Annotated in this window: 52 protein-coding genes (1 of these 52 running past the window's edge); 33 read left to right on the top strand and 19 right to left on the bottom strand. The window is 72.3% G+C overall.

Annotation, left to right across the window (positions count from 1 at the left end):
• On the top strand, positions 1–624 hold the 3' end of the coding sequence (gene cobA / locus MED15_RS00260) for a uroporphyrinogen-III C-methyltransferase (RefSeq protein WP_112734525.1). 1,050 nt of this gene lie to the left of the window's left edge; 624 of the gene's 1,674 nt are visible here — the last part of the coding sequence; its start codon lies beyond the left edge, outside the window; the stop codon is at positions 622–624.
• Between the two features lie 3 nt (positions 625–627).
• Here the strand turns inward: cobA and MED15_RS00255 are convergent, their stop codons facing one another.
• From MED15_RS00255 to MED15_RS00225, 7 genes are all read right to left on the bottom strand, one after another.
• The gene (locus MED15_RS00255) at positions 628–2,781 is read right to left on the bottom strand and encodes an FtsX-like permease family protein (RefSeq protein WP_112734524.1); all 2,154 of its coding nucleotides are present in this window, start codon (positions 2,779–2,781) and stop codon (positions 628–630) included.
• A complete protein-coding gene (locus MED15_RS00250) occupies positions 2,778–3,458 on the bottom strand; it encodes an ABC transporter ATP-binding protein (RefSeq protein ID WP_112588058.1) in 681 nt (226 codons plus the stop codon). Before MED15_RS00250 ends, MED15_RS00255 begins: the two co-directional genes overlap by 4 nt.
• Positions 3,455–3,979, bottom strand: coding sequence for a PadR family transcriptional regulator (locus tag MED15_RS00245; protein WP_091398392.1), 525 nt, complete (start codon positions 3,977–3,979; stop codon positions 3,455–3,457). Before MED15_RS00245 ends, MED15_RS00250 begins: the two co-directional genes overlap by 4 nt.
• A 116-nt stretch (positions 3,980–4,095) precedes the next feature.
• Positions 4,096–4,458, bottom strand: a complete 363-nt coding sequence (gene crcB, locus MED15_RS00240; protein ID WP_112601053.1) for a fluoride efflux transporter CrcB — start codon at positions 4,456–4,458, stop codon at positions 4,096–4,098.
• Positions 4,455–4,928, bottom strand: a complete 474-nt coding sequence (locus MED15_RS00235) for a fluoride efflux transporter FluC (RefSeq protein ID WP_112734523.1) — start codon at positions 4,926–4,928, stop codon at positions 4,455–4,457. The genes crcB and MED15_RS00235 overlap by 4 nt, the downstream gene beginning before the upstream one ends.
• A gap of 55 nt (positions 4,929–4,983) precedes the next feature.
• Complete coding sequence (locus MED15_RS00230) at positions 4,984–5,742, bottom strand: class I SAM-dependent methyltransferase (RefSeq protein WP_112734522.1); 759 nt, start codon at positions 5,740–5,742, stop codon at positions 4,984–4,986.
• Between the two features lie 141 nt (positions 5,743–5,883).
• Positions 5,884–7,104, bottom strand: a complete 1,221-nt coding sequence (locus MED15_RS00225; RefSeq protein ID WP_244220311.1) for an MFS transporter — start codon at positions 7,102–7,104, stop codon at positions 5,884–5,886.
• 135 nt (positions 7,105–7,239) lie between these two features.
• On the opposite strand from MED15_RS00225, the gene MED15_RS00220 reads away from it, so the two are divergent.
• The 6 genes from MED15_RS00220 to MED15_RS00195 all read left to right on the top strand — a co-directional run bounded on the left by MED15_RS00220 (position 7,240) and on the right by MED15_RS00195 (position 12,309).
• Positions 7,240–7,689: a MarR family winged helix-turn-helix transcriptional regulator gene (locus MED15_RS00220; protein ID WP_091398381.1), complete on the top strand. Its 450-nt coding sequence runs from the start codon at positions 7,240–7,242 to the stop codon at positions 7,687–7,689.
• Positions 7,690–7,766: 77 nt separating this feature from the next.
• Complete coding sequence (paaK, locus tag MED15_RS00215) at positions 7,767–9,074, top strand: phenylacetate--CoA ligase PaaK (RefSeq protein ID WP_112731151.1); 1,308 nt, start codon at positions 7,767–7,769, stop codon at positions 9,072–9,074.
• A gap of 58 nt (positions 9,075–9,132) precedes the next feature.
• Complete coding sequence (locus MED15_RS00210) at positions 9,133–10,239, top strand: nucleotide disphospho-sugar-binding domain-containing protein (protein WP_112734521.1); 1,107 nt, start codon at positions 9,133–9,135, stop codon at positions 10,237–10,239.
• Between the two features lie 108 nt (positions 10,240–10,347).
• Entirely contained in the window at positions 10,348–11,010 is a 663-nt protein-coding gene (locus MED15_RS00205) for a pentapeptide repeat-containing protein (protein ID WP_112734520.1), read from the top strand.
• A 15-nt stretch (positions 11,011–11,025) separates the two neighbouring features.
• Positions 11,026–11,595 carry a kinase gene (locus MED15_RS00200; protein ID WP_112588043.1) on the top strand — a complete coding sequence of 190 codons (570 nt, stop codon included), beginning with the start codon at positions 11,026–11,028 and terminating at the stop codon, positions 11,593–11,595.
• Positions 11,596–11,742: 147 nt separating this feature from the next.
• Entirely contained in the window at positions 11,743–12,309 is a 567-nt protein-coding gene (locus MED15_RS00195) for a dienelactone hydrolase family protein (RefSeq protein WP_112734906.1), read from the top strand.
• 82 nt (positions 12,310–12,391) lie between these two features.
• Here MED15_RS00195 and MED15_RS00190 read toward each other — a convergent pair whose 3' ends face one another.
• On the bottom strand, positions 12,392–13,321 hold the full coding sequence (locus tag MED15_RS00190; protein ID WP_112588042.1) for an NADP-dependent oxidoreductase: 930 nt from the start codon (positions 13,319–13,321) through the stop codon (positions 12,392–12,394).
• Between the two features lie 50 nt (positions 13,322–13,371).
• Here MED15_RS00190 and MED15_RS00185 point away from each other — a divergent pair, with 50 nt between their 5' ends.
• Positions 13,372–14,019, top strand: coding sequence for a TetR/AcrR family transcriptional regulator (locus MED15_RS00185; protein ID WP_112588094.1), 648 nt, complete (start codon positions 13,372–13,374; stop codon positions 14,017–14,019).
• A 136-nt stretch (positions 14,020–14,155) separates the two neighbouring features.
• Here MED15_RS00185 and MED15_RS00180 read toward each other — a convergent pair whose 3' ends face one another.
• Both MED15_RS00180 and MED15_RS00175 read right to left on the bottom strand, forming a co-directional pair.
• Positions 14,156–14,824: a hemerythrin domain-containing protein gene (locus MED15_RS00180; RefSeq protein ID WP_225855303.1), complete on the bottom strand. Its 669-nt coding sequence runs from the start codon at positions 14,822–14,824 to the stop codon at positions 14,156–14,158.
• Between the two features lie 113 nt (positions 14,825–14,937).
• Positions 14,938–18,222, bottom strand: a complete 3,285-nt coding sequence (locus tag MED15_RS00175; protein ID WP_208646429.1) for an ATP-binding protein — start codon at positions 18,220–18,222, stop codon at positions 14,938–14,940.
• A gap of 229 nt (positions 18,223–18,451) precedes the next feature.
• Between MED15_RS00175 and MED15_RS00170 the strand changes: the two genes are divergently transcribed.
• A complete protein-coding gene (locus tag MED15_RS00170) occupies positions 18,452–18,997 on the top strand; it encodes a YciI family protein (protein WP_112601060.1) in 546 nt (181 codons plus the stop codon).
• Between the two features lie 64 nt (positions 18,998–19,061).
• Here the strand turns inward: MED15_RS00170 and MED15_RS00165 are convergent, their stop codons facing one another.
• Positions 19,062–21,305 (bottom strand): adenylate/guanylate cyclase domain-containing protein, encoded by a 2,244-nt coding sequence (locus tag MED15_RS00165; RefSeq protein WP_112700281.1) that lies wholly within the window; start codon positions 21,303–21,305, stop codon positions 19,062–19,064.
• A 194-nt stretch (positions 21,306–21,499) separates the two neighbouring features.
• On the opposite strand from MED15_RS00165, the gene MED15_RS00160 reads away from it, so the two are divergent.
• From MED15_RS00160 to MED15_RS00140, 5 genes are all read left to right on the top strand, one after another.
• On the top strand, positions 21,500–24,397 hold the full coding sequence (locus MED15_RS00160; protein WP_112601062.1) for a helix-turn-helix transcriptional regulator: 2,898 nt from the start codon (positions 21,500–21,502) through the stop codon (positions 24,395–24,397).
• A gap of 144 nt (positions 24,398–24,541) precedes the next feature.
• Complete coding sequence (locus MED15_RS00155) at positions 24,542–25,312, top strand: DUF5995 family protein (RefSeq protein WP_091398349.1); 771 nt, start codon at positions 24,542–24,544, stop codon at positions 25,310–25,312.
• A gap of 386 nt (positions 25,313–25,698) precedes the next feature.
• A complete protein-coding gene (locus tag MED15_RS00150) occupies positions 25,699–26,088 on the top strand; it encodes a hypothetical protein (protein WP_244220310.1) in 390 nt (129 codons plus the stop codon).
• Positions 26,089–26,175: 87 nt separating this feature from the next.
• Positions 26,176–28,272, top strand: a complete 2,097-nt coding sequence (locus tag MED15_RS00145; protein WP_208646427.1) for an amino acid transporter — start codon at positions 26,176–26,178, stop codon at positions 28,270–28,272.
• Between the two features lie 174 nt (positions 28,273–28,446).
• A complete protein-coding gene (locus tag MED15_RS00140) occupies positions 28,447–29,949 on the top strand; it encodes a right-handed parallel beta-helix repeat-containing protein (protein ID WP_112588031.1) in 1,503 nt (500 codons plus the stop codon).
• Positions 29,950–30,116: 167 nt separating this feature from the next.
• Here the strand turns inward: MED15_RS00140 and MED15_RS00135 are convergent, their stop codons facing one another.
• Complete coding sequence (locus tag MED15_RS00135; RefSeq protein ID WP_112734519.1) at positions 30,117–31,076, bottom strand: TIGR03557 family F420-dependent LLM class oxidoreductase; 960 nt, start codon at positions 31,074–31,076, stop codon at positions 30,117–30,119.
• Positions 31,077–31,455: 379 nt separating this feature from the next.
• Positions 31,456–31,662, bottom strand: coding sequence for a hypothetical protein (locus tag MED15_RS00130; RefSeq protein WP_007460667.1), 207 nt, complete (start codon positions 31,660–31,662; stop codon positions 31,456–31,458).
• A 253-nt stretch (positions 31,663–31,915) separates the two neighbouring features.
• Between MED15_RS00130 and MED15_RS00125 the strand changes: the two genes are divergently transcribed.
• Both MED15_RS00125 and MED15_RS00120 read left to right on the top strand, forming a co-directional pair.
• Positions 31,916–32,743: a hypothetical protein gene (locus tag MED15_RS00125; protein WP_112601069.1), complete on the top strand. Its 828-nt coding sequence runs from the start codon at positions 31,916–31,918 to the stop codon at positions 32,741–32,743.
• On the top strand, positions 32,740–33,498 hold the full coding sequence (locus tag MED15_RS00120; protein ID WP_112734518.1) for a maleate cis-trans isomerase family protein: 759 nt from the start codon (positions 32,740–32,742) through the stop codon (positions 33,496–33,498). Before MED15_RS00125 ends, MED15_RS00120 begins: the two co-directional genes overlap by 4 nt.
• Positions 33,499–33,512: 14 nt before the next feature.
• Here MED15_RS00120 and MED15_RS00115 read toward each other — a convergent pair whose 3' ends face one another.
• The 3 genes from MED15_RS00115 to MED15_RS00105 all read right to left on the bottom strand — a co-directional run bounded on the left by MED15_RS00115 (position 33,513) and on the right by MED15_RS00105 (position 36,091).
• Positions 33,513–34,721, bottom strand: coding sequence for a low temperature requirement protein A (locus tag MED15_RS00115; protein ID WP_112588023.1), 1,209 nt, complete (start codon positions 34,719–34,721; stop codon positions 33,513–33,515).
• A gap of 127 nt (positions 34,722–34,848) precedes the next feature.
• Positions 34,849–35,805: a 5'-3' exonuclease gene (locus MED15_RS00110; RefSeq protein WP_112734517.1), complete on the bottom strand. Its 957-nt coding sequence runs from the start codon at positions 35,803–35,805 to the stop codon at positions 34,849–34,851.
• Between the two features lie 58 nt (positions 35,806–35,863).
• A complete protein-coding gene (locus MED15_RS00105; protein ID WP_112588019.1) occupies positions 35,864–36,091 on the bottom strand; it encodes a hypothetical protein in 228 nt (75 codons plus the stop codon).
• 166 nt (positions 36,092–36,257) lie between these two features.
• Here MED15_RS00105 and MED15_RS00100 point away from each other — a divergent pair, with 166 nt between their 5' ends.
• Positions 36,258–37,145, top strand: a complete 888-nt coding sequence (locus tag MED15_RS00100; protein ID WP_112734516.1) for a winged helix-turn-helix transcriptional regulator — start codon at positions 36,258–36,260, stop codon at positions 37,143–37,145.
• Positions 37,146–37,207: 62 nt separating this feature from the next.
• On the opposite strand, the gene MED15_RS00095 is transcribed toward MED15_RS00100, so the two are convergent.
• The gene (locus MED15_RS00095) at positions 37,208–38,575 is read right to left on the bottom strand and encodes a glycosyl hydrolase family 18 protein (RefSeq protein WP_112588015.1); all 1,368 of its coding nucleotides are present in this window, start codon (positions 38,573–38,575) and stop codon (positions 37,208–37,210) included.
• A 203-nt stretch (positions 38,576–38,778) separates the two neighbouring features.
• Here MED15_RS00095 and MED15_RS00090 point away from each other — a divergent pair, with 203 nt between their 5' ends.
• The 3 genes from MED15_RS00090 (at position 38,779) to MED15_RS00080 (ending at position 41,647) form a co-directional block, all read left to right on the top strand.
• The gene (locus tag MED15_RS00090; protein WP_112734515.1) at positions 38,779–39,894 is read left to right on the top strand and encodes a M24 family metallopeptidase; all 1,116 of its coding nucleotides are present in this window, start codon (positions 38,779–38,781) and stop codon (positions 39,892–39,894) included.
• Entirely contained in the window at positions 39,891–41,033 is a 1,143-nt protein-coding gene (locus tag MED15_RS00085) for an acyl-CoA dehydrogenase family protein (RefSeq protein WP_112588011.1), read from the top strand. The genes MED15_RS00090 and MED15_RS00085 overlap by 4 nt, the downstream gene beginning before the upstream one ends.
• Positions 41,034–41,140: 107 nt before the next feature.
• On the top strand, positions 41,141–41,647 hold the full coding sequence (locus tag MED15_RS00080) for an Lrp/AsnC family transcriptional regulator (RefSeq protein ID WP_091398289.1): 507 nt from the start codon (positions 41,141–41,143) through the stop codon (positions 41,645–41,647).
• Here MED15_RS00080 and MED15_RS00075 read toward each other — a convergent pair.
• A complete protein-coding gene (locus MED15_RS00075) occupies positions 41,577–42,188 on the bottom strand; it encodes a histidine phosphatase family protein (protein WP_112601072.1) in 612 nt (203 codons plus the stop codon). The genes MED15_RS00080 and MED15_RS00075 overlap by 71 nt on opposite strands.
• 157 nt (positions 42,189–42,345) lie before the next feature.
• On the opposite strand from MED15_RS00075, the gene MED15_RS00070 reads away from it, so the two are divergent.
• The 4 genes from MED15_RS00070 to MED15_RS00055 all read left to right on the top strand — a co-directional run bounded on the left by MED15_RS00070 (position 42,346) and on the right by MED15_RS00055 (position 45,616).
• Entirely contained in the window at positions 42,346–42,540 is a 195-nt protein-coding gene (locus MED15_RS00070; RefSeq protein WP_112588007.1) for a CsbD family protein, read from the top strand.
• A 672-nt stretch (positions 42,541–43,212) separates the two neighbouring features.
• The gene (locus MED15_RS00065) at positions 43,213–43,872 is read left to right on the top strand and encodes a polysaccharide deacetylase family protein (RefSeq protein ID WP_112588005.1); all 660 of its coding nucleotides are present in this window, start codon (positions 43,213–43,215) and stop codon (positions 43,870–43,872) included.
• A gap of 116 nt (positions 43,873–43,988) precedes the next feature.
• Entirely contained in the window at positions 43,989–44,558 is a 570-nt protein-coding gene (locus tag MED15_RS00060; protein WP_112734903.1) for an RNA polymerase sigma factor, read from the top strand.
• Complete coding sequence (locus MED15_RS00055; RefSeq protein ID WP_112734514.1) at positions 44,555–45,616, top strand: hypothetical protein; 1,062 nt, start codon at positions 44,555–44,557, stop codon at positions 45,614–45,616. Before MED15_RS00060 ends, MED15_RS00055 begins: the two co-directional genes overlap by 4 nt.
• A 58-nt stretch (positions 45,617–45,674) precedes the next feature.
• Here MED15_RS00055 and MED15_RS00050 read toward each other — a convergent pair whose 3' ends face one another.
• Entirely contained in the window at positions 45,675–47,081 is a 1,407-nt protein-coding gene (locus tag MED15_RS00050; protein ID WP_112700295.1) for a KamA family radical SAM protein, read from the bottom strand.
• Positions 47,082–47,222: 141 nt separating this feature from the next.
• Here MED15_RS00050 and kdd point away from each other — a divergent pair, with 141 nt between their 5' ends.
• The 9 genes from kdd to MED15_RS00005 all read left to right on the top strand — a co-directional run bounded on the left by kdd (position 47,223) and on the right by MED15_RS00005 (position 57,523).
• Positions 47,223–48,284 carry an L-erythro-3,5-diaminohexanoate dehydrogenase gene (kdd, locus tag MED15_RS00045; RefSeq protein ID WP_112587997.1) on the top strand — a complete coding sequence of 354 codons (1,062 nt, stop codon included), beginning with the start codon at positions 47,223–47,225 and terminating at the stop codon, positions 48,282–48,284.
• 4 nt (positions 48,285–48,288) lie between these two features.
• Positions 48,289–49,854: an amidohydrolase gene (locus tag MED15_RS00040; RefSeq protein WP_112734513.1), complete on the top strand. Its 1,566-nt coding sequence runs from the start codon at positions 48,289–48,291 to the stop codon at positions 49,852–49,854.
• Positions 49,851–51,410: a lysine 5,6-aminomutase subunit alpha gene (kamD, locus tag MED15_RS00035; RefSeq protein ID WP_091398261.1), complete on the top strand. Its 1,560-nt coding sequence runs from the start codon at positions 49,851–49,853 to the stop codon at positions 51,408–51,410. The genes MED15_RS00040 and kamD overlap by 4 nt, the downstream gene beginning before the upstream one ends.
• On the top strand, positions 51,407–52,162 hold the full coding sequence (gene kamE, locus MED15_RS00030; protein WP_112587992.1) for a lysine 5,6-aminomutase subunit beta: 756 nt from the start codon (positions 51,407–51,409) through the stop codon (positions 52,160–52,162). Before kamD ends, kamE begins: the two co-directional genes overlap by 4 nt.
• A complete protein-coding gene (kal, locus tag MED15_RS00025) occupies positions 52,159–52,551 on the top strand; it encodes a 3-aminobutyryl-CoA ammonia lyase (protein ID WP_112587990.1) in 393 nt (130 codons plus the stop codon). The genes kamE and kal overlap by 4 nt, the downstream gene beginning before the upstream one ends.
• Positions 52,548–53,885, top strand: coding sequence for a glutamate mutase L (locus MED15_RS00020; protein ID WP_112587988.1), 1,338 nt, complete (start codon positions 52,548–52,550; stop codon positions 53,883–53,885). Before kal ends, MED15_RS00020 begins: the two co-directional genes overlap by 4 nt.
• A 479-nt stretch (positions 53,886–54,364) precedes the next feature.
• Positions 54,365–56,068: an apolipoprotein N-acyltransferase gene (lnt, locus tag MED15_RS00015; RefSeq protein WP_112734512.1), complete on the top strand. Its 1,704-nt coding sequence runs from the start codon at positions 54,365–54,367 to the stop codon at positions 56,066–56,068.
• Between the two features lie 34 nt (positions 56,069–56,102).
• Positions 56,103–56,912, top strand: a complete 810-nt coding sequence (locus tag MED15_RS00010) for a polyprenol monophosphomannose synthase (protein ID WP_244220309.1) — start codon at positions 56,103–56,105, stop codon at positions 56,910–56,912.
• Positions 56,913–57,004: 92 nt separating this feature from the next.
• Positions 57,005–57,523: an FxsA family protein gene (locus tag MED15_RS00005; protein WP_112587984.1), complete on the top strand. Its 519-nt coding sequence runs from the start codon at positions 57,005–57,007 to the stop codon at positions 57,521–57,523.
• The last annotated feature ends 148 nt before the right edge of the window (positions 57,524–57,671 follow it).

The following is a 57,671-nucleotide window of genomic DNA, read 5'->3' as shown; positions in this document are numbered from 1 at the left end:
CAGGGGCTGCTCGCGGGGCTGCGCCCCGACGTGCTGGTGGTCGACGCCGCGAAGGTGCCCCGTGGCCCGTCGGTGGCCCAGGAGGCGATCAACGAGGCACTGGTGTCGCACGCCCGCGCCGGTCGCCGGGTGGTCCGGCTCAAGGGTGGTGACCCGTACGTCTTCGGGCGCGGCCACGAGGAGGTGCAGGCCTGCACGGCGGCCGGTGTCCCGGTGACCGTGGTGCCCGGGGTGAGCAGCGCGCTCGCCGCACCGGCCCTCGCCGGCGTGCCGGTGACGCACCGGGGCGTGGCGCACGACGTCACGGTCGTGTCGGGGCACCTGCCGCCAGGGCATCCCGACTCGCTCGTCGACTGGGCGGCGCTGGCCCGGGTCCGGGGCACCGTCGTGCTGCTGATGGCTGTCGACACCATCGCCAAGATCGCGTCAGTGCTGATCGAGCACGGTCGTGCCCCGGAGACTCCGGTGCTGGCAGTGCAGGACGCCGGGCTGCCCGCCCAGCGGTCGGTGCCCGCCCGGCTGGACGAGATCGGCGCGGTCGCCGCCCGGGAGGGCGTCGGTCCGCCCGCTGTCTTCGTCCTCGGCCCGGTGGTAGCTCTCACCACCACCGGGCCGACCGGATGACGACTACTCGCTGCGGGCGGTCTCCGGCCCGGTGATGCGTTCCAGCAGCGGCAGGGTGGAGGCGATGACGCCGAGGCAGGCTGCCAATCCGACCACGACGATCACGTAGAAGCCCAGCTGCGGCGCGACGAGGGTGTAGCCCATCTGCGCCCGGAGGAACAGGTGGGCGGCGAGCAGGCCCATGCCGATGGCGACGGCGGCGACGGCGAGCATCGGCACGGCGCTCTCCAGCGCCACCACCCGACGCAGGACCCGCACCGGAGCGCCGCTGAGGCGCAGCAGGCTGAACGGGCGTCGGCGTTCGGTGAGACCGCCGATGACGCTGACAGCGAGACTGCACCCACCGAGCGCGAGACTGGCGATGATGACCACGTTGGCCAGTTGCTCCCAGCCGCGCAGCGTGTTCGCGAAGTCCGACTCGAAGTCACCGGGCACGTTAGGCCCGACCCAGAAGGTCGGGAAGGCGACCTCCAGCACGGTACGGGTGCGCTCGACGGCGGCGGCGGAGCCGTCCGTGCCGACGACCATCGACACCACGGGTAGCCGCTGGAGTTCGTCGAGCGTGATCGACGCCGCGCGCCACTCCGTCGCGGACGACGCCGACTCCCGCCACCGGCTCAGACCCATCGGTACCTCGATGACGGTGGCGCCCTGGGCGCACCGGCCGTACGCGTTCGGGAGGTCGGCGCAGGCGATCACCCCGCCCTCCCCGCCGCTGTTGATGTCCGGGGCTTCTCGGATCGCGGTCGCGGAGCGTACCCCGGTGATTGCCCGCAGCTCGGCGAAGAGCGTGTCGGGCACCGACGGCACCTTCTCGTCGAAGACGGTGGTCACCGTGCCCGCATCGGTCGAACCGGTGGGCGCCGGGCCGCGATTGACGACGATCGTGGTGATCACGCCGACGGCCACGCTCGTGACGAAGAGCGCGAGCATGATGCCGCTGATCGCCCGGAAGCCAGCCTTCGGATTGTCGGCGAGGCGTCGCGCGGCGATGAGCGTGGCCGGGCGGTTGGCGTACCGAGCCATCACCCGGGCGCCGACCATCGTCAACCACGGGCCGGCGAAGACCAGGCCGGCCATGATGAGCAGCAGCCCGGGCAGGAACACCGCGGCCTGGCCGTCGGACGTTTCCGGTTTGAAGCCGATGGCGAAGAACAGCACGGCGACACCGAGCAGGGCCGGGATCAGCCGGTACGCGCGCGGCGCCCGGGGGGTGACCCGCCGGGTGACGCCCAGCGGCGAGATCCGCACCCGGCGCAGCGAGACCTGGGCCGCCAGCGCCGCGCCGGCCGGGACGCCGAGCGCCACCAGCAGGACGTCCAGCACCCCCAGGGACATGTCGCTGGGGAAGAACGGCATGCCGGTGAACGGGATGGCCGCGAGCGGATCGCGGAAGGCGTAGAACAGTCCGAAGCCGACGGCGGTGCCGGCGACGGCGGCGGCGGCCGCCTCCACCGCGGCGACCATCGAGATCTGCCGGGGGGTCGCGCCGACCAGGCGCATCGCGGCGAAGCGTTGCTCCCGACGGGCGGCGCTGAGCCGGGTGGCCGTGCCGATGAAGATCAGCACCGGGAAGAGCAGCCCGCCGGCGACCACGCCCAGGATCAGGTTCACAGTGGTCTCGGGGAGGGCGGGGGTATCGCCGACGCTGGTGACCTGCTTCGCAGCGGGTAGCTTGGCGACCTGGTCGGGGGCGCCGCCGGCGATGACCAGCAGGGTGTCCGGCGAGGTCAGCGCGGCCGGGCCAACGGTTCCGAGGTCACGCCCGGGGTAGCGGTCGCCCAGTTGGTCGGCCGGGTGGTCGGCCAGCAGTTCTCGAAACGCGGGCGAGGCGTAGTACTCGCCGGGACCCGGGGTGGTCGGGATACCGACCGGGGTGGGCGCTGTCGAGCCGGTCGCGGCGACATCGATCCGAATGATCTGCTCACCGTGGAAGTAGTCCTGCCGGGTCGACCACCACAGCGGGTCGGCGTCGCCGGTCGAGGCGTTGGGATACATCGACGCGTACCGGGTGAGCTGGGAGTTGACCGCGTTGACCCCGGCGAGGGTGGTCAGCAGCAGCCCGCTGCCGACCGCGACGGCGGCGGCGATGACGATCAGGCGGGTGAGCGCCTCACGTCCGCCGGCCACGGCGAGGCGGAGCCCGAAGCGGATCACGAGGCGATCCGGTCCGGCGCGTTCACGCGCCCGTCGCGGACCATGACCTCGCGGTCGGCGTACGCCGCGATCCTCGGCTCGTGGGTCACCAGGATGACTGTGGTGCCCTGCTCGCGGGCGGCGCCGACCAGCAGGTCCATCACCTGCTCGCCGGTGAGCGAGTCGAGCGCGCCGGTCGGCTCGTCGGCGAAGAGCACCTGCGGCTCGGCGACCAGGCCGCGGGCCAGGGCGACCCGTTGCGCCTGCCCGCCGGAGAGCTCACCCGAGCGCCGGTGCTCCAGGCCGTCCAGCCCGAGGCGCGTGAACCAGGCTCGCGCCCGGGGCAGCGCCTGCTTGCGGTGTACGCCGCTGAGCAGCAGCGGCAGCGCGACGTTCTCCACAGCGGTCAGCTCGGGGACGAGTTGACCGAACTGGAACACGAAACCGAACCGGTCCCGGCGCAGGCTGCTGCGTTCGGTCTCGGCCATGGCGTGCACCCGGGCCCCGTCGAAGAGGATCTCGCCGGAGTCGGGCACCAGAATGCCGGCCAGGCAGTGCAACAGGGTGGACTTGCCCGAGCCGCTGGGGCCCATGACGGCGAGGATCTCGCCCGCCTCCACGGCGACGCTGGCGCCGCGCAGGGCGGGGGTCTGGCCGAAGGAGAACTCGACGTCGCGCGCTTCGATCACGACGCTCACGGCCGTACCTCTTTCCGTAGGGCGTCCAGTCGGGCGCCGGTCATCTCGATCCATCGGAGGTCCGCCTCCAGGTGATAGAGGCCGTGGTCGGCGAGCAGCGCGTCGACCAGGCTGCCGGCGCGCTTGATCTCGGTCAGCTCACGCATCCGGTGCAGGTGCGCGCTGCGCTGCGTGTCGAGGTATTCGGCGGCCGGGCGGTCCAGCATCAGCGCGAGCACGACCTTGGCGAAGAGCACCGTCTGGAGGTGCGGTTCCGGGTCGACGGGTTGGGTCAGCCACTGCTCGACCTCGGTCGCGCCGACGTCGGTGATGATGTAGCGCTTGCGGTCGGGGCCGGAACCGGGGGCGACGTCGCTGATCACCACCTTGCCGTCGCGGGCGAGTCGGCTGAGGGTGGAGTAGACCTGGCCGAACGGCAGTGGCTTACCCCGGCCGAAGAAGGCGTCGTAGTCGCGCTTCAGGTCGTAACCGTGGCTGGGCTCGCGTTCGAGGAGGCCGAGAAGGGTCAGTGGCACGCTCATGCCAGCAGACTACACCGAGGGTATACCTCGCGTATATACCCTCGGTGTGTTCGTGGGGAACGCCTGGTCCAGGCGTTGCGGGGGATGGAGTTCGGCGGGGCGCGGCTGGTGTGCGGTCAGCCGGTCAGGGCGCGGGCCACTGCGTAGCCGGCGGTGGCCGCGGCGAGCCCGGCAGCCACGCTGCCGAGTACGTTGGCCAGCGCGAGGAGTCGATGACCGCCAGTGGTCAGCCGTAGCGTCTCGTAGCTGAAGGTGGAGTAGGTGGTCAGCGCGCCGCAGAACCCGGTGCCGAGCAACGCGCTGACCACCGGGCCGGCCGGCCACCCGACCAGGACGCCGAGCAGCAACGACCCGGCCACGTTGACGAGCAGCGTGCCCCAGGGGAACACCGAGCCGTGCCGGGACTGCACGGCCCGGTCGGTGAGGTAGCGCAGCGGCGCGCCGACGGCCGCGCCCAGGGCGATGAGCAGCACGGTCATCGGGTCGCCCGACGCAGCAGCCCGGCGGTGACGGCGTCGCCCAGGGCGACCGCGGCGAGTGCCCCGAGCACCGTCGCGGCGAGGTACGCCAGCGCCGTGCCCGGTGCGCTCACGACGATCGCCTGCTGGACGTCGACCGCGTAGGTGGAGAAGGTGGTGAACCCGCCGAGCACCCCGACCCCGAGAAACGGGCGAGCCAGCGGCGGTCCACCGTCGAGGTGCCCGAGCACCGCCATCAGCACGCCGATCAGCAGGCAGCCGAACGTGTTGATGGTGAACGTGGCCCAAGCGAAGCCGGTCGGCGGGTGCGGAACGGCGTGTTGCAGGCCGGCTCGGGCCAGCGCGCCGAGCACCCCGCCGGCCGCGATCGCGGCGAGGACCGTCGCGGGGCGCGCGGTCAGCTCGCGGCGGTCGGCGGGGACGCGCAGGTCGACGTCGGGGTCGGTACGCGGCTCGAACGGCTCTGGCACGGCTCCTCAGCGTAGTGCGGCGACGGCGGCGTCAGCGCACCGCCGGCCACCGGCGTCAGCGCACCGCCGCGACGACGGCGTCGGGGCCGCCTCGCCAGACCGTGCCGACCTCGCTGAAGCCCGCCGCGGTGAGCGCGGCCAGGTGCCAGGAGACCGGCGGGTTCCACTCGGGGCTGTGCCCGGTCGGGTAGATGGCGTGTCGCTGAGCGACCAGCGGGGCGAGCGCCGGGTCGGCGCCGGCCCGCTCCCACCACTCCGACCAGGACAGCGTCGAGCCGGCGGCGTACCGGGCGTTGCGCCGGTCCCGGGCCCGGTCCATCAGCCGCTTGGTCAGCTCAGGCAGGGTGTCGTCGGGCATGTGGTCGGCGTTGACGAAGACGCCGCCCGGTCGCAGCACGTCGCGCAGTTCGGCGTAGAGCTGCCCGAGCCGGTCGGCCGGCAGCCAGTGCATTGCGGTGGCGGTGAGCACGGCGTCGTACTCCTGGTGGGGGAGCGTGGAGCGCCACTCCGTGGTGCCGAGGTCGGCCGTGACGATGGTGGCCCGGCCGGCCAGCGAGGCGGCGGCGATGGCGAGCAGCGCCGGGTCGAGGTCGACCAGCGTCGGCTCCGCGGCGGGGAAGCGCGCCAGCGTCCGCAGCGAGATGCTGCCGGTGCCGCCGGCCAGGTCGAGCACCCGCGGCGGCCGGCCGTCGAGGACCGCGTCGACGGTGTCGAGCATCGCGGTGAACCGGTGCTCCCGGTCCGGGAGGTAGGCCTCCTGCTGACGGTCCCAGCTCTCCTGCCACGCCCAGGGATCCACAATGTAAGGACTCATAGCGATCAGGCTAGTTACGGCACGAGCGTGTTGTCCAGACCTTGTTGCACATCTTTTGCAATTGCGGGACGATGGCGGGGCGATGATCAGAGCGACGCCGGGCGGGCATCCGCCCGGCCCGGCGTCCTCCTCCCGGCGAGGTCAGACCGGGGCGTCCACCAGGCTCGCGTCGGCCCGGGCCGGCTCGTCGCGGCGGGCCAGCCGCAGCGCGCCGAGGAGTACGCCCAGACCGATGAGGGTGAGTGCGGCCCCGGCCCAGATCGGCGAGGTGTAGCCGAGTCCGGCGGCGATGGTCACCCCGCCGATCCACGCGCCCAACGCGTTGCCGAGGTTGAACGCGGCGATGTTCGCCCCGGACGCCAGGGTCGGCGCCTGGTGGGCGTACCGCATGATCCGCATTTGCAGCGGCGGTACGGTGGCGAAGCCGAACCCGCCCATCAGCACCAGCGCGACGATGGTCAGCACCGGATTCGTGGCGGTCAGCGCGAAGCCGACGAGCACCACGGTGAGCACCGCCAGGACGGTGACCAGCGTGCGCGACAGTGACCTGTCCGCCGCCCGACCGCCGAGCAGGTTGCCCGCGAAGAGCCCCACGCCGAAGAGGACGAGCAGCCACGGCACGGTGCTGGTGGCGAAGCCGCTGACCTCGGTGAGCGTGTAGGCGATGTAGGTGAACGCGCCGAACATCCCACCGAAGCCCAGGACGGTGATCACCAGGGAGAGCCAGACCTGCGGGTGGGTGAAGGCGCGCAGCTCGCCGCGCAGCCCGCCGGCCGGGCGGTCGGCGTTGGCGGTGGCGCCCGCCGGGATGAGCAGGGCCAGCCCGATCAGGGCGACCACCCCGATGGCGGTGATCGCCCAGAACGTCGACCGCCAGCCGAAGTGCTGCCCGAGGAAGGTGCCGAACGGCACGCCGAGCACGTTGGCGATGGTCAGGCCGGCGAACATCATGGCGATGGCGCCCGCCCGTCGGGCCGGTGCGACCAGGCCGGCGGCGACCACCGCGCCGATGCCGAAGAACGCGCCGTGGCAGAGCGCGGCGACGATCCGGCCGGCCATCATCACGGCGTAGTCGCCGGCGACGGCGGAGAGCAGGTTGCCGATGATGAACAGCACCATCAGACCGAGCAGTACGGGTTTGCGCGGCAGGCGGGTGACCGCTGCGGTGAGGGCGACCCCGCCGACGGCCACGCTGAGCGCGTAGCCGGAGATCAACCAGCCGGCCACGGGCTCCGTGACCGCGAAGTCGGCGGCCACCTCGGGCAGCAGGCCCATGATCACGAATTCGGTGAGCCCGATGCCGAAGGCGCCGATGGCCAGCGCGATCAGGCCGGGCGGCAGGGACTTTTGGCGTACGGACATGGTCTTCCCATCGAGAGAGGGCAGATATGCGGCGCGTGCAACTACACGCGCCAGCAACGAAATACTTGCACGCGCTTTATATCGGCGCAAGCGTGGTAGCCTGGGGTCCGTTCAGATCACACCGAGGAGGCCGGCATGGGCATCGCCGACGACGCGGTCGAGATCCGCGCGCAGGGCTGGCGCACCCTCGCCGCCCTGCACGGGCTGATCGAGACGTCCCTGGAGCGGGCCCTACAGGCCGGCCACGACCTCTCCGTCGTCGAATACACGGTGCTCGACGCGCTCTCCCGCCAGGACGGCTGGCACATGCGGATGAGCCAGCTCGCCCGCGCCGCCGCGCTCTCCGGCAGCGCCACCACCCGGCTGGTCACCCGCCTCGAACAGCGAGGGCTGCTCACCCGCATCCTCTGCGCCGACGACCGGCGCGGCATCTACACCGAGCTGACCCCGGCCGGCTCCGAGCTGCTCGCCCAGACCCGACCGACCCACGACCGGGTGCTCACCGACGCGCTCGCCCAAGCCGAGGCCACCCCCGAGCTGGCGCCGCTGGTCGACGCCCTGCACCGGCTGCCGGCCACCCGCTGACCGCCCGCCGGCCCGGGCGGCAGCGGGCGTACGGTACCCGCAGCCCCACCGGGACCGCCGCGCCAAGGAGGCAGCCGATGCAGGACCGCACCCCTCGTCCGGAGGAGCTGGAGCCGATCGAGCGCGCCGGCATCGACGAGCTGCGCGCCCTGCAACGCGACCGACTGCGCTGGTCGTTGCGGCACGCGTACGACAACGTGCCGCACTACCGACTGGCGTTCGACGCGGCCGGGGTGCACCCCGACGACTGCCGGGATCTCGACGACCTGGCGCGCTTCCCGTTCACCGGCAAGGCGGAGCTACGGGAGAACTACCCGTTCGGCATGTTCGCCGTACCCCGGGAGCAGGTCGCCCGCCTGCACGCCTCCTCCGGCACCACCGGTCGGCCGACCGTGGTCGGCTACACCCGCGACGACCTGCGCACCTGGGCGCGGCTGATGGCCCGCTCGATCCGCGCCTCCGGCGGCCGCCCCGGCGACCGGGTACACGTCGCCTACGGCTACGGGCTCTTCACCGGAGGCCTGGGCGCGCACTACGGAGCCGAGGAGCTGGGCTGCACGGTCATCCCGGTCTCCGGGGGCATGACCGAGCGTCAGGTCATGTTGATCCGCGACTTCGAACCCGAGGTCATCATGGTCACGCCCAGCTACCTGCTGGCCATCGTCGACGAGATGCGCCGCCAGGGCATCGACCCACGGGCCACCTCACTGCAGGTGGGCATCTTCGGCGCCGAGCCGTGGACCGAGGACATGCGCCGCGAGATCGAGCAGCAACTGGACATCCACGCCGTCGACATCTACGGGCTCTCCGAGGTGATGGGCCCCGGCGTGGCGACCGAGTGCGTCGAGACCAAGGACGGGCTGCACCTCTGGGAGGACCACTTCTACCCGGAGATCATCGACCCGGTCACCGGGGCGGTGCTGCCCGACGGCGAGCGGGGTGAGCTGGTGTTGACCTCCCTGACCAAGGAGGCGATGCCGGTCGTGCGCTACCGCACCCGCGACCTGACCCGGCTGCTGCCCGGCACCGCTCGTCCGATGCGCCGGATCGAGAAGATCACCGGCCGCACCGACGACATGATGATCCTGCGAGGGGTGAACATCTTCCCCACCCAGATCGAGGAGCTGATCCTGCGCACCCCGCAGCTCTCGCCGCACTTCCAGTGCGTCCTCGATCGGCACGGCCGGCTGGACACCCTCACGGTGCGGGTGGAGCGGCGAGCCGACGTCGACCTGGACGCCGCCGAGCGGGCCGGCGGCACGCTGGTTCAGCTGGTGAAGAACACCATCGGCGTGAGCGTGGCGGTCGACGTCCTCGCCCCCGACACTGTGGAACGGTCGATGGGCAAGATGCGCCGCATCGTCGACCAGCGGCCATCCGCCTGACCGCTGCCCGACGTTGCGGGCCCTCCGGTGTGGCAGTGGTCGACATAGGATCGGGCCCATGCGCGTGCTGGTGGTCTCCGCCCCGCTCGTCGGGCACGTCTTCCCGCTGGTGCCGCTCGCGGTCGCCCTTCGCGACGCCGGCCACGACGTGCTGGTGGCCACCGGCGGCGGAGCCCTGGCCGCCGCCGACGCCGGTCTGGCGGTGCACGACATCGCGCCGGGCTTCGACTTCGGCCGGATCGCGCTGCGGGTCTTTCCCCGTCATCCGCTGATCGCGCGGGCGGAAATGGCCGGCACCGCCGGCACCCGGGGTGCCGGCCTGCTGTTCGGCGCACTCAACGACCAGCTCACCGACCCGGTGGTCGCGCTGGCCACCCGGTGGCGGCCGGATCTGGTGCTTCACGAGCCGTTCGCGGTCGCCGGTGCGGTGGCAGCCGCGCGGCTCGACGTGCCGGCCGTACGCCAGGAGAACGCCCTCTTCGACGGCCGGGACCTGGTCCGCGCCACCGTCGCCCGACTCGGCGCGGCGCTGCGCCGCCACGGCCTCACCGAGCTGCCCGCACCGGCCGCCGCCCTCGCCGTGGCCCCACCCAGCGTTGCCACCCAGGGCGGCTGGCCGATGCGCTACACGTCCTATGTCGGCGGCGGGGAGTTGCCGGCGTGGCTGCGCGAGCCGGGTGAGCGTCCCCGCATCCTGGTCACCCGCAGCACCCTCACCGGCCCCGGCGACCGGGGGCCGATGCCCGCCGTGGTGGCCGCCGCAGCCGAGGTGGACGCCGAGATCGTGCTGGTCCGCCCCGACGAACGGTCGGCCCGCTCGGTGCCCGGCAACGTGCGGGTGGTCGACTGGATCCCGCTCGACGAGGCGTTGCCGGCGAGCGCGGCGTTGGTGCACCACGGTGGGGCGGGCAGCGCCCTCGGCGCCCTCGCCGCCGGCCTGCCCCAGCTGGCCACCACGGGTCCGGGGGACCGGCGGCACAACGCCGAGCTGGTGGCCCGCCGGGGCGCCGGCCTGGCGCTGCGCCCCCGGGACATCACCGCGCGGGCGCTGACCCAACTGCTCACCGACGAGCGCCTGCGGACCGCTGCCGCGCAGGTCAGCCGCGAGATCGCCGAGATGCCGCCACCGACGGACCTGGTCGCGCGGCTGACGGCACTGGTCTGACTCGTAATACGCGGGCGCACGTCATGACGACGACCGCAGGGATGGCGGCCCCACCACGGGGCGTGCGGGGTGGCGTGCCCACCCCGCACCCCCACAGGTTGAGGACACATGCGTACTACCGCGATCGGCGACGTGAAGGTTCTTCTGCCGGACCTCGAACCGGACGACCTCGACACCACGACGGACCTGGCCGGCGGCCTCACCGAGGCCCTCGTCAACGGCGCCGCGTGGCACGGCTCGCACCTGGAGGACGCCCGCATTCGCAGCAGCCTTATCACCGGCGTGGACCTGAGCGAGAGCACCTGGGAAGCCGGAAGCCTCTACGGCTGCGAGATCACCCGCACCGATTTCTCCGGCGCGACCCTGACCGGCATCACCATCGAACGCTGCGCCATTACCGGCTCCCGGTTCACCAGCACCAGGCTCACCGACGTACGCCTCAAGGACGTCCTGTTCGACGGCTGCCGCTTCGACTACGCCACCTTCCAACGCGTCACCGCCGCCGGCTCGGTCGCCTTCACTGACTGCACTCTCACCAACGGCGCGTGGTCTTCCTGCCGACTACCTCGCATCGCGCTGCGGTCATGTGTCCTCGCCGGACTGGAGTTGGACTCCTGCCAACTCGACGGCACCGACCTGCGGGGCAGCCGGCTGAAGGGCCTCAAGACGCCGTTGGACAACCTGCGCGGCGTCACCCTCGGCGAGGACCAACTCCCTGACCTCACCCAGCTGACCGTGGCCGCCCTCAATCTCACAGTGCGCAACGACTGAAGCCGAGGTGGCATCGTGCTCGCTGAACCGACTGGCAGCCCGGACACGATCCTCGTCTGCATCCGGGGCAACTCCGGCTCCGGCAAGAGCAGCATCGCCCGCGAGCTACGACGCCGGCACGGCCGGGGCTGCGCCCTGGTCGAGCAGGACTACCTGCGCCGCATCCTGCTGCGCGAGCGGGACAAGCCCGGCGGCGCGGCGCCGGCGTTGATCGGGCAGACCGTCCGGTTCGCGCTGGACCACGGCTATCACGTCGTGCTGGAGGGCATCATGCACAGCAGCCGCTACCGAAACATGCTGACCTCCCTGCGGGACGACCACCGGGGCCGGTCGCTGTTCTGCTATCTCGACGTGTCCATGGCCGAGACCCTGCGCCGGCACCTCACGCGCCCGCAGGCCGGTGAGTTCACCGCCGAGCAGATGAGCGGCTGGTACGCCGCCCATGACGTCCTGGACTGGCCGGATGAACTCGTCCTACCCGAGACCACCGGACTGAACGAGGCCGTCAAAGCCATCGCCGCTGCGGCTGGGCTACCTCAGAGCGGCCGCGACGACGACCTGCCTCCGAGCGTTCCGTCCCCGTAGAGCAGCTCAGCCGGCTACCGATGTCGCCGTTCCGGCGCACCGTTCGCCAACATCAGTCCGAGTGGCTGTCCGATGACTCGACCACGATCATGGTCCCACTCCGCGTGGCCACCCCGGATGGGCAGTCGACTGCGGCAGGATGACCGGATGCGACACGTCGTGCTGTTCCACTCCGTGTACGGGCTGCGACCCGCCGTGCGCGTCGCCGCCGACCGGTTGCGCGCCGCCGGGCACCAGGTCAGCACCCCCGACCTGTACGGCGTCCCGGCAACCGACACCGTCGAGGAGGGCTTCGCGCTACTCGACAAGATCGGCCAGGAGGTGGTGCTGGACCGGGCCCGCGACGCGCTGCGTGACCTGCCACCGGAGACGGTGCTCGCCGGTTTCTCGATGGGCGCCGGGGTGGCCGGGGCGCTGCTGGCCGAACGCCCCGACGCCGCCGGCCTGCTCCTGCTGCACGGCACCGGCGGTGCCCCGGAAACGGTCCGATCCGGGTTGCCGGTGCAGCTGCACCTCGCCGACCCCGACCCGTACGACGCGCCGGACGAGGTCGACGAGTGGCAGCAGGCCATGACCGACGCCGACGCCGATCTGACGGTCTTCCGCTATCCCGGCCTGGGTCACCTGTTCACCGACCCGGACCTGGCCGAATACTCCCCGGACGCCACCGCGGCGGCCTGGCCGCGCGTGCTGGCCTTCCTGGCCGCCCGCTGAGCGCCCGTCCCGTGCTCGCGACCACACCGGATGGTCGGTCGCGCGGGCTCGGGTCAGGTGCACAGAGGCTGGGTGGGGTGCCCTACGGCTTCAGCACGATCTTGCCTCGCGCATGGCGGGACTCACTCAACTCGTGGGCGGCGGCCGCCTCTTCCAGAGAGAACACGGCCGCGACCGGCACTGTGAAACGACTCCGCTCGGCGAGTTCGCCGGCGGCGGCGATTCCTTCGAGTGCCGGTGTGTCCGCGCCGGGGCCAGAGCCGCGTGACAGGTGCACGCCGTAGGCCGCGGCGTTGATGTCGGCGATGCTCACCACCCTGTCCGGGCTCGCGACCAGGCCGACCAGGTCTGGCATGGAACCAGAGCCGGCACAGTCGAGTACGACATCCACCCCGCCGGGCACCAGAGTGCGGACGCGCTCGGCCAGCCCGGGGCCATAGGTGGTCGGGATCGCCCCGAGCGAGGCGACGAACTCATGGTTGCGGTCGCTGGCCGTGCCGATGACGGCCGCCCCGCGAGCGACAGCGAGCTGGATCGCTGTCGTACCGACCCCGCCGGCCGCGCCCTCGATCAACAGCGTGGTGCCGTCCTTGACGCCCAACCGGTCGAGCACACGGGTGGCCGTCTCGATGTTTCCCGCCGCGCCGCCGGCCTGCTCCCAGGTCAGTGCGGCCGGCTTCCGTGCCCACGCGGCCAGGACGGCGTATTCGGCGTTCGCCCCGCCCATCTGGGCGTAGTCCGTGATCCCGAAAACCTCGTCGCCTACCCGCGCCGTGGTCACCCCGTCACCGATCTCATCCACCACGCCGGCAGCGTCGACACCGGGCACGTGCGGCAGGCGGAGCGGAATCCACTCCTGAAATCGGCCGGCGCGCACGTAGGTGTCGGCCGGATTGACACCCGAGGCCCGAACCGCCACCCGTACCTGGCCGGGTCCGGCGTGCGGTTCCGGTGCCTCCGAGACCTCAAGGACACTCGCGGAACCGTACTTCGAAAATTGCAAAGCCCTCATGCACACGGACGCTAACGCACGCCGCTGTCCGCCTCGCTAAAGTGAGAGCCGTGACCGATCGTTTGCCTCACGCTCTTCGCTCCGACGCCCTGGACAACCGCGAGCGCATCCTCGACGCCGCCCGCGCGGTCTTCGCCGTTGACGGCCTGGACGTGCCGATGCGGGAGGTTGCCCGGCGCGCCGGGGTTGCACCCGCCACCCTGTACCGCCGATTTCCGACCAAGGAGATGCTGGTCACCGAGGCATTCGCAGAACAGATGTACGCGTGTCGCGGCGTTGTCGACGAGGGCCTTGCCGATCCGGATCCATGGCACGGTTTCTGTCAAGTAATCGAGAAAATGTGTGAACTGCACGCACGCGACCGAGGCTTTACCGCAGCTCTTATGTCGACCTTTCCCAAGGCAGTTGATTTCGAGGCGCGCCGTGAATACGCGCTCAGAGCGATTGACGAACTGGCCCGCCGCGCGAAGGAAGCGGGTCGCCTTCGCCCCGACTTCGTCCTGGACGACGTCATCCTCGTGCTCATGGCCAACAGCGGTATCCACGTGACCTCGCCGACCGCTCAGGTCAGCGCCTCCCGGCGCTTCGCCGCGCTCGCCATCTCGGCATTCCAAGCCTCCCCGGATGTCTCGCCGCTCCCGCCCGTGGCGCGGTTGGCACCCCCGGCGTCGGTATCCAGACGCGGCCAGGTGGGCTAGTACCGCCGGCGACCCAGCCGGCCGGGACCGCCGCGTCGATCATGTTCAGGGCGAGGTGGGGTTTGGTCGCGAAGCCGACCCAGCTGCGTCGGGCGAGCCGCCGCCCCAGCTGGGTCGGGCGAGCCGCTGATCGTGCTCAGCGGACGCTGGCGCCGATGCGCGGGGGCGTGGCGGTGCCGTGCACCCGCTTGGCGTGGCTGGCGAACAGCCGGGGCGCGATGATCGGCATGAGCAGTCGGGCCGGCAGCGGAGCGTGCGCCAGCACTGCTTTCACCACCTCCGGGTCGCCCTCGTACATGGCCAGGCCGAAGGCCAGCGGGAGCTGCTTCTTCGGGGACTTGCTCATGCCGTGCTCGCCGAGCTGCATCCACTCCCGGGCGGTGACGTGCCGTTGCGCCAGCGGCAGGATCTCGCTCTCCTCCAGGGCCATGTGCTCGATCAACGCGGCGCGTAGCTGCTCCAGGGCGTCCGCGAGTTGCTCACCGCCGCGTGCGGTGCGGCGCCACTGGGGGAGGAGGGCGACCACCGCCGCGTGGGCGTCCTCGATGGCGTGGTGCTGCGCCTCCATGGTGGGGACGATCGCCGCGGCCTCCGCGCCGCCGCGCTCGAGCAGCCGGGGCCAGAGCAGCAGGTCCTCGCCCTCGTGGTGCAGGTGCAGGATGTGGCAGAGCATCTCGGCGTGGCCGCCGACGACCTCCGCGCGCGTGGTGTCGCCCGGGGTGACGTCGCGGACGAGCTGCGGCAGCAGGCTGAATTCGCGACGGAGCGCCGAGTGCGCCATGTACATGTCGCGTACGTCTGCCATGGCTTCGCGGTGGTTCTGGTTCACGGTGACCTTTCCGAGGATCAACTGGCACAGATCTGTTGATCATGCTCGGTGCCACTTGGAACCGGCTTGGAATCCGCCAACCGTGACGGTCAGCGGGCCATCGCCGCCGTCGCCTCGGCCAGCCAGTGCGGCGACTCCCACCGGCGGGCCACCCGGGCGGCGAGGGTGAAGTGCCGGGTCGCCTCCTCGGTGCGTCCCAGCAGCCGGAACAGCTCACCGAGCGTCAGCGCGACCGGCCGCACCACGGCCGCGGTGGTGGAGAAACCGGCCAGTTGGTCGCGTACCGGGAGCAGCGCGTCGATCACGGGTTGGGCCAGGTCCCGTCGACCCAGCGCCACGACGACCATTCCCCGTACGCTGAGCAGCGCCGACTCGAAGTAGTCCGGGCGGTAGGTGTGCCGCCCGATCGGCATGGCCCGCGCCTCGTCCAGGCGCCCGGTCCCGATCAGCGCCAGCGCCAGCAGGTCGTCCACGATCGGGCCCAACGACCCCCGTATCCGCCGGGTCGCCTCCAGGTGCTCACCGAACCGCCCCTGGCTGATCAGCAGGGTGCCGGTGGAGAAGTAGTGGAAGGCCTCGGCGTGCAGCGAACCCTGCCGCCGCATCTGCACGGCGACCTGGTCGTAGTGCCGCCGTGCGGCCGCGAAGTCGCCGGCGATGTGCGCGAGGGCGCCCAGCGAGCACAGGTTGATCGTCTGCGCCTCGTTCAGCTGGTACGTCTCGGCCAGCCACCCCTGCCGGGCAACGCTGAGGCGTAGCTCGTCCGGCTCGTTGAGCGCGGCGGCGCAGTGGCCCAGCGCCTGCTCGGCGACCGAACGGTAGGTCACCAGCCCGTGCTCGTCGGCGAGGTCACGCAGCTCAAGGGCGAAGGTCCGACGGTCGGGCGCCTCCCGCTCGTAGCTCATGGTGCGCAACCGTGCGGCCAGCCCGAGGGCGCGCAGCTCGGGGTCGTCCAGCCGCTGCGAGAGGACCAGCGCCTCCCGTCCGGCCGCCACGCCGCGCGGATCGGACTCGCCGTCCAACTCCGTGGCCAGCGCCTCCAGCAGCCGGCAGCGGGCGACCGGGTCCAGGTCGTCGGCGCGCAGCAGCCGGGTGAGCAGCTCGACGACCCGGTGGTCCACCACGCCGTACTCGTGGGTCAGCCACGGGGTGGGGACGGTCCACGCGGTGAACGCCGCGACCAGCAGGTCGTCGCGGCCGGACGCCGCGGCGACGTCGATCGCCCGAGCGCGGGTCTGCCGGGCGGCCGCCACCGCCCCGGCCCGCGCCTGCGCCCGCAGCAGCCGCCCGAGCAGGTCGACCCGGAGCGCGTCGCGGTCCCCGGCGACCGTGGCAGCGGCCTCGACAGCATTGCTGAGCAGTTCGATAGCGGCGTCGTACGCGTACCGCCGCTCGGCCAGCTCGGCGGCCCGGATGGCGTAGTCGACGGCGAGCGGCGCGGTGTCTGCCGACGCGGCGCGGGCGTACTGGTGGGCCAGGGCGGGGTAGTCGTCGGGCCGCAGCCGGCGGGTGGCGTCGGCGATCCGCGCGTGCAGGCGGGTGCGGCGCAGCTGCGGCAGGTCGGTGTAGATGGTGTCGCAGACCAGGCCGTGCACGAACCGCACTCGCCCGGGTGCCGGTTCGGTGAGCAGCCCGGCGGCCAGCCCGGCTTCCAGTGCCCGTAGCACGGTGCCCTCGTCGGTGCCGGCGGCGTCGACGAGTGTTCGCACCTCGGCCTCCCGTCCCACGGCCGAGGCGAGACGCAGCACCGAGAGGGCCGTCGACGGGAGGCGGGAGAGTCGTCGGCGCAGCACGTCGCGTACGCCCTCGGGCACGTCGGAGGTGGCCACGAGCGTGCCCTCGGCGGCGAGCAGTCGCGCCGACTCCCGGACGTAGAACGGGTTGCCGCCGGTCCGCTCGGCCAACGCGGCGACCGTGTCCGGGTCGACGGTGGTCCGGGCCAGCGCGCCGAGCAGCCGTTCGACCTCGGACGTGGTCAGACCGCCCAGCGGGATCCGCTGTGGTGACCGGCGGGCCAGGACGGCCATCGTGTCGGCGAGCCGCTCGGTGTTGTCGGCGGGCCGCAGCGCCGCGACGAACAGGACGGTGCCGGTGGTCATCTCGGTGACGCTCTGCAACAGCAGCAATGTCTCGGCGTCGGCGGCGTGCAGGTCGTCGAGGATCACGGTGACCGGTCTGCGGGCCGCGGCGGCGTCCAACCAGGCGCCGACGGCGCGGTGCAGCCGGAACCGGCCGGCGGTGACGTCGCCGCCGGGCTCGCCGTCGCCCCCACCGAGCAGCGGGGCGAGCGCCGGTGCGAGGTCACCCGGGGGTGCCTGCTCGGCGAGTTGCCGCAGCGCCTCGACCCAGGCCCAGGCCGGCGGGGCGCCCTCGACCTCGGGGCAGCGACCGACGGCGACCAGCCAGCCCTGAGCGGTGAGCTCGTCCCGAAAGCGGGTGAGCAGGCTCGTCTTGCCGGCCCCGGCCTCACCGCTGAGCAGAGCGACTCGCGGCCCGCTCGCCACCGCCTCGGCGGCCGCCTGCCGAAGCGCCTCCAGCTCCGCCTCCCGACCGACGAAGACCTCCTCCGACACCTGCCGCTGGTTGCGTACCGCTGTCGCCGCCACCGGTGGCAACAGGTCGAGCCGCTGGCCCAGGATGGCGGACTCCACCTCGACCAGCGCCGGGCCCGGATCCAGTCCGAGCTGGTCGGCCAGGGTCGCCCGGGCCCGGCGCAGCGCGGCGAGCGCGTCGCCCTGCCGACCGGTACGCCACAACGCCAGCGCCAGCAGCCGCCAGCTCTCCTCCCGCAGCGGCGCCTGCCGGGTCAACAGCTCTGCCTCCGGCACCGCCTCGGCCGCGTCGCCGCAGCGCACTGTCACGTCGAGCAGCAGCTCGCGGGCGCCGAGCCGCAGTTCCTCCAGCCGCAGCACCTCCGGCTGCGCCCACGGCTCACCGGCGAATTCGGCGTACGCCCGACCGCGCCACAGATCGAGCCCGACGCTCAGCAACCGACGTGCCCGACCCGGGTCGGCGGGGCCGACCGCACGCGCCTCGGCGAGCAGCGTCTCGAACCGACCGGCGTCGACGGCGTCGGCGGGCAGCCGCAGCGCGTAGCCCGGTGGCGCGGTGACCAGGACCCGGGCCGGCGCCCGGCGCTCGCGGGCCGGCTCCAGAAGGCGGCGCAGATGCGAGACGTACGCCTGGAGGGAGGCGATCGCCCGCGGCGGCGCGTCACCCCGCCACAGATCCTCGATCATCTGCCCGACGGAGACGACCTCGCCGCGGGCCGCGAGCAGCAGCGCGAGCACGGCGCGTTGGCGGGGGCCGCCGAGGTCGACCGGCCCGCCTGTGTCGACCTCGACCTCAAGCGGCCCGAGCACCCGTAGCAGCATGACGGACCAATCCTAGTCACGCTGTGAGCGGCTCATCCCCTCCCACGGGACACCGGGCAGCCAGCTCACGGCAGGCGCGGGCGGCGGCCCAGCCGCGCGCGGGGCACCGCCGAATGCGCCTCGTTCGATATCGTGACGACACCATCAAGATCCGCCTCGGCGTCCGTACCGTAGCGGCTACGGCGGCACCCGGCCCGCCTTCGATCCGGGCACGCGGGGAGAATGCGGCGTGGAGTTTCTCTGTTACCACAGTGACCGGCCCGGCTCGGTGGCGTTGCGCGACGAGTTGTTGCCCGAGCACTGGTCCTACATGGACCGGTACGCGGCGGGAATGATCGCCCGTGGCCCGACCTTCGTCGGCGACACGCCCACCGGCAGCCTGCACATCGTCGACGTGCCCGACCCGGCCGCCGCGCGGGCATTCGCGTTCGCGGAGCCGAACTACCAGGCCGGTGTGTACCGGAACGTGCTGCTGCGCCGGTGGCGCAACACGCTGGGCCGCACCATGTGGGACTTCCCTGGCGGCCGGACCGGCGGCAACCGGTATCTGGTGCTCGGCCTCGGTGCCGGGCAGGCCGCCGACCTGGCCGTGCCGCCCGACCCGGACGAACTGATCGCGTACGGGCCGCTGCTGGCCGACGACGGCGTCACCTGGCTCGGCACCGCCGCGCTGCTCCGGGCGCCGGATCCGGACGCGGCGCGCGCCATCCTGACGGTCGACCGGTACGCCGACATCGAGGTGCACAACTGGCAGTTCGGCGGGCGACCGTCCTGACCGGCAGTGCTGACCAGTCGTCGAGGGGTCGGTTCGGCTGCCGGGCATCAAGTGATCATCGGAGTCAGGCGGAGGCGGGCAGGCCCTCCAGTGGGCGGACCAACGGTGGGCGGGGTATTGCCCGCACCACGCCCCGTGGAGTGCCGGCGTCGGCGAGTGTCCAGTGCCCAGCCGAACTCGCTGGCGTGGGGCGGATCGGCGCTGCGGGCCGTCCGGGGTCCCGGAACGGGTTACCGCCCGCACCGAGCGCAGGTCGGGACACCGCTGCGGCCGGCGTCGGCGGTACGTCGCCCGCCGAGGCGACGGCTCGGAGCCGGCGTGGGCCCGCCGTACGGTCGGCGTTGGGACCCGACGCGGCGGGACGGGTGGCCATCGTCGGGCTGGGACTGCCTCGTCTCAGCGCGGTCGGGCCGGTGGCACCGCCCGGCCCTGCCGGGGCCAGCGCCGCGAAGACGGTGTCGAGGCGGCCGGTCCGAGCGCCGACGGTGTCGAGGCGCACGATCTCCGCACTCCTCGCCGCCGAACCGTTGACCGCACCAGCGGCCGGGTCGGTCTCCCGGTGCACGGTGTCGAGGTGCGTCGCGCCGGCGGCCCGGCGCTGGAAGACGGCCCGCAGGGCGCGGGGCAACCGCTCGGCGGCGACCTGGCGCAGCGCCGGAGCGGCGAACGCGTACCCGTCGACGTGGTGGGGGAGCAGCAGCCCGGCGGCGACCAGCGTGCGGAGCGCGGGTGCGGACCGGCCGGGCGTCCAGCCGAGTGCCTGGTCCACGGCCGCCCCGGAGATCAGACCGCCGAGGGTGCCGGCGGCCATCAGCACCGCCCGCCGCTCACCGTCGAGGTGATCCAGTTCCGCGCCGACGGCCCGCCGTACCGCCTCGGGCAGCGGGAGCGCCGCCGGATCGGCGCCGTCCACCAGCGACGTGACGTACGCCGTCGCGTGCCCGGGGCGGCCTCCCACCAGCGGCAGCAGCCGGTCGACCAGAGCCACCGGCTGCCCGGCCCGGGTGAGCAGGTGGCGCAGCAGCCGTCCGGACTGCACCGTGGCCAGTGGTCCGATCGTCATCTGGCGGGCCGGACCGGGGCGGGTGTCGGCCCACTGCGGCTGGTGCACGGTGAGCAGGGCCAGCGGCAGCCCGCGCTCCGTCGCCGCGCCGAACAGCGCGTGCAGGAAGCGGCTCACCGCTGGCGCGGCCCGGTCCAGGTCGTCGACGGCCACGATCAGCGGCCGGTGGGCGGCCAGCCGCAGCAGGACCTCGCGGCAGATCGCCGCGCCGGCGAGCGCGGCGGCCGAGCCGTCCGGGGTGGTCAGCATCCGCTGGAGCGCCGGGACCGCGGTGGCCACCCGGGTCGGCGGAAACAGCGGCGTCAGAGCGGCGACGAGCCGGTCGTGGACCGCCGCCGGGCCGTCGCTGTGCCGGATCCCGGCGAGGCCCCGTAGCAGGTGCGCGACCGGCGCCAACACCTGATCGGGGTACGGCTGACAGGTCGCCACGCACCAGCGGACCGGCAATCCGTCCACCGTGGTCAGCCCCCGGGTCAGCTCGTGCAGCAGCCGGCTGCGGCCACTGCCGGTGGGGCCGACCAGTGAGATCCAGCGTGGCGTCCGGTTTCGGATGGCCGCGCCCAACTGGTCGCGGATGGTGGCCAGTTCGCGGCGTCGACCGATCAACGGGCCGTCGTGCCGGTCGGCGCCGGGGCGTACCGGACCGACGGCGTGCCAGACCGGCACCGGCGGCACCCGGCCGGCGACCGGCACCGGCGTCAGCTGACGTTGGGTGATCAGGCCGGCGGTGGCGCGCGCTGTGGCCGCGCAGAGCGCGACGGCACCGGGCGCGGCGTACTCCTGCAGGCGGGCCGCGGTGGTGATCACCGCGCCGCTGGCCACGCCGTGCCCACCGGTGACGACGTCGCCCAGGTCGACCACGACCTCGCCGGTGGCGACACCGACCCGGACGCGCAGCTTGATGCCGTCGACCATGGGCCGTCGGTCCAGCGCGGCCTGGATCTCGAGCCCGGCGCGCACCGCCCGGTACGCGTCGAAGCCGTCGGAGTGCCGAGCGCCGAAGAGCGCCATCACGGCGTCGCCGATGTACTTCTCCACCACCCCGTGCCAGCGGTGCAGCACACCTGCGACGGTGTCGAAGTAGGCCCGCTGCAACGCTCGGACGTCCTCGGGGTCGAGCCGGTCCACCAGGGCCGTTGAGCCGACGATGTCCGCGAAGAGGACGGTGACGACGCGCCTCTCCTGGGGTACCGGCCAGAGCGGGGTGACGGTCCGTTGCGTGTCGACGATGATGCTGGTGGTCATGGGTGTCGCACCGGCCTTTCTCCCCGCGGTTGCCTGATCACCTCCGGAGATTGGCATTCCTGGGCCGACGGGGGATCTGCCGAACGACGTATGTCGGCCACCTGCAACCTTTAGTCGCAAAGTCGACGCGAGGAGTACCACAAGCGGTGGGCGGACGTAGAACGGTATGGGGCCCTGTGATTAGGCTGCGTGGCATGGCCAGCGATGTGGACACCGCACCGCTCGTGGGCCGGGCCGAGCTGGTGCAGACGGTTCGGTCCGCGTTGCTCGGTGACGCCGCGCACGGGCAGACCGCTGCGGTCTTCCTGACCGGCGAGAGCGGTGTGGGAAAGACCCGGCTGTTGGGCGAGATCGGCGACCGCCTACGGGAGCGGGGCGCCGTGGTGCTCACCGGCAGCTGCCTGGACATCGGTGACGCCTCCCCGCTGCACCCGCTGTTGCAGGCGCTGCGCCGGTTCGACACCGAGGTGTCCACCTCGCCCGCCCGCACCTCCTCGGCGGTGCGGGGGCTGCTGCAGATGTTCGCCGACGAGACCGCCGGGCCGGACGGCGCGGGCGCGTTGCTGGAGCGCGTCTCCCGTGGCCTGCACCTGATCGCCGAGGGTCGCCCGCTGGTGCTGATCCTGGACGACCTCCAGTGGGTCGACCGCAGCACCCGGCAGCTCCTGCTCTACCTCCTCGCCGGCCTGGGCGATCTTCAGCTGTCGGTGCTGGCGGCGGTGCGTGCCGAGTCGTTGCAGGGCGCGCACCCGTTGCGCCGGGTGCTCACCGAGCTGCGTCGACTCCGCACGGTGCGGGTGCTCGACCTGGCGCCGCTGGGCCGGGCCGACACCGAGACGCTCGCCGCCGCGGTGGTCGGCCGGACGCTGACCGCCGACGCGGCAGAGCAGGTGTGGCAGCGCAGCGGCGGCAACCCGTTCGTCATCGAGGAGCTGGCCCGGGATCTGCGCGACGGCCGCGACGGCCTGTCCGAGACGCTGCGGGAGATCTTCCTCGACCGGGTCGACGCGCTGCCCCAGCACGCGCACGCCGTGGTGCACGCAGTGGCCGCCGGGGTCGAGCCGGTGCAGCACTGGCTGCTGGCCGAGGTGCTGCGGATGCCGGAGGACGAGCTGATCGCCGCGGCCCGGGCCGCGGTGGCGCACCGGCTGCTGGTCGGCGCCGACGAGGGCTACCGGCTGCGGCACCGTCTGGTGGCCGAGGTGCTGGCGCACGAGCTGCTGCCGGCCGAGCGTTCCGGGCTGCACCGCCGCTACGCCGAGGCGCTGACCACGGCGCCCGGTGAGCTGCACCAGGCCCGGCTGGCGCACCACTGGCGGCTGGCCGGCGAGCCGGCGCGCGCCCTGCCGGCGGCGGTGGCCGCCGCCCAGGAGGCCGAGCGGCTGCACGGTTACGCCGAGGCGCACCGGCACTGGTCGGCCGCGTTGCAGTTGGCCGCCGAGCCTGGCCCGCTGACTGTGGACCGGGTCGAATTGCTCGAGAACGCCGCCGAGGCGGCTCACCACTGTGGGGAGCACGCCCGCGCGTTGGCACTGCTGGAGGAGTTGGCCACGCTGCGGGGTGGTGAGCCGAGCTGCGCGCTGCACATCCGCCGGGCCCGCTACCTGGCCGCCGCCGGTCGCTCCGCGCTGGCCGAGGAGGAATACCAGCGGGCGCTGAAGGCGGAGGACTGTTCTCCTCGGGACCGGGCCAGCGCCGCCGCCCGCCTGGCCGAGCTGCTGCTGCACCTGGGTCGGTACGCCGACGCCGGTGCGCGGGCCCGTGAGGCGTTGGCGTTGGCCGAGAACGTGGCGGGCTCGGCCACCGAGGTGGTGCTGGCCAGTTCGGCGTTGGGCTTCAGCGACGCCTGTCTGGAAGACCCGGACGCCGGTCTGGCGGTCATGCGCGACGCGCTCGACACCGCCGAGCGTGCCGGCCAGCCCGAGGACGTGGCCTGCGCGTACCTGCACCTGGCGGAGCTGCTGACCGGGCCGCTGAACGTCCTCGAAGAGGGCGTGGTGGTGGCCCGGCGGGGCGCCGAACGGGTGGCCGAGCTGGGGCTGGGCCGCACCTGGGGCACCCGGCTGCTGGCCATCGCCATCAACGGACTGTTCCGGGTGGGCCAGTGGGCCGAGGCGGAGAAGGTGGTGGCCGCCGCCCTGCGGCACCGACCGTCCGGTGCGGACGCCGTGGAGCTGCTGTTGGCCCGGTGCCGGCTGTCTGTGGGCTACGGCGACATCGAGGCCGCCGGTCGGGACCTCGACGCGGTGGCGACCCTGCTCGCCGGCGGCGGGGCGCGACACGTCATTCCGCTGCTCACCCTGCGTTCCGGGCTGGCCATGTGGGAGGGCCGGCACGACGTGGCCCGCCAGGCGGTGCAGCGCGGCCTCACCGAGAGCCGTTCCGACGACGTGATGATCCTCTCCGCGCTGGTCTGGCACGGCCTGCGCGCCGAGGCGGAGGCGCACGCCAGCCGCACGGTGGAGGTGGACCCGACGGCGGTGCGTCGGCTGCGGGACGTGGCCGAGCGGGTGGCCCGCAAGAGCGCCGGGGCCGCCCGGCCGGTGCGCTCGGTGGTGGAGGGCTTCCTGGCGCTGTGCGCCGCCGAGGTGAGCCGCCTCGACGGCAGCGATCCGGAGCTGTGGGCCGCGTCGGCGGCCGAGTGGGATCGCCGCAATCACCCCTATCCGGCGGCCTACTCGCGGCTGCGGCAGGCCGAGGCGCTGCTGGCTCGGCGCAGCCGGGTGGCCACCGCCGGCAAGCTCCTGCGGGAGGCCTACCGGGTGGCGCAGGGGTTGGGCGCGGTGCCGCTGACCTCGGAGATCCGGGAGCTGGCCGGGCGGGCTCGGGTGTCGCTGGACGAGCGCGACAGCACCACCGGCACGCGCGGCGTCCCGGTCGAGGCGTCCGACGACGAGTTGGCGGCGCTCACCGCCCGGGAGCGGGAAGTGCTCGCCCTGGTCGCCGAGGGGTTGACCAACAGGGAGATCGGGCAGCGGCTGTTCATCAGCGAGCGGACCATCGGGGTGCACGTGTCACACATCTTCGACAAGCTCCAGGTCCGTACCCGCGTGCAGGCCAGCGCGATCCAGTTGCGCAACCAACGAAGCTGACCGACCCACCACTGAAGTACGTATCCCGGCGCGTGTGCGCGCCGGGATACGTCGTTTTACTGATCCGGTGGCCCGGTGTCGGCTGAGAGGCTGGGCCGCGTCGACGACGGCACGGGGGATGCCGCCGACCACAATGGAGGAGAAATGATCGAACCGGTCTGGGGGCCCGTGCACCGGGACATCGTCGACCTGCTCGCCGATCATCCCGCGGACGTGCCGGCCGTGGTCGATCATCTGACCAAGCTCCAGGACATGCTGGTCCGGTTGCCGCCGTTGGAGGCCAGTTGCCCCCTCGCTGACTTCAACAAGCTCTACCTGACCATCACCAGCAGTGTGCTGGACGGGCTGTACGACGACCGCTTCATCGATCCGGTCTTCCTCTCCCGGCTCGACGTCGAGTTCGCCGCCCGGTACTTCGACGCGATGCGGCTGTGGACCGACTCCAGCCCCGGCACCCCGAAGGCGTGGTCGTGCCTCTTCGAGCGGATGCGGGGGCCGGATGCCCGTCCGCTGCCGTCGGCGGCGGCCGGGGTGAACGCGCACATCAACTTCGATCTGCCGTTCGCCCTGGTGACCACGTTCGACCACCTGGAGTCGGAGCCGGTCGACGGCAGCGACCAGCACCACGACTACCTCGAGATCAACAACATCTTCGCGGACAAGATCCCCGGCCTGCGCCGGGGCTACCTGGAGCGGTGGCAGCTGCTCATCGACATGCTCAACGGCGACATCGACGACTGGTACCAGGGGGAACTGGTCGAGTACACCCGCGATGTCGCCTGGCGTAACGCGCAGAAGATCTGGCGGTGCCGGCACGATCCGGACGCCCGCGAGTGTGAGCGCACACGGTTGGACGACAACGCCGCGGCGCTCGGCCGGTTGCTGCTCTCGCCCCTCGGGGCGTTCCTGCAGTAGCCGGGACGGGGGGCCCCCGCGCTCCGCCCCGTGGGGGGCGGCGGAGCGCGGGGGCGCGTCCCACCAGTTCCACCCCGCGTGGCCGCCCGAGGTCGGGCCGGGCACGCAGGGGACAGCCGGTCGGCCCGGGGGGTGTCGACCGTCTGCCACCGTCGGCCGGCCCGGGGGGTGCCGGCCGGCGGTGGGGGAGCGCCGAACGGGGGTCACGTTGACGGCGTGCGGATCCGGGGGTGTCGGCGGGCTGGGATCGGGTACGCCCGCGCCATGACCGTCCTGGCCCGGCGCCGGCCCGCCGCCCGCCCCCGGCCCGCGCGGCCCGGCCCCCTGCGGCCGGGCGGCCCGGTGTCGCGACCCACCGCTCGGCCCGGCGCCCGATGACCGGCGTCGTGGCCCGGTTTCCGTTCCGCTTCGATCCGGTGTTCCGCCCGATGCTGGCGCTGCTGGGGGTCCGCCCGGCGACCGCCTGGGTCGCCGTCACCGAACGGGACCTGATGATCCGGTACGGGCCGTGGCGGCTGCGGACCGACCGGGACAACGTCACCGGCGTCGAGCTGAGCGGGCCGTACCGCTGGTGGCGGGCGATCGGCCCGCACCTGTCGCTGGCCGACGGCGGCGCGACCTTCGGCAGCAGCGCGGCCGGCGGGATCTGCCTGCGCTTCGGCGTGCCGGTGCCGGCGCTGGTGCCCGGGGGGCGGCCCCGGCACCCGGCGGCCACGGTGACGATCGCCGACCCGCCCGCGCTGGCCCGTCTGCTCGCCGTCGCGGACCTGTCCTGAGCAGGCCGAACAGGTGCCCGGTTCCGCCGATCGGGCACCGGGACACCGCCTACCGTCAGATCAGGACCTGTGAGGGTGGGACTGGCGATGGCTGACGAGCACCGGGCGAAACCACGGCGCTGGAACGGGCGCCGCCACACGCCGAGCGGGCCGGACCCTGCGCTGCGGGCGGCCCGCGATCCAGCCCGCCCACACCGGGGCGGCCGGCAGGGCGTCGTGGTGCCCGAACGCGTGGCCACCCCGGCCCGCTCGGCGCCGCCGGCCAGCCCGCTGCGCCGGTGGCTCTTTCAGCACCAGGTGCAGCCGCCCGGCCCCGAGGCGAGCGAGGGACAGAACCGTCGGCACGCCTGGTGGCAGGTGATGTGCCTGACCGGCGTGGACTACTTCTCCACGCTGTCGTACCTGCCGGGCATCGCGGCGGTGGCGGCCGGGGCGCTCTCCCCGCTGGCGACCCTGTTGATCGTCGTGCTCACCCTGTTGGGCATGCTGCCGATGTACCGGCGGGTGGCCCACGAGAGCCCGCACGGTCAGGGTTCGGTGGCGATGTTGGAGCGGTTGTTGCCGTTCTGGCGGGGCAAGATCTTCGTCCTCGTGCTGCTCGGCTTCGTGGCCACCTCCTGGATCATCACGATCACCCTCTCCTCTGCCGACGCCACAGTGCACCTGCTGGAGAACCCGTACCTGCCGGACGTCCTGCACGGGTCCCTGGTGCCGGTAGTGGTGACGGTGGTGCTGCTGCTCATCCTCGGCGGGGTGTTCCTGCTCGGGTTCCGCGAGGCGGTGGTGGTGGCCATCCCGCTGGTCGCGGTCTTCCTGGTGCTCAACGCGGTGATCGTCGTGGTCGCGGTGGCCCGGATCGTCGAGGACCCGGACATCGTGTCGAACTGGACGGCCGCGGTGACCTCGACCGGTGGCGGACCGGGCCAGGTGCTGTTCACCGCCGTGCTGGCGTTCCCGCTGCTGGTGCTGGGGCTGTCCGGTTTCGAGACCGGGGTCAGCATGATGCCCCTGGTGGCGGCCGACGGCCCGGACAAGCAGGCCCGGCTCGCCGCCCGGATCCGCAACACACGTCGGCTGCTCACCACCGCCGCGTTGATCATGTCCGTGTATCTGATCTCGACCACCTTCGTGACCACTGCGCTCATTCCGGCGGAGGAGTTCCGGCCGGGCGGCGGCGCGAACGGGCGGGCGCTGGCGTTTTTGGCGCACGCCTACCTGGGGGAGGTGTTCGGCAGCGTCTACGACGTGAGCAGCGTGCTCATCCTCTGGTTCGCCGGAGCCTCGGCGATGGCCGGGCTGATCAACATCGTGCCGCGCTACCTGCCGTCGTACGGCATGGCGCCGGAGTGGGCGCGGGCGGTACGCCCCGTGGTGATCGTCTACACCGTCGTCAGCGTCGCCATCACGATCGCCTTCCGCGCCGACGTCAACGCCCAGGCCGGGGCGTACGCCACCGGGATCCTGGCCATGATGGTCTCCGGGGCGGTGGCGGTGACGATTTCCGCGGCCCGTCATCATCGGCGCGGCTCCGCGATCGGCTTCACCGTGCTGACCCTGGTGCTGCTGTACGCGCTGCTGGAGAACGTCATCGAACAGCCGGACGGCATCACGATCTCCGCGCTGTTCATCCTCGGCATCATCGTGGTCTCGTTGGTCTCCCGGGTCACCCGGACCACCGAGCTGCGCGCCGAGCGGATCGAGTTCGACGAGGCTGCCCGTCGGTTCATCACCGAGTCGCTGGCGCACGACGGGCAGCTGCACCTGATCGCGAACAAGCGGCAGAAGGGGTCGGTGAAGGAGTACACGCTCAAGGAGCGGGCGCAGCGCGGGATGAATCCGGTGCCCGGGGCCGCGGACGTGCTGTTTCTGGAGATCGATGTGGTCGATCCGTCGGAGTTCAGTCAGGTGCTGCGCGTACACGGGATCGAGGTGGGCGGCTTCCGGGTGCTGCGGGCCAACAGCCCGGCGGCGCCGAACGCGATCGCCGCGATCCTGCTGGCCCTGCGCGACGCCACCGGGGTCCGGCCGCACGCGCACTTCGAGTGGTCGGAGGGCAGCCCGATCGCGCACCTGGCGCGCTACCTCATCCTGGGCCGGGGGGACACCCCGCCGGTGGTGCGGGAGATCATCCGCCGGACCGAACGGGACCCGCTGCGTCGGCCCGGCATCCACGTCGGCGGGTGACCTCGATGCCGCTCTGACAGCTTTGAAGATGAAAGAGGGCACTATTCACGTTCACACCTTCCTGTCCGTATTACGGACTTATCGTGACGTTTGGTAGCCGGCGAACACGTCGAGCCCCCCGCGCCCGAATCGGCGCGCGGCCACGTCACGTACGCAGGAAGGTAGGCACCGTTGATGTCCACGTACCGAGAGGGAGACCGCGCGACCCGACCCAGACGGCGCTCCCGATGGTTCTTAGCCAGCGGCTTGCTGGCGGGGAGCCTGGTCGTGGGAGCGGCCGGAGCGGCCGCCGCCGCCGACCGCGCCCTCACCCTCCCCGGTCTGGCCCGGCTGACCCCGGCAGCCGACGACGACCGCCGCGACGACGACCGGCGGGTTCCGCAGCCCGGCCAGGACGACGCGGAGCGGGCCCGCCCCACCACCCCGGGCACCGGTAAGCGGGGCGTGGTGTCGGTGCCGTGCGACGCCGCGAAGCTGGTGGCGGCGCTGGTCACTGCCAACGCCGAGGGCGGCGGCGAACTTCGGCTCGCGCCCAAGTGCCGTTACACCCTCACCGAGGCGTTCCACGAGACCGACCAGTACGACGGCGGGATCCGTGACGCCCGGGAGGCGGCCGACGCCGCGGAGACACCCGGCGACGCTGAGGCGCCGCCGCACAACCCGGCCGACGACACCGCTGGCCTGCCGGTGATCTACCAGCCGATCACGATCGACGGCGCGGGCGCCACCATCGCCCGGGCCGCCCAGGCCGCCTCGTTCCGCTTCTTCACCGTCCGCGACGGCGGCGAGCTGACCCTTCGCGACGTGGAACTGCACAACGGCCGCTCGGCCATCGAGGGCGGCAGCGTGCACGTGGTGCACGGCGCCACGGCCGTGGTCGAACGGGTCACCGTCACGCAGAGCACCTCGCTGTCGCCCGAGGGGGGCGGCGGCGGCATCTTCAACGACGGCAACATGGTGGTCACCGACTCCACGTTCGTCGGCAACAGCGCCTCCGGCGCCGCAGGCAAGGGCGGGGGCCTGCTCAACGGCGGCGTGCTGACACTGAAGCGCTCGGAGTTCCACCGCAACAGCGCCAACGCCTACGGCGGCGGGCTGGGCAACTACCGTGGTGCCGCCGACGTGGAGAGCGTCTCCTTCACCCGGAACAGCGCCGCCCAGGGTGGCGGGCTGGCCAGCTTCTCGGCCCGGACGAAGGTCTCCGACACCGAGCTGCTGAACAACACCGCGCAGGTCGGCGGCGGTGCCGCCAACTCCGACGCGGTGCTGGTGATGCGCACGATGACCATCCGCGGCAACACGTCCACAGTCAACGGCGGCGGCGTCTCGACAGTGAAGGGCCTGACGCCGATCGACGACAGTGTGATCGACGGCAACACCACCCACGGCCTCGGAGCCGGCATCTACGCCGAGAAGGCGAACCTGCTGGTCCGCGGCAGCGACGTGACCCGTAACGAGGCTGTCGGCGCCGCGTCCCAGGGCGGCGGCATCTACGCCAGCGCGGGCTCGGTGGCGATCTACACCAGCAAGGTCACCCACAACGCGTCGACGGTGAAGCCCGGCGGCATCTTCGGCATGCACGCCCAGGTCAAGATCGACGATGAGAGCGTGGTGGTCGAGAACGAGCCGACCAACTGCGAGGGCAGCCAGGTGCCGATCGCGCACTGCTTCCGCTGAGCGTCGACCCGCGCACCATCCCGAGCGCATTCATCCTGAGTGCACCGCCCGCCCCGGACGATCGTCCGGGGCGGGCGGTGCTTTGTCGTCACGTGACGCCCTCGGCCCCTCGCCGACCGCCGAGCCCGGTGGCCACCGACGCCGCCGACCTGCTCCTCAGCACGGCGTCAACCCATGGCGCGCAGCCGGCCGGAGAGGTCGCCGGCGAAGAAGTCGAGGAAGCCGTCCGGGTCGGGGCCGGCGTTCTGCAGGACGATGTGGTCGAAGCCGGCCTCGACGTACGACCGGACCTTGGCGACGTGCGGTTCCGGGTCCGGGCCGATGGCGAAGAGCTGCCGGATGTGCTTCTCCTCGACGTACGCGCTGGCCGCGTCGAAGTTGACCGGGTTCGGCAGTTCGCTCATCACCTTCCAGCCGGTGACCATCCACCGGCTCGTCTGCAACACCGCCTGCACCGCCTGTTGCTCGTCGGTGGCCCAGGCCAGTGGCACCTCGGCGTAGCGCGGGCCCGCACCCTGGGCGCGGCGGTAGTGCTCGACGATCGACGCGTCCGGCTCGGTGGCGAACAGGCCGTCGCCCAACTCGGCGGCGAGCCGCGCCGACGCTTCACCGCTGGCCGCCACCGCGATCACGGGCAGGGTGTCCGGCAGGTCGAAGATCCGGGCGTCCTCCAGTTGCAGGTGCCGGCCCTCGTACGACTGGTAGCCGCCCTGCCAGAGCAGCCGGATGATCTCCAGCGCCTCGCGTAGTCGCTCGTGTCGCCCCCGCACGCTGGGGAAGCCCTGACCGACCACGTGCTCGTTGAGCCGCTCTCCGGCGCCCACCCCGAGGGTGAACCGGCCGTCGGAGATCAGTGCCATGGTCGCCGCGGCCTGCGCGATGATCGCCGGGTGGTAACGGACGGTCGGGCAGGTGACCCCGGTGGCCAGGCGCAGGGTGGTGGTCTTGGCCGCGATGGCGCCGAGCACGCTCCAGGTGAAGGACGAGTGCCCCTGAGCGTCCAGCCACGGATGGAAGTGGTCGCTCATCTCGACGAAGTCGAAGCCGGCCCGCTCGGCCAGGACGGCCTGCCGGATAATCTCCTGTGGGCCGTACCCCTCCGAGGCCAGCTTGTAGCCGATCTGCATGCCACACTCCCGATCCCGTTCGCTGACTGAGGCATCGGCGGTTCCCGGCCCCGGCGCGGACAAACGCCGCCGAGCCGCAAACCAGCCTCCTAGGATGCCTTAGGCGGTGTGCCGCCCGCGACGCGGAACGCGAGCACTGCGGCAACCCGGAGTGCGGGTCGGGGTGTGCGCTTCGGCCGGCCATGTTGATGTGCTGTTGAGCGGTATACCTCAGAGGTATGAATATGACTTTGAGGTATACCGCTTAACACCGCGTCCGCCCCGCCGCCAGCCTCAGCCACGGTAGGGACTTACTCGTCTGGTGCTCCGGCGCGATCCCGCCGAACGGAACCGGCCCGTGCCCCCACTGCGGGGGCACGGGCCGGGGTACGTCTGTCGTCTACTTGGAAGGCTCGGGCAGCTTGCAGTCGACCTTCGGGTTGGCGCCGATGTAGTTCAACGGCCCGGCCACGATGGTGACCAGGATGGTGCCGGCCTCGGCGCAGTTGGTGTCGTCGCCGCTGTAATAACCGCGCTGGCCACCGGCGATGGCGCCGATCACCAACCAGATCACGACGATGACTCCGAGAATCGAGGTGCCGCGCATCGCTGCCTCCTGGGGGTATGTGGTGGATCTGAGGTGCAGCCGTTGTACCCAATCGGGTCGCGCGGCTAACGGTTGCGTGCTACGACCCCCGCCGGATCCCCCATCCGGCCGATGCCGTCCGCCGTTGTGTACCGCCCGGGCATCCGCCGCCCGCACCGGGTAGCACCTGTGGGCTATCGGATCGGCGACCGACCTCGCCGTCATCCGGGTGGGTGGACGTAGAACTGCCTCACGGCCCCGCCGAGGAGGACTCATGGACGCCCCGACACCGCCCCTGTACATCGACCGCCCCGAGGACGTCGCGGTCGCGGCCCGCGCGCTTGCTGGCGGCGCGATCGTCGCGGCGGCGTTCGCCAACTTCTACGTCATCGTGACGCGTCCCGACGCGGCGACCGTACGCCGGGTCAACCTGGCCAAGGGCCGACCGGCACACCAGGTCGGCAGCATCACCACCGCGATCGGCCGGATTCCCGGGATGTTCGACTGGACGCGGATCTCGCCGCGGTTGCCGGTCGGTCGGGTGCGGGCGCTGATGGACGCCCTCTACGGGGCGGGGCCCTTCGGCTTCCGTGGGCCCGCGGCGGATCGGCTCCCCGAGCATCTCACCCAGATCGACCAGGGGATACGGACCACCCAGGTGATCGCGCCGGGGCTGACCTGCCCGTCCAACGCCTTCTTCGAGCGGGCGCTCACCGAGACCGGAACGGATCACCTCTACATCACCTCGGCGAACCGCTCCCGGCATCTCACCGGCGCGGCGGAGGAACCGGCGCACTGGAAGGCGGGCGCCCTCGCCGCGGACTTCGCCCACCTCGACGATCTGGTGGTGCTGGTCCACCGGGACGAGGCCGCGGCCCGCGCCGCCTACCCGGGCTACCTCACCACCTCGGTGACCCTGCTCTCGTTCCACGCGCCGGAGGGTGACCTCGAAGAACCGCCGGTGCTCACCGTGGACCGGCACGGATCGCTGCACCTGGACGACGTCCGACGCGCCGCCGCGCCGCTCGGCCTACAGGTGCGCCTCGCCGGAGGTGCCCGGGAACGACTGCAGGTCCGCGGGTACGCCGGGGCACTGGTGTGAGCGACTACCGCATCGGCCTGGTGGTGCCCAGTTCCAACACCACAATGGAAACCGAGATCCCGGAGATGCTGCGCCGACGTGAGGTCGTCGATCCGACGGTCCGCTTCACCACCCACGCCAGCCGGGTACGGCTGCGTCAGGTGACCGCCGACGAGTTGGCCCGGATGAACCGCTCCGCCCTGCGGTGTGCCGCCGAGCTGGCCGACGCCCGCTGCGACGTGCTCGCGTACGCCTGTCTGGTGGCGGTGATGTGCGAGGGCGCCGGCGCGCACGAGCGGGCCGGGCGGCGGTTGGGCCGCGCGGCCGGTCGCGCCGGGCACGACATGCCGGTGGTGACCAGTGCCGGCGCGCTGGTGGCCGGGCTGCGGGCGCTGGGTGCCCGCCGGGTGGCCCTGATCGCGCCGTACCTGCCGCCGTTGACCGCGACCGTCGCCGCCTACCTCGCCGCGTACGGCGTACAGGTGACCGACGCGGTGAGCCTCTGCGAGCCGGACAACGTGGCGGTCGGGCGCATCCCCGCGGCGCGGCTGGTCGAGCTGGCCGATCGGCTGGACGTGACCGACGTGGACGCGGTGATCCTCTCCGCCTGCGTGCAGCTGCCGTCGTTGGCGGCCGTGCCGCAGGTGGAGGCCAGTCTCGGCCGCCCGGTGCTCACCGCGGCGACGGCGACCGTGCATCAACTGCTCACCGGTCTGGGCGTCGAGCCGTATGTGCCCGACGCCGGCCGGCTGCTGGCCGGCCCGATTCCGCTGTGAACGGCGGGTTCGGCTCAGTGCGGCGGTGACGGGGCCTCCGGCGGCTTGCCGTGGCTACGCCGGAAGTCCGCGTAGGCCACGCCGACCAGCACCAGCAGCCCACCGAGGGAGGCGAACACCGGCGGCAGGTACAGCAGCCCGGGGGCGATGGTCAGCAGCGCCAGCACACCGCCGGGTCGGGACCACGACACCCGGCTGAACACCTCGTACTCGAACGAGGCCCGGCCGGCCAGGAACAGCGCCGGGCCGCCGAGGATCACCGCCAGCCAGGCCGGCGGGATCCGTCCGGTCGGCTCGTGCAGCACCAGGTGGAAGCCGGCCGCCGTGGTGACCACGCCGGAAATCATCAACAGATGGGTGTACGGCGCGCTGAACAGGAACTTGCTGGGCGACTCGGCGGCCTGGATGGCGGTCGGCAGCAGCTCGCCGGACTTGTGCACGTAGATCCGCCAGAGCAGCAGCGTGGTCAGGAACGCCACAGCGAAGGCCCCGATGTTCTCGGCCTCGTTGTGCTCCATGCTGAACATGGTGCCGATCGTCAGGATCGCGTCGCCGAGCGCGATGATGAAGAACTGCTGGTAGCGCTCGGAGAGATGCTCCGCAGTGACGTTGCGCTGCTTTTCGGGCACCACCCCGAGCCCCGGCACCGGGTACGCGAGCCGGAAGCCGAGGTAGTCGATGGCGAGCGCGCTGGCCCAGCACGCGATCCGGGCGTCCCCGCTGACGAATGCGCCGATGAGCCACGGGATCGCCGACACCGAGAACCAGATGAAGATGCGGGCCGCCCGACGCTGGGTCTGCGGTTCGCGCCGTACGGCCGGCATCAGGAACAGTCCACGCCCCAGGTGAATCGCCACGTACGTGCCGGCGAAGACGAGCCCCCGGTTGTTGAACGCCTCCGGAATCGCCGTGGTCATCAGCAGCGCGCCGAACATCACGGCGCTGATCAGCAGCTTGATCTCGGTGCGTTCCGGGTCGTACAGGTCGGTGACCAGCGTGGTGATCGCCCAGGTCCACCAGACGGCGGCCAGCATGATCAGTGCCTCGGCGGCCCGGTGCCAGTCGAGTTGGTCGACCATTCCCCGTGAGATGAGGGCCAGTGCGACCACGTACACCAGGTCGAAGAAGAGTTCGAGGAGGGTGACCCGGCGCGGGCCCTCCGGGTCGCGCACCGGCGGACCGCTGGCCCGTGGCGATCCGGGCTCCGGCGCGGCGAGGTGCACGGGATACTCCTGCGGAACCGCTCGACTCGATGGGCCTGTCCGGTCCACCTCTAGCGACGGTAACGAGCGGGCGAGCGCGGGATCCTGCGTTCGCCCGCTCGTCCCTCAACCGGGTTGTGTCGGGTGGTTACCCCGCTTGCGGAGGTGTCGACGGCTTCCCGTCGCCACGGGGGGCGGCGAGGGCGTCGACCAGGCGGCGGGTCGAGCCGGCCAGGTTCCACCGTTGGGCGAGCTCGAGCAGCCGGTCCGGGTCGGCCGGCGCGCTCGGCAGCGCGGTGGGCAGCTCCGGCAGGGGCACGTCCAGGGCGACCCGGACCACCGTCGGCGCGACGCCCAGGTAGTCGCGCGCCGCGACCAGCTTGGCGCGCAGGCCCGGTGCGAAGGACGAGTCGGAGTCGTCGAGCGCGGCCAGGATGCCGGCGATGCTGCCGTACCGCTCGATGAGCCGTGCGGCGGTCTTGTCGCCGACGCCGGCCACCCCGGGCAGCCCGTCACTCGGGTCGCCGCGCAGTGCGGCGAAGTCGGCGTACCGGTCGGCGGGCACGCCGTAGCGGGCCCGTACGGCGGCATCGTCGCAGTCGTCGAGCTTGGCGACGCCGCGCCCGACGTAGAGCAGTCGGACCGGTCGGGCGTCGTCGACGAGTTGGAACAGGTCGCGGTCGCCGGAGACCACCTCGACCGGGCCGGGCTGGGTCACCGAGAGGGTGCCGAGCACGTCGTCCGCCTCGTAGCCGGTCGCGCCGACCGCGGTGATGCCCACCGCGGTCAGCACCTCCAGGATCATCGGCACCTGCGGGGAGAGGGTGTCCGGAACGATCTCGCCGCCCTGCGGGGCGACCCGGTGCGCCTTGTACGACGGCAGCAGGTCGACCCGCCACGCCGGGCGCCAGTCGTAGTCCAGTGCGCAGATCATCCGGTCGGCGCCCCGCACCCGGATCAGGGTGGCGAGCATGTCGAGGAAGCCGCGCACCGCGTTGACCGGTGTGCCGTCCTCGGCCTTGGCGGCGGACTCCGGAATGCCGAAGTAGGCCCGGAAGTAGAGGCTGGCTGCGTCGATCAGCAGGATCGGGGGTCGGTGTGCCACGCCGGACAGCCTGGCACAACCGTCCGACGATCTGGCGTACGCCCGGCCGCCGGTGGTGTCAGCGTCGCTCGTCGGGCCGGTAGACGGTCTCCCGTCGGGCCAGGCGCTGCACGACGTAGCTGGTCACCAGCAGCAGGATCGCGACCACCACCTCGACCCAGGCCGCGACGCCGTCGGCGACGGTGACGCCGATGACCAGCAGGACCAGGCCGACGAGTGCGAGGACCCCGGCCCACAGTTGGCGGCGACGGCGGGTCGCCGCCCTGCTCGCCTGGTTCGCTGCCACGTCGGTCCTCCCGGTCGGGGAGTCCGGGCGGCTCCCCGATTCCAGGCTATGGCTACCGGTGGCGTTCGATCAGGGAAACCGACGCGCGGACCGCTGCCGGTCGTCGATGCAGAGCGTTCCAATCCGGAACGGACTATAGTCGGGACGGGACCAATGGAGGTAGCCGGTGCGGCGAGAGGATCTTGCTGATGCGGACTGCGGCATCGCGCAGGCGCTCGGCGTACTGGGGGACTGGTGGACGTTCCTCATCGTGCGGGACGTCGCCGGCGGGACGACCCGCTTCGACGCGCTCCAACGCGAGCTGGGCGTCAGCCGGCGGGCGCTGACCGAGCGCCTCGGCGCCCTGGTCGAGCACGGTGTGCTGGAGCGCAGACCGTATTCGCGACACCCACCGCGGTACGACTATCTGCTCACGGCGAGGGGCGAGGGGCTGTTGCCGGTGCTGATCGCGCTGCAGGACTGGGGAACGAGGCACCTGATGGGCGACGGTGACGTGACCGCGACGGCCGACGCCGGCTCGGCCGAGGCGCGCCGCGCGCACGACCTGGTCGGCCGACGGTTGCCCGCTGTCGTCCTGCCCGCCGCCGACGGGCAACCGGTGGCGGTGGCCGCGACCGCCGCGTGGACGGTCCTCTACCTGTTCCCCGGGGCGTACGCGCCGGGGACGCACGGCTATCCGCCCGGCTGGGCGGAGATTCCCGGCGCCCGGGGGTGCACCCTGGAGTCGACCACGTACGCCAAGCGTCACCCGGACTTCGTGACCGCCGGTGTCCAGGTGTACGGCATCAGCACCCAGCGGCCCGACCAGCTCGCCGACTTCGCCGCGTACGCCGAACTGCCGTTTCCGCTGCTGTCGGACGAGGACGGCCGACTGGGGGCGGGGCTGCTGCTGCCGGTGTTCCGCGCGGGTGGGGTGACCCGGTTCAAGCGGCTGACCCTGCTGGTCGACCCGACGGCGGTGGTGCGGGCCGTGCAGTTCCCGGTCACCGACCCGGCCGGCTCGGTGCAAGAGATGCTCACAGTGGTCGGCGAGCACGCAGGGGCCCCCGGCTGACGCCTTCGCGTCGACCGGGGGCACTACGAGCCGGCTGGTGCGGGGGCCCGGCGGGCGCCGCGTCAGGCCGGGAGCGTCCAGCGCTGGTTGGCGCCGGCGAAGCAGTCCCAGATCTGCAACCGGGTGCCGTCGGCGGAGCTGTTGTCGCTGGCGTCGAGGCACTTGTTCGACTGCGGGTTGCGCAGCGTGCCGTTGGACTGCGCCTGCCAGACCTGCGCGCCGCTGCCGTTGCAGTCCCAGAGTTGGACCTTCGCGCCGTTGGCGGTGGAGCCGCTGGTGATGTCGGCGCACTTGCCGAGGGCTCGCAGCGTGCTGTCGCTGGCCACGGTCCAGGTCTGCGCGTTGGTGCCGTTGCAGCCCCAGAGCTGGACGGCGGCGCCGTTGGCGGTGCTCGCCGACGCCACGTCGACGCACTTGCCGGCGATTCCGGTGATCTGACCGGTGCGACCGGTCGGCGGCGGGGTGGTGCCGCCCATGATGGTGTCGTACATGGCGCTGAGCAGTGAGGTCGAGCCGCTGGTGTCCTGCGACAGCTCCCAGTTCATCACGCCGCCGGCGTTTGCGAGGGCCCACTGCGTCTTGCGCTTGACGGTCGGAATGCCGTTCCAGCACTGCTGGCTGCCGCCGATGGTGGCGCAGTCCCGGTTGGCGTTCGCCGGGTCGAGTCCGACCAGGTACGAGTAGTTGTAGTAGACGGGGCGGCTGTAGAACGGGATGCCGAGGACGGCCTTGCTGGCCGGCAGGCCGCGGGCCTTCCACAGGTTGATGCTGTTGATCGACCAGTCGTAGTTGGCGTGTGGGCTGCCGCCGTCGTACGCCATGATGTTGAGCCAGTCGACCTGGTTGAACACGGCGGTCTGGACGCCCTGGACGCTGCCGCCCTCGCTGACCACGGCGGCGGTGAGCAGCTTGCCGCGACTGTGCAGGGCGCTGCTGAGCTGTGTCATGAGCGCCGTGTAGTTGTTGGCCGAGGCGCCCGCGTCGGGGTACTCCCAGTCCATGTCGACGCCGTCGAGGTTGTACTGGTTGACGAAGTTGACCAGGTTGTTGACGAAGTTGGTGCGGCTGGTGGGGTTGGCGGCGAGCGTCTCGAAGGCCGAGTCGTTGCCGTCGTTCCAGCCGCCGACGGCGATGGAGACCTTGACGTTGTTGGCGTGCCCCTGCGAGACCAGCGAGGAGAGCCGGGCCCCGTCCACCCCTTGCAGGGTGCCGTTGCTGTTGGGCAGGACGAAGGCGTAGTTGATGTGGGTGAGCTTGTTGTACTGGATGGTGTTGATGTTGCCGGCCCAGGAGGGCATGTAGCCGACGCTCTTGAAGTTGTTCGGCAGCACCACGGCCTGCGCGGCGGTGGGAATGACGGTGAGGGTGGCGCCGGCGGTGGCCAACGCGAGCAGGCCGGCGGCGAGGGCGCGGCGCAGTGGTGAGGACATCGGGGGCCTTCCCGTGGGCGGGGGACGACACCCGCCCGCGCAGGGTTGTCGCGGGCGGGGGGTGCGGGGACGCAGGGACGGGTGGGCCTCGAGGCAGCACAAATCTTAAAGAGTGTTAACTGTCCGCGTCAATCAACGTCGATGGATTTTCCGACGATCGATGTCGATATGGGGTTTGCCCAAACGACCGTTAAGCTGACGGGGTGGGAATCGACGAGCTGTATCCACCGGATCGGTTGATCGCCGCGCAGCGAGCGACGGCCGCCGCCGGCCTGGACGCCCTGCTGCTCACGCCCGGCTCGGACCTGCGGTATCTGACCGGGTATGACGCCCACGCGGGGGAGCGGCTGACCTGCCTGGTGCTGCCCGCCGAGGGCGAGCCGACCCTCGTCGTGCCCCGGCTCGAACGCCCGGCCGCCGAGGCGTCCCCCGCGCCGGCGACCGGAGTGCGCATCGTCGACCACGTCGACGGCACCGACCCGTACCCCCTGGTCGTCGCCGCCCTCGACGGCCCGGTGGCGGCGGTCGGGCTCGCCGACCGGATGTGGGCCGAGCAGGTCCTCGGCCTGCGCGCGGCGCTGCCCGACGCCGCGCAACGGCTCGCCGGGGAGGTGCTGCGCGAGCTGCGGATCCGCAAGTCCCCGGCGGAGATCGCGGCGCTCGCCGAGGCCGGCGCGGCGATCGACGAGGTGCACCTGCGGATGGGCGAGTGGCTGCGCCCCGGTCGCACCGAGGCCGAGGTCGCCACCGACATCGCCGCGGCGATCCGCGCCGCCGGGCACGTCACAGTCGACTTCGTCATCGTGGCGGCCGGGCCGAACGGGGCCAGCCCGCACCACGGCACCTCGGACCGACCGATCGGGTTCGGCGAGCCGGTGGTGGTCGACATCGGCGGCACGATGCCCTCGGGCTACCGCTCGGACTGCACCCGCACCTACCTGGCGGGCGGGTCGGCGCCGGCCGACTTCCTGGACTACTACGCGGTGCTGTGCGAGGCCCAACGCGCCGCCGTCGCGGCGGTGCGGCCCGGGATCACCGGCGCGGCGGCCGACGACGCGGCCCGGGCGCCGATCGCCGCCGCCGGCTACGGTGCCGCGTTCCTGCACCGCACCGGCCACGGCATCGGTCTGGACGGGCACGAGGAGCCGTACCTGGTGGCCGGCAACGACCGACCCCTCGAGGCCGGCATGGCGTTCTCCATCGAACCGGGCATCTACCTGGCGGGCCGGCACGGCGCCCGCATCGAGGACATCGTCGTCTGCACAACGGACGGCGTGCAACGGCTCAACACCACCCCCACGGAGCTCATCGCGCTATGACTGTCGACCGGATCCTCCCCACCGACGAGGCCCACGACCTGCTGGGTCTCGCCACCGAGCTCGCCGACGGCGAGCTCGCGCCGAAGGCCGCGGCCTTCGAGGAACGCGCCGAGTTCCCCCGTGAGGTGCTGCGCACGCTGGGCCGCGCCGGCCTGCTCGGCCTGCCCTACCCCGAGGAGTACGGCGGCGCGGCGCAGCCGTACGAGGTGTACCTGCAGGTGCTGGAGATCCTGGCCAGCCGCTGGCTCGCGGTCGCCGAGGCGGTCAGCGTGCACACCCTGTCCTGCTACCCGGTGGCGGCGTTCGGCAGCGACGAGCAGCGCAAGCTGCTGCCGGACATGCTCGGTGGCGAGTTGCTGGGCGCGTACTGCCTCTCCGAGCCGCAGGGTGGCTCGGACGCGGCGGCGCTGACCACCCGGGCGGATCGCGACGGCGACGCGTACCTGGTCTCCGGCACCAAGGCATGGATCACCCACGCCCGCACTGCCGACTTCTACAACGTCTTCTGCCGCACCGGCGGGCCCGGCCCGAAGGGGATCTCCTGCCTGCTCGCCGACGCGGGCACGGCCGGCATCACCCCGCAGGCAGCCGAGCGGACGATGGGGCTGCGCGCCTCCCCGGTGGCGCAGATCGCCTTCGACGAGGCGCGGGTGCCGGCCGACCGGTTGATCGGCGGCGAGGGGATGGGCTTCACCATCGCGATGTCCGCGCTGGACTCCGGCCGGCTGGGCATCGCGGCGTGCGCGGTCGGGCTGGCCCAGGCCGCCCTGGACTACGCGGTCTCCTACGCCCGCGAGCGCCAGCAGTTCGGGCGCTCCATCATCGACTTCCAGGGGCTGGGGTTCCTCCTCGCCGACGCGGCCACCCAGATCTCCGCCGCCCGCGCGCTGACCCTGGCGGCGGCCCGGCTGCGCGACGCCGGCCGCCCGTACTCGATCGAGGCGGCCAAGGCGAAGCTGTTCGCCACCGACATGGCGATGCGGGTGACCACCGACGCGGTGCAGGTGCTCGGCGGCGCGGGTTACGTGGCCGACCACCCGGTGGAGCGGTACATGCGTGAGGCGAAGGTGTTGCAGATCGTGGAGGGCACCAACCAGATCCAGCGGATGGTGATCTCCCGGGCGCTGGCCAAGGGCTGACGACGGTACGTGGTGGTGGGGCTGCGGTGGGTGCGTCGAGGCCCACCGCGGTCCGCCACTCGGGTACCTCGTCGCCGTGCGACGGTTTTCCCGGTAGGTTGCACGCCGTGGAGGAGATCGACCGCGCTATCGTCGCCGCGCTGACCGCCGACGGCCGTCTGTCGTACACCGACCTGGCCGAGCGGGTGGGGCTGTCGGTGTCCGCCGTGCACCAGCGGGTCCGTCGGCTGGAGCAGCGCGGGGTGATCAAGGGGTACGCCGCCCGGGTGTCGTTCGAGGCGCTGGACCTGCCGCTCACCGCTTTCGTGGCGATCCGGCCGTTCGATCCGTCGCAGCCGGACGACGCCCCGGAGCGGTTGGCCCACCTGCCGGAGATCGACTCCTGCTATTCGGTGGCGGGGGAGGACTTCTACCTGCTGCTGGTGCGGGTGGCCAGCCCCACGGACCTGGAGCGGGTGCTCCAGGAGATCCGCACCTCGGCGAACGTCACGACCCGGACGACGGTGGTGTTGTCCACGCCGTACGAGAACCGGCCGCCGAAGATCAGCTCTGCGGCACCGAGTCGGTCGCGGTCCCGGGCGCCGGAGGAGCCGGCTGGTTCCACCGCAGGATGACCTGCCGGCCGTGTTCGTGACCGAGCGCGCTGACCGTGGCGGTCTCCAGGCGTAGCCGCCCGCCGGCGGACGGGGGCAGACCGATCCAGCGGGCACCGAGCACCCGCAGGCTGTGCGCGTGCCCGACCAGCGCGACGGTGCCTCGGTCGAGCAGCGGGGTGACGCGGGCCAGCACCCGGTCGAGCCGTTCGCCCACCTGCGCGGGGGACTCCCCGCCGGGGCAGCCGTCGGTCCAGATGTTCCAGTGCGGATCGTCGTTGTGGATGTCGACGGTGGTGCGGCCCTCGTACTCGCCGTAGTTCCACTCGCTGAGGTCCTCGTCGACGGCGTCGACGGTGAGCCCGGCGAGCTGCGCGGTGCGCAGCGCCCGGGAGCGGGGGCTGCTCAGCACGGTGGCGAAGCGCCGGCCGGCCAGGAACGCGGCCAGGGTGCGGGCCTGTCGCTCGCCGTCGGGGGTCAGCTCCAGGTCGGTGTACGAGGTGTGCCGCAGGCTGGCGCTCCAGGTGGTCTCGCCGTGTCGGATCAGCAGGAGCTCTCCCATGCGGTCAGTTAACCATCGTGGGGCGTGGCCGACAGGCGACCCTCCCACTACCTATCTTCCTAGGATGCCTTACGGGGTGTGCCGACCGGCACCGCCGGTTTCGGCACCCGGAGACCGGGCAAGCGTGCCGGGACAACCGCCAGACCGAGGAGGCGCGATGAGCTTCACCGAGAAGGCAAAGAACAAGGTTGAGCAGATGGCCGGCGCCGCGAGGGAGCGCGTCGGCGACATGACCGACAACGAGCGGATGCGTGGCGAGGGCGCCAGCCAGGAGAGCGACGCGCGCGCCAAGCAGGCCGGTCAGAACGTCAAGGACGCTGGTCGCAACGTGAAGGACTCCTTCACGAAGTGACCCTGAGCGGTCCACCGGTCCCCGGGCGCACCGTCGCCCGGGGACCGGTCGTGCTGCGTTCCCTGGTGCTGGCGGCGCTGGCCCTTTTGCCTGCTCGGCGTGGCGGTCACCATGTACGCCCCGCGCGGCCCTGCTCGACCCCAACTGCGGCGGCGGCCTCGGCGGCCTCTCGGGCGGGAGATTCGCTGGTGAGCCGTATACCTGGGAGTCATATTTATACCTCTGAGGTATATCGCTTACCGGAGCGGCACCGCCCCGACGCTTGACGCGCAATGCCTGCTTGCCAGGGGCCGCTGGCTGCTCGGGGTCTAGGTGAGTCGGGTGGGCGAGGTGCGTTCGGCGGCGTTCGAGACGGTGCGCGCGGGACAGTGAGGCGCTTTCGCGTCTGCGATGATCTGCGGCGTGATCCGACCCCGCCTTCGCCCATTGTGGTGTGGCGTACTGGTTGCGGCGGCCGTTGTCGGCAGTGTCGCGTGCACGGCGTCCCGGGTGCCACCGCCGGAGGGGCCGGTCTTCGTCGGCTCGTCCGCCTCTGCGGCCGCGCCGCCGGCCAGCGCATCGCAGGCGGTTCCGACGCCAACGGCTCCCGCCACCCCACAGAGTGTCCCGACGCCGACGGTTCCGGCTGTTCCGGCTTTCCCGGGGGCGACGCGGGTGGGGAGCAGGGCGCCGGTGGTGGATCACGGCCCGCGCACCGGTGCCAAGGTCGCGCTGACCTTCGACGCGGACATGACCGACGGGATGTTGGCCAGCCTGCGGGCCGGCCGGGTCAAGTCGTACGCGAATCTGCGCATCCTCGACCTGCTGGAGCGGGAGCAGGTGCCGGCGACGTTCTTCCTGACCGGCAAGTGGGTCAAGCGGTATCCGGACGTGACCCGGCGGATCGCCGGCAACCCGCGCTTCGAGTTGGCCAACCACACCTACGGGCACGCGGCGTTCACCGCCGACTGTTACGACCTGCCCCGGCTGCCGGTCGACGAGCTGGCCGGCGATGTGGCGAAGACGTTCGAGGTGATCGCGCCGTACGGGGGTCGGCAGACCCGGTACTTCCGTTTTCCGGGGTTGTGCCACGACGCGGCGGCGTTGGACGCGTTGGCGCCGCTGGGTGTGACGGTGGTTGACGGGGACGTGGTCAGCGGCGATCCATTCGCGACGGCGTGGAAGCCGTTGGTGCGGGCGGTGTTGGACCACGTCCGCCCCGGGTCAGTCGTGATCATGCATGTGACCGAGGCGAACGCGGCGATGACGGACGAGGCGTTGCCGCACATCCTGGCCGGGCTGCGTGAGCGAGGGCTGGTGCCGGCGCCATTGTCCGAGGTGCTGACCACCTGACGGCCCGTCGCGCCGGGTGCGGCACTGTGCACGCCAGGGGAGCGGCCGGGTTGAAATCGGGGAAACGGGCTCGCGCGACCTGTCACGGTTGAGGTCCCACCGGACATGGAGTGAACGTGAGCTCCGGCATTGAGTACTACGAGGACCGCTTCCGGCGCGTCTACCTTGAGCACTTCGAGCCGTTGTTGGCGTACGCGCTGAGGCGTGTCGCGCATCCCGAGGACGGGGCCGACGTCGTCGCGGAGACCTTCCTGGTCGCCTGGCGGCGCAGGCATGACATTCCGGCCGACGACGAGGCTCGGCTCTGGCTGTACGGGGTGGCCCGGCGGGTGCTGGCCAACCATCACCGGGGTGGGGTTCGCCGCCAGCGGCTGGGTGAACGGCTACGTGAGCAGATCGCCGCCGCGGTCGCCGCCGATCCGGGCAGTGAGGTGCCCGAGCGGCTCGCTGTCCGGGCGGCGTTGGCGGGTCTGGGTGAGCTGGACCGTGAGGTGTTGATGCTCACCGTGTGGGAGGGCTTGCAGCCGCGCGAGGTGGCCGCGGTCCTCGGGGTCGGTCCCGCCGTGGTGCGGACACGACTGTCGCGTGCGAGAGCCAGGCTGCGGGAGATGGTCGGTGATGACCTCGGGCCGCCTGGACATGTACTCGACGTGCTGACCGCAGCCACCCGGAAGGAGCAGAGATGACCGAGGAACACTTTGACCGGCTGGTTCGAGAGGCCGATCCCGCTCGGCTGGACCTCGTTGGACAGCTCGACGGGGTGAAGCAGACCCTCCTTGGCGAGATCATGTCCGAGTCGACGCTCGGTCGGTTCGTGCAACCACCCCGACGGCAACCGAGAGTGCGTCGCTTCGCTGGCGTGGCGGCGGTGGTCGTGGTCCTCGCCGGGGTCCTGGCCGTCTCTGTTCTGCCGGGCGAGCCCGGAGAGGTCGGGGAGGTGGCTTCCGCTCCCAGCGCCGGTGCTCCGGTCGTCTACTCGCCGGTGGCGATGCGGGCCGCGGAGAAGAATCCGCGGCTGCTGATCAACCAGCCCGGCTGGAAGGCGACCACCGTGTACGGGTTCACCCAGGAGATGGGCACCATCACCTTTCGCAAGGGTGGACGCGAGTTGGAGTTCGACTGGTATTCGGCTGACGGTTACGCCGACCGTTACGCCGACCGGCTCCACGTCAATCGTCCGAAGGCTGTGCAGGTCGATGGCTGGCCGGGTGACCAGTTCGAGTATTCCGCCAGCGACTTCGAGGTGTTGCTCCGTCCCCGTGACGGGGTCTTCGTCGAGTTGCAGACCGGGGGTGACTGGTCCCGGAAGGAGTTCGCCCGGGTCCTCGCCAATGTGGTCCGAGTGGATGCGCGTACGTGGTTGGGTGCGCTTCCGCCGGAGGTCGTCATTCCCGAGCGGGCGTTGGCGCGGGCGGCCGAGGTGCTCGCGGACGTGCCGCTCCCGCCGGGCTTCGACGTGGCGGCGCTGGTTGACGTCGGCATCAACGATCCCTACCAGTTCGGTGCCGCTGTGACGTCGCGGGTGGGTTGCGGGTGGATCGCTGAGTGGCAGCGCGCGAGGGCGAGCGGGGACGAGGCCGGGGTGCGGCGGACCGTCGAGGCGCTGCGGAGCAGCCACGGGTGGCGGGTGCTGCGGGACATGGACAAGGCCGGTGACTGGCCGGAGGTGTTCTGGGAGTACGCCGACGAGATCGCGACCGGGACGCTGCGGGCCAGCTATTCGCAGGGTCTGGGCTGCGCCTGACCACGGAGTGCGCGACACCCCCGGGAGTGGTCTCCCCGGGGGTGTCGTCGTCGGTGGGTCAGTCGTCGCGGTGGTCGTTCCACCACTGCTGGCCGTCGGCGGGCAGGGTGTCGATCGGGTCGTAGTAGGCGTAGCGCTTGTTGAGCGCCTCCAGGTCGGCGGACTCGATGGAGGTGCGGTAGTTCTTCGTCCAGTAGGAGATGCCGCGTTCGCGGTCGTAGTCGGTGAGCATGTGCACCCAGCGCTTACCGACGAAGGGCACGTCGCAGACGATCCGGGGGGTGGCGTAGCCGGGGAGGTAGCCCATGATGTCGTGCTGGAGCTGCTGGGCGTGCCAGACGGGGACCCGCCAGTGTTCGGCGTTGGGGATCATGTCGCACATGTAGAAGTAGTACGGCAGGATCCCGGCTTCGCCCTGGAGCGCGAAGCAGAGGTCGAGCAGTTCCGGGGTGGTGGCGTTGACGCCGCGCATGAGCACGCCCTGGTTGCGGACGTCGCGGACGCCGACGTCGAGGGCGGTCTGGGCGGCCTTGGCGACCAGTGGGGTGAGCGACTGGGCGTGGTTGACGTGGGTGTGGATGGCGAGGTTCACGCCGCGGCGGGCGGCGGTGCGGGCCACCCGCTCCAGGCCCTCGACGACGTCGGGCTGCAGCCAGTGTTGGGGGAGACCCATGAGGGCCTTGGTGGCGAGCCGGATGTCGCGGACCGTCTCCAGTTCCAGCAGGCGCATGAGGTACGACTCGAGGTTGCGCCAGGGGACGTTGGCCACGTCGCCGCCGGAGACGACGACGTCGCGGACGCCGGGGTGGGCCTTGAGGTAGGCGATGTGGGCGTCGTAGCGGTCGACGGGCTTGAGGGTGAGCTTGAGTTTGTCGACGGCGGGGGTGGAGTTGCCGACGAGGTCCATCCGGGTGCAGTGCCCGCAGTACTGGGGGCAGGTGGAGAGCAGCTCGGCGAGGACCTTGGTGGGGTAGCGGTGGGTGAGGCCTTCGGCGACCCACATGTCGTGCTCGTGCAGGCTGTCGCGGCTGGCGTAGGGGTGTGACGGCCAGTCGGTGCGGCGGTCGGAGGCGACCGGGATCATGTAGCGGCGGATGGGGTCGGCGAGCAGCGCCTCGGTGGTGAGGGTCGCGAACGGCACCATCGTGTTGATCATTTGTGGTGGCACCAGCATGGACATGGTGGCCAGGGCCCTCTGGTCGGCCTCGAGGTCGGCGTAGAAGGTCTCGTCGATCAGGTCACCGAAGACGGCGCGGAGCTGCTTGATGTTCTTGACGCAGTTGACGCGCTGCCACTGGGCGGATTCCCACTGGTCGCGGGTGACGTGGCGCCAGCCGGGGAAGCGGGTCCAGTCGGGTTCGACCAGGGGGCGGCGGTGGTACTCGTAGGGCTGCCCGGCGGTCGGTACGGCGACCGGGGCGTGACGGGGTTGAGGGATGGTCTCAACCGGTTGGGTCTGGGTCACGGCCCCTCCTCGGTGTTGCGGCTGATCATCGAAGCCCGAAGGCTACTGGAAAATATTCGGTACAGAAACTAGTCTGCCGTAAGTTTTCCCGTTACGCGAGCCTTGACCGGGGCTTCGAACGGCTGGCAGGGGGAGGTTGGCGTGACGTCACCGGTGGGACTGCACCGCGTCGTGCAACCGGCGGGGGTGCTGCCGCAGGCAGCCTGGCGCCTGGACACGTCGGCGGCGATCGCGCCGAACGAGGTGCGGATCCGGGTGCAGCGGCTCAACCTGGACGCGGCGAGCTTCCGGCAGCTGTCGGAGAAGCACGGCGGGGACGGTGACGCGGTCCGCGCAGAGGTGCTGGAGATCATCTCCACGCGGGGGAAGATGCAGAACCCGGTGACCGGGTCGGGCGGGATGCTGATCGGCACGGTCGAGGAGGCCGGTCGGCGGTCCCCGCTGGGGCTCAGGGCGGGGGAGCGGGTCGCCACCCTGGTGTCGTTGACGTTGACGCCCCTGGTGATCACGGACGGGTTGGCCCGCTGGGACGGGCGCAGCGAGCAGGTGCCCTGTGACGGGTGGGCGATCCTGTTCGCGCGCTCCATCGCCGCGGTGCTGCCCGACGACGAGGACCCCCAGTTGTCCCTCGCCGTGCTGGACGTGTGCGGGGCGCCCGCGCTGACGGCCCGGGTGGTGTCGCGCTACGTCGAGGATCGTCGGCGTAGCGGTGATCCGACGCCGGTGCGGGTCGCGGTGATCGGTGGGGCGGGTAAGAGCGGGTCGCTGTCTCTCGCGGCGGCGCGACGGGCGGGCGCCGCGCGTACCGTCGGGGTGGTGCCGGTGGCGGCGGAGCGCGACGCGCTGACGGCCGCCGGTCTGGCGTCGGTGGTGGCGCTGGCCGACGCGCGCGACCCGGTGGGGTTGTCCACGGCGGTGACCACCGCGCTGGGGGTGCCGGCGGACGTGACGGTGGTCTGCGTGGACGTGCCGGGGTGTGAGCACGGGGCGGTGCTGGCCACCGCGGACGGCGGCACGGTGATCTTCTTCTCGATGGCGACGAGCTTCTCCGCTGCCGCGTTGGGCGCGGAGGGGTTGGCGGCGGACGTGACGATGCTGGTGGGCAACGGGTACGTGCCGGGGCACGCGGAGTTGGCGCTGGGGCTGCTGCGGGCCGAGCCGGGGGTGCGTCAGCTGTTCGCGGCGCGGGTCGCGGCAGACTGAGGTCATGACGAACCCCTCGACGTTGTATCGCGGCGGCGTGCTGCACTGCCCCGCCGACCCGAGCGCCACCGCGCTGCTGGTGTCCGGTGGGCGGATTGCCTGGTTGGGGACCGACGGTGACGCGCCGCCGGCCGACCGGGTGGTGGACCTGGGCGGGGCGTTGGTGACGCCTGCGTTCGTCGACGCGCACGTGCACGCCACCGACACCGGGTTGGCGTTGTCCGGCTTGGCGTTGTCCGGGGTGCGCTCGGCGGGGCAGCTACTCAACGCGGTGGCGGGGTTCGCGGCGGGTCTGCCGGCGGACGCGGTGGTGCTGGGGCACGGCTGGGACGAGTCGGGTTGGTCGGATCCGACGTTGCCGGACGCCGCGGCGCTGGACCGGGCGGCCGGTGGTCGGCGGGTGTACCTGTCGCAGGCGTCGATCCACTCGGCGTTGGTGTCGTCGGCGTTGCTGGCGGCGTGCCCGCAGGCGGCGCAGGCGGCCGGGTACGACGCGTCGGGCTGGTTGCGGCGCGACGCGCACCACGTGGTGCGGGCGGCCGCGCAGGCGTCGGTGAGTCGGGCCCAGCGCGTCGCGGCGCAGCGGGTGGCCCTGGCCCACGCGGCGTCGTTGGGGATCGCGGCGGTGCACGAGTGTGGTGGCCCGGAGATCTCCGACGAGGAGGACTTCACCGGTCTGCTGGGGATCTCCGGGGCGGGGTTGCCGGAGGTGTACGGGTACTGGGGTGAGTTGGGTGGCGCGGCGCGGGCCCGGGAGTTGGGCGCGGTCGGCGCCGGTGGGGACCTGTTCGCCGACGGGGCGTTGGGCTCGCGCACGGCGCACGTGTCGCAGCCGTACGGCGACGGTGACGGCTGCGGGCACGGGTACCTGTCGGTCGAGCAGGTGCGCGATCACCTGCTGGACTGCGCGGCGCACGGCATGCAGGGCGGTTTCCACGCCATCGGTGACGCGGCCATCGGAACGGTCCTCGACGGGTTCGCGGCGGCGGCGCGGACGGTGGGGGTGGAGCGGTTGCGCGCGGCCCGGCACCGCATCGAACACGCGGAGATCATGAGCAAGGCGTTGATCGCGCGGTTCGTGGAGTACGGGGTGGTGGCGAGCATGCAGCCGGCGTTCGACCGGTTGTGGGGTGGCGCGGGCCGGATGTACGAGACGCGGTTGGGGTTGGACCGGTCGTTGGAGTCGAACCCGATGGGTGCAATGCACTCGGTGGGGGTGGCGTTGGCGTTCGGGTCGGATTCGCCGGTGACGCCGCTGGACCCGTGGGGGTCGGTGCGGGCGGCGGTGGCGCACCACAACCCGGCGCAGCGGATGAGTGTGCGTTCGGCGTTCGCGGCGCACACCCGGGGCGGGTGGCGGGCGGTGCACCTGGACGTCGAGGGGGTCCTGGCGTTGGGTGCGCCGGCGACGTTCGCGGTGTGGTCGACGCCGGCGGGGGTGGAGCGGGGTCTGCCGGTGTTGCAGGCCGAGGACCCGGAGGCGCGGGGTCCGGACGACCCGACGCCGCTGCCGGTGTGCCGGCGTCTGGTGCTGCGCGGTGAGGTCATCTATGAGGAAGGGTCATCATGACCGGGAAGCTTGATCTTGATCCGGTGCTGGTGGCGCGGGCGCGGGAGTTGGCGCGTCGGGCCGGGCAGCCGGTGGTGGACCTGGCGCGCAGCCACACCACGGTGTCGGTGGAGCGGGCGGTGCTGCGGTTGGCCGGGGTGACCGGCGCCGACCCGGACGGCATTCCGTGGGTGAACCGGCTCGTCGACGCGGTCGCCGCGGACGTGGGGTTGGGTCACGGGGTGGCGGTGCCGGTGTTCGACGCCCTGGTCCGTGAGGGCAGCACCGACGTGACGTTGCTGGCGCAGAAGGCCGCGGCCGGGTCGGTGCGGTTCACCCAGCCCACCGGGCGGGCGGCCACGGCGGCCCGGTCGGCGGCGCGCAAGGCCGTCGGCGCAGGCATTCGGCGCATCGACCGGCGGCGCGCCGAGCGGGACCGGCTGGTGAAGCGCCACGGCGACCCGGCGCAGCGGCCGTGGATCTACCTGATCGTCGCCACCGGCGACATCTACGAGGACATTCCGCAGGCGCAGGCGGCGGCGCGCGCCGGCGCGGACGTGATCGCGGTGATCCGTTCCACCGGGCAGTCGTTGCTGGACTACGTGCCCGAGGGCGCGACCCGGGAGGGCTTCGCCGGCACGTACGCCACCCAGGAGAACTTCCGGCTGATGCGCGCGGCGTTGGACGAGTCGTCGAAGGAGGTGGGCCGCTACGTGCGGTTGACCAACTACGCCTCCGGGCTGTGCATGCCGGAGATGGCGACCCTGGCCGGGTTGGAACGCCTCGACATGATGTTGAACGACTCGATGTACGGGATCCTGTTCCGCGACATCAACCCGGTGCGCACGTTCGTCGACCAGCGGTTCTCCCGGCAGGTGCACGCCCGCGCCGGGATCATCATCAACACCGGTGAGGACAACTACCTGACCACCGCCGACGCGGTCGACGAGGCGCACACGGTGACGGTGTCGCAGCTGCTCAACGAGTTCTTCGCGCACGAGGCGGGGTTGGCGGACTGGCAGTTGGGGTTGGGGCACGCGTTCGAGATCAACCCGGAGGTGCCGGAGTCGTTCCGGTTGGAGTTGGCGCACGCGTTGCTGGCCCGGGAGTTGTTCCCCGACGCGCCGTTGAAGTGGATGCCGCCGACGAAGCACATGACCGGTGACGTGTTCCGGGGCAACCTGCTCGACGGGTTCTTCAACCTGGCTGGCGCGCTGACCGGTCAGGGCATCCTGCTGGTGGGGATGATGACCGAGGCGGTGGTGACGCCGTGGTTGTCCGACCGGGACATCGCCCTGCAGAACGTGCGTTACGTCCTGGGCGCGGCCGGTGGGCTGCACGAGGACTTCGTGCCGGCGCCGGGCGGGTTCATCCGTCGCCGCGCCAACCAGGTCCTCGGTGAGGCACTGGACCTGCTGGAGCGCATCGGGGAGCAGACGCTGCTCACGGCGATCGCCGAGGGCACCTTCGGGATCATGAAACGGCCCGCGGACCGCGGCAAGGGCCTGTCCGGGGTCGCCGCGCACGAGGCCGACTACTGCAACCCGGCCACCGACATCCTGGAGGCGGCGGCGTGAGCGGGGAGAAGCAGATCGTGCGCCCGTACGGGGACACCACCGGTGACGGCATGGTGCAGGTGTCGTTCACCCTGCCGGTGGCCCACGACAAGCGCGCCGAGGGCGCGGCGGTGCAGTTGGCCAACAAGATGGGCATCGACCCGGCGATGGTGGTGCACGCCAAGCCGATGGGCGACGGGTTCACGTTCTTCGTCGTCTACGGGCGGGTCAACCACCTGGTCGACCTGGGCGCCGTGCAGGTGGTGGAACGGGACTTCGCGCTGCTGTCGGCGAAGGACGTCAACACGGTGATCAAGCAGCGGTTGCGGCGCAAGCTGTCAGTGGTCGGGGCGTGCATCGGCACCGACGCGCACACAGTGGGCATCGACGCGATCCTCAACGTCAAGGGCATCGCGGGGGAGAAGGGCCTGGAGTACTACCGGGAGTTGAAGGTCACCAACATGGGCGCGCAGGTCAGCGTGCCGGAGCTGGTGGAGACCGCCCGGGCGGAGAAGGCCGACGCGGTTCTCGTGTCGCAGGTGGTCACCCAACGCGACGCGCACCTGCACAACACCCGGGAGATGTCCGCCGCGTTCCGGGAGGCGATGCCGGCGGGACGGCGGCCGCTGCTGATCGTCGGTGGGCCCCGCTTCGACGAGACGATGACCGACGAGTTGGGCGTGGACCGGATCTTCGGTCGGGGCACCACGCCCGGCGAGGTGGCCAGCTACCTCGTGCACGCCCTGATCACGCAACGGAAGGCGATGGCATGACCGACGCACGACTCGGGTTGACGGTGACGCACCGGCGGTATGTGCCGTACTCGCACGCCCACTACGCCGGCAACCTCGTCGACGGGGCGTACGCGCTCGGGTTGTTCGGCGACGTCGCCACTGAGGTGTGCATCCGCACCGACGGCGACGAGGGCCTGTTCGCCGGATACGCCGACGTGCGCTTCCACGCGCCCGTCCACGCCGGGGACGTGGTCGAGGTCACCGCGCGGGTGGCGCGGGTGGGCACCCGCAGCCGCACCCTGGAGTTGAGCTGCGCGGTGGTGTGCCGGGGTCGCCCGGACCGCTCCGCGTCCGCCGCCGAGGTCCTCGACCCGCCGATCGTGGCGGTCACCGCGACCGGCACCGTGGTCGTCCCCGCCGCGTCGTGACCCTGGCGGTCTGCGCCGACGTCGGCTCCACGTACACGAAGGTGGCGGTGGTGGACCTGGCCGCCGGTGTCCTGGCCGGCGCGGCGTCGGCGCCCACCACTGTGGGCACCGACGTGCTGCACGGCCTGGACGCCGCGGTCGCGGCGGCCACCGCCGGGCTCGGCGTGCGCGACGTTCCCTGGTACGTGTGCTCGTCGGCCGGTGGTGGGCTGCGGCTGGCCGTGATCGGCTACGAGCCGCTGGTCACCGCGCAGGCCGGCCGGCGGGTCGGGTTGTCCGCCGGCGCGCACGTGGTGCACGTCGCGGCCGGGCGACTCGGCGCCGCCGACCTGACAGCGTTGCGGGCGGCCCGCCCGGACGTGGTGCTGCTCGTGGGCGGCACCGACGGCGGCGACGCCGACACGATCACCCACAACGCCACCCGCCTGGCCCGGGCCCGGTGGCGCCGGCCCGTGGTGTACGCGGGCAACGCCGACGTGCGCGAGGAGTTGACCGGGCTGCTGCGTGACGCGGGTGTGCCGGTGACCGACGCCGACAACGTCCTGCCGCGCATCGGGGTGCTCGCCCCGGCGTCGGCGCGGGCGGCGATCCGCGCGGTGTTCCTGCGCCACGTCATCGGCGGTAAACGACTGTCGCGGGGTGCCCGGTTCGCGCGGTTGGTGCGGGCGGCCACCCCCGACGCGGTGCTCACCGGTGTGGAGGTGCTCGCCGACACCCTCGGCGGTGACCTGGCCGTGGTCGACGTGGGTGGGGCCACCACCGACGTGTACTCGGTGCTCACGCCCGACGAGCGGGCCACCGGGCCGGGTCGGGAGGTCGCCGGCAGCCTGTGGCGGGCCCGCACCGTGGAGGGCGATCTGGGCATGCGGTGGAGCGCCCCCGGGGTGGTGCGGGCCGCCATGGAGGAGCGGCTGCTCGCCGCCGGCGAAGCCGACGATCTGGCCGCCGCGGCGGCGCGACGGGCGGCCGACCCGGCGTTCCTGGCCGTCGACGACGTCGAGCGGGCCGTGGACCGGCGTATCGCCACCCTCGCCGCGACGGTGGCGCTGCGCCGGCACGCCCGGGGCGCCGCCACCGGTGAGCGGGCCGGGCGGGACCTGCGCGACGTGCGGATGCTGGTGGGCTCCGGTGGGGTGCTGCGGCACTCGCCGGCGGACGTGTCCGGGCAGGTGCTGACGGCGGTCCTGGCCGACCACGCCGGCGGGTGGGCGCTGCCGCGCGCCGCCGCCGCGGTGGTCGACGCCGACTACGTGTTGGCCGCCGGAGGGCTGCTCGCCGAGGAGCACCGGGCGGCCGCGCAGTCGCTGCTGCGTCAGCATCTGCGTACGCATTGAGACTCGCCGACCCGACACGCCGTGTCGCAACACACGACAGGCCGGCTGCGGGTTGACAACCGACGGGGGTCGGCACGTACCGTCTTTGAGTCCTACCACGGGAAGCGGCTGTTGTTCGCTTCGTCCCTTCGTCCGCTGGCCGAGCGACATGTTTGAGCGTCATCGTCGCGGCGGCCAGGTCCAGCGGGCGGGGGTCGGCGGGGCGGCGCGAACCGGCCGCGGTTACCGGTGTACGGGCAGGGTGAGGTGCACGGCCAGTAGACAACGGCCCGGCGGGGGCAGCCAGTCCACGTCCGGTCGGTCCGAAGGTCGTCGTGCCCCATCCTCGCCACACCGGCCGGGAAGGGCCTGGGAGCATCGGGGCGCGGCGCGAGCCGCGCCCCGATTTCATGTCCCCCGGGCGGTTCGTGCCCGACGGCCCGACGCGGCCGGTTCACCCGCCAGCCAGGTAACCTTCGCCCCGTGATCGAGGTGAAGCGGTGACGACCCTGGACCGGGATGAGACGCACACGCCGGCGGCGCTGCCCCGGCCGGTCATTGCCGGTCGGCCGCTGCCGCTGCGGGCCGCCGTACCCCTGGCCGTGGCCGCCGGGCTGGCCCTGCTGATGGCGTTCCCCCCGTACGGGGTGTGGCCGCTCGCGCCGGTCGGGGTGGCATTGCTGGCCGCCGCCGCGCACCGGCGGCGGTTGCGCGCCGGCGCCGGCCTGGGCTTCCTGACCGGGGTGGCGTTCTTCGCCCCACTGCTGGACTGGACGAACCTGCACACCGGCTACCTGCCGTGGGTGCTGCTGTCGCTGCTGCAGGCCGGCTACCTGGCGCTGCTGGGCGCGGCCACCGCCTGGGTGTCGCCGCTGGTCGACCGCGCCCGCTGGGCGTGGCCGGCGCTGACCGGGCTGCTCTGGGTCGGGCAGGAGGCGCTGCGTGACCGCACCCCGTTCGGCGGGTTCCCGTGGGGGCGGTTGGCGTTCAGTCAGGACAGCTCACCGCTGCTGCGGCTGGCCGCGCTGGGCGGCGCCCCGTTGGTCACCTTCGTCGTGGCCCTCATCGGCGGGTTGCTGGTCACCGCCGTCTGGCGGGGCTGGGTCACCGCCCAGCGCCACGCACCTGAGCACACCACCACGCCGAGCGACGCCGTGCCGGGCTCTGACGGCCCGCTGGACGGCCCTGCACCCGCCGGGGGTGCGGTGGCGCGGCGGTGGACGCCTGTGGTCGTACCGGCCGTCGTGGCCGTCGCGCTGACTGCCGGGGGTCTGCTGGTGCCGGTCGCCACCGCCGGGTCCGGCGACACCGTCACCGTGGCGATCGTGCAGGGCAACGTGCCACGGCTGGGCCTGGACTTCAACGCCCAACGGCAGGCGGTGCTCAACAACCACGTCGACGCCACCATCGAACTGGCCGAGCGGGTCGCCGACGGGCAGCAGCGGCGACCCGACCTGGTGGTGTGGCCGGAGAACTCCAGCGACATCGACCCGCTGCGCAACCCCACCGCCGGTGCGCGCATCTCCCAGGCCGCCGACACCATCGGCGCGCCGATCCTGGTCGGCGCGGTCCTGCTGGGCCCCGACGCCGGGCAGGTCCGCAACGCGGGCATCCTGTGGCGCCCTGGCACCGGCGCGGACCTCGAGCAGCTGTACACGAAACGCCACCCGGTGCCGTTCGCCGAGTACGTGCCGCTGCGCGACGTGGCCCGGATGGTCAGCAAGAAGGTCGACCTGATCCGCAACGACTTCGTGCCCGGAAGCACCCCGGGCGTGGTACGCGCCGGGCCCACCGTGCTCGGTGACGTGATCTGCTTCGAGGTCGCCTACGACGAGGTGGTCCGCGACACCGTCACCGGCGGCGCGCAACTGCTGGTGGTGCAGACCAACAACGCCACCTTCAACGTGGCGGAGGCCCGCCAGCAGATGGCCATGGTGCGGCTGCGGGCGGTGGAGCACGGACGTCCGGCGTTGATGGCCTCCACGGTCGGGGTGTCCGGGTTCGTCGCACCCGACGGGCGGGTAAGCGATGCCACCGGGTTCAACACCCGGGAGGTCGTGGTGCGGCAGTTGCGGCTCGACGACGGACGCACCCTCGCCACCCGCCTCGGCTGGTGGCCCGAGGTGGCGCTCGCCGCGCTGGCCGCGGCGGCCCTGGTCGGCGCGGCGGTGCTGCGTCGGCGGCAGCGGGTCAGGCCCGGATAGCAACAGCCGGTACGCCGGCGGGAGCGGAGGAACCGTGATCCAGGCGACCGATACGATCCGACGCGCGGACGAGGTGCCCGGGGTGGGCCGGGTGCTGGTGGTGATCCCCACCTACAACGAGGCCGACAACATCGCCGTGATCGTGGGCCGGGTCCGGCGGGCCGCCCCGGCGGTGCAGATCCTCATCGCCGACGACAACAGCCCCGACGGCACCGGCGCGATCGCCGACGCCCTCGCCGACGGCGACGCGCACGTGCAGGTGCTGCACCGCCAGGGCAAGCAGGGCCTCGGCGCGGCGTACCTGGCCGGGTTCGGGTGGGCGCGCGAGCGTGGCTACCAGGCGGTCGTGGAGATGGACGCGGACGGCTCGCACGCCCCGGAGGACCTGCCGGCGTTGCTGGACGCCGCCCGCGACGCCGACGTGGTGATCGGCTCCCGGTGGACCAGGGGCGCGCGGGTGCTCAACTGGCCGCTGCGGCGGCTGTTGCTGTCGCGCGGCGGCAACCTGTACGCGCGCCTGGCGCTGGGCATGCCCGTCTCGGATGCCACCGGCGGTTACCGGGTGTACCGGATCAGCGCGTTGGACGCCATCGACCTGGATTCGGTGACCTCGCAGGGCTACTCGTTCCAGGTGGAGCTGTCGCGGCTGGCGCACCGGGCCGGTGTGCGGATCGTGGAGGTGCCGATCACCTTCGCCGAGCGGGAACGCGGCGACAGCAAGATGAGCCCGAAGATCGTGGCCGAGGCGCTGTGGCGGATCACCGCCTGGGGGGTGCGCGACCGGCGCCAGGCGGTGCGCCGGGGCCTGCACGGCACCGCCACCGGCCAGGCACGGTGGCCGTGAGCGGGTCAGGCACGGTGGCGGTGAGCGCGGCCGTGTCATGCTGGATGAGCGGAACACGTCCGTGGTGTCCGCAGGAATGGCGATGAGGTGAGATGCGCCGAGGACTGAGGTTCGTACCGTTGGCCCTGTTGCTGGCGGTGGTGCTGGAGCTGGCGGTGTTCGTCGGCGTGGGGCGGGCGCTGGGGTTCGGCGTGGCGGTGTTGCTGGTGTTCGCCGCGTCGCTGCTGGGGTTGGTGCTGCTGCGCCGCGAGGGGATGCGCGCCTGGCGTGGTTTCCGCGCCGCGGCGGCGGCCGGGCAGCCCCCGGGTGGTCAGGTGACCGACGGGCTCGTCGGTCTGGCCGGTGCGCTGTTGCTGGCGGTGCCCGGCCTGGTCAGCGGAGTTGTCGGGTTGCTGCTGCTGGTGCCGCCGGTGCGTCGACTGGCCCGCGCCGGGGTGCGCCGCGCCACCGAGCGGCGGGTGTCGTCGATGGTCGCCGGTGACCTGTTCGGGCCCCGCACGGTGCGGGTGCGCCAAGGTGCGCCGCAACCGGCCCGGCAGCCGGAACAGCCGGTGGTGGTCGACGGCGGTCGGGCCATCGAGGGCGAGATCGTCGAGCCCGGCCGGCACTGAGACCAGGCCGCCTGCACCGCGCTCAAGGCAGACACGACGGCGCCCCCGGGGAAACCCCGGGGGCGCCGTCATCGTGCGTCGTGCGGCTCAGGCGCGGCCGCGGCGGGTCCGAACCTCCTGCAGGCGCTCCTCCAGGATGTCCTCCAGC

Source organism: Micromonospora noduli, from assembly GCF_003264475.1.
Taxonomy (GTDB): domain Bacteria; phylum Actinomycetota; class Actinomycetes; order Mycobacteriales; family Micromonosporaceae; genus Micromonospora; species Micromonospora noduli.
The sequence above is the reverse complement of the archived record's forward strand: the minus strand, read 5'-3'. Positions and strand labels throughout refer to the sequence as shown.

Coding starts and splice junctions, on each gene's coding strand:
- MED15_RS00245 (WP_091398392.1), bottom strand. CDS start 3,979: ATGAGCGTGCCACTGACCCTTCTCGGCCTCCTCGAACGCGAGCCCAGC.
- crcB (WP_112601053.1), bottom strand. CDS start 4,458: ATGACCGTGCTGCTCATCGCCCTGGGCGCGGCCGTCGGCGCGCCGCTG.
- MED15_RS00230 (WP_112734522.1), bottom strand. CDS start 5,742: ATGAGTCCTTACATTGTGGATCCCTGGGCGTGGCAGGAGAGCTGGGAC.
- MED15_RS00225 (WP_244220311.1), bottom strand. CDS start 7,104: ATGTCCGTACGCCAAAAGTCCCTGCCGCCCGGCCTGATCGCGCTGGCC.
- MED15_RS00220 (WP_091398381.1), top strand. CDS start 7,240: ATGGGCATCGCCGACGACGCGGTCGAGATCCGCGCGCAGGGCTGGCGC.
- paaK (WP_112731151.1), top strand. CDS start 7,767: ATGCAGGACCGCACCCCTCGTCCGGAGGAGCTGGAGCCGATCGAGCGC.
- MED15_RS00210 (WP_112734521.1), top strand. CDS start 9,133: ATGCGCGTGCTGGTGGTCTCCGCCCCGCTCGTCGGGCACGTCTTCCCG.
- MED15_RS00205 (WP_112734520.1), top strand. CDS start 10,348: ATGCGTACTACCGCGATCGGCGACGTGAAGGTTCTTCTGCCGGACCTC.
- MED15_RS00195 (WP_112734906.1), top strand. CDS start 11,743: ATGCGACACGTCGTGCTGTTCCACTCCGTGTACGGGCTGCGACCCGCC.
- MED15_RS00190 (WP_112588042.1), bottom strand. CDS start 13,321: ATGAGGGCTTTGCAATTTTCGAAGTACGGTTCCGCGAGTGTCCTTGAG.
- MED15_RS00180 (WP_225855303.1), bottom strand. CDS start 14,824: ATGGCAGACGTACGCGACATGTACATGGCGCACTCGGCGCTCCGTCGC.
- MED15_RS00175 (WP_208646429.1), bottom strand. CDS start 18,222: ATGCTGCTACGGGTGCTCGGGCCGCTTGAGGTCGAGGTCGACACAGGC.
- MED15_RS00165 (WP_112700281.1), bottom strand. CDS start 21,305: ATGACCACCAGCATCATCGTCGACACGCAACGGACCGTCACCCCGCTC.
- MED15_RS00160 (WP_112601062.1), top strand. CDS start 21,500: ATGGCCAGCGATGTGGACACCGCACCGCTCGTGGGCCGGGCCGAGCTG.
- MED15_RS00155 (WP_091398349.1), top strand. CDS start 24,542: ATGATCGAACCGGTCTGGGGGCCCGTGCACCGGGACATCGTCGACCTG.
- MED15_RS00145 (WP_208646427.1), top strand. CDS start 26,176: ATGGCTGACGAGCACCGGGCGAAACCACGGCGCTGGAACGGGCGCCGC.
- MED15_RS00140 (WP_112588031.1), top strand. CDS start 28,447: ATGTCCACGTACCGAGAGGGAGACCGCGCGACCCGACCCAGACGGCGC.
- MED15_RS00135 (WP_112734519.1), bottom strand. CDS start 31,076: ATGCAGATCGGCTACAAGCTGGCCTCGGAGGGGTACGGCCCACAGGAG.
- MED15_RS00130 (WP_007460667.1), bottom strand. CDS start 31,662: ATGCGCGGCACCTCGATTCTCGGAGTCATCGTCGTGATCTGGTTGGTG.
- MED15_RS00125 (WP_112601069.1), top strand. CDS start 31,916: ATGGACGCCCCGACACCGCCCCTGTACATCGACCGCCCCGAGGACGTC.
- MED15_RS00095 (WP_112588015.1), bottom strand. CDS start 38,575: ATGTCCTCACCACTGCGCCGCGCCCTCGCCGCCGGCCTGCTCGCGTTG.
- MED15_RS00085 (WP_112588011.1), top strand. CDS start 39,891: ATGACTGTCGACCGGATCCTCCCCACCGACGAGGCCCACGACCTGCTG.
- MED15_RS00075 (WP_112601072.1), bottom strand. CDS start 42,188: ATGGGAGAGCTCCTGCTGATCCGACACGGCGAGACCACCTGGAGCGCC.
- MED15_RS00070 (WP_112588007.1), top strand. CDS start 42,346: ATGAGCTTCACCGAGAAGGCAAAGAACAAGGTTGAGCAGATGGCCGGC.
- MED15_RS00055 (WP_112734514.1), top strand. CDS start 44,555: ATGACCGAGGAACACTTTGACCGGCTGGTTCGAGAGGCCGATCCCGCT.
- MED15_RS00040 (WP_112734513.1), top strand. CDS start 48,289: ATGACGAACCCCTCGACGTTGTATCGCGGCGGCGTGCTGCACTGCCCC.
- kamD (WP_091398261.1), top strand. CDS start 49,851: ATGACCGGGAAGCTTGATCTTGATCCGGTGCTGGTGGCGCGGGCGCGG.
- kal (WP_112587990.1), top strand. CDS start 52,159: ATGACCGACGCACGACTCGGGTTGACGGTGACGCACCGGCGGTATGTG.
- MED15_RS00005 (WP_112587984.1), top strand. CDS start 57,005: ATGCGCCGAGGACTGAGGTTCGTACCGTTGGCCCTGTTGCTGGCGGTG.